This is a genomic window from Nostoc sp. DedQUE05 (assembly GCF_034530955.1).
Lineage (GTDB): Bacteria > Cyanobacteriota > Cyanobacteriia > Cyanobacteriales > Nostocaceae > Nostoc.
This window is the reverse complement of record NZ_JAVRCB010000036.1, coordinates 37,346-91,043: the sequence shown is the minus strand read 5'-3', so window position 1 is coordinate 91,043 and position 53,698 is coordinate 37,346. Positions and strand designations below refer to the sequence as shown.

Sequence of the window (53,698 nt, the reverse complement as noted above, 5' to 3'; positions counted from 1 at the left end):
GGACATTGCACAGTAGATGACCTCAATTCATCCCTCTATTATGCAACGCCCAAAATTCGTAATTACAAATTGGTATAAAGCAAACAAATTTTAGGCTTTTTTAGAAAAATCAACAATTCCACGTATGACAACCTCTTCAACAATTGTCCACTATAGAGTTATGAGAAATTGAGAAAATGAGTATTAATTATGGGAAGGCGAAAACGCAATTCACGTACTCTTGGCAAAGCTGAACTACGTCTAGCAAGCGTTAAATCTATTAGTCAAACTCTCGATGTCGGAGAGGGGTTAACAGTCAAAGATTATAATGAGAAAATCGAAAGGGTGCGGCAATCTCTAGAAGCATACAATACCAGCCTCTCGACGATTGATGTCTTACTAACCCAGCTCGTCGAAAATGAACAAGAATTAGCAGACTATTCTGAGAAACTTTTGCGTGGTATTGCTTATAAATATGGTAATAATAGCCACGAATATCAGATGGCTGGAGGTACTCGGAAAAGCGAGCGCAAGCGTGCTGTGCGTCAAAGCGTGGTTTTGCCGACGTAAGTAGGCACGATTAAACGCGATCGCATACATCATCAACCAAAATTACTGATTTGGCTTTGTCTGAGGTGCGATCGCCATTGGATTATTCTTGGATCTTTTCTGGACTAAAAGTTCTTCTCGACTAAACTTTTTGAATACTCGACAATTGTTTCTATCAATTCAAAATTCAATAAGCCTCCCACATAAAAGGTCTTGCGTTGACCTTGCAGGGCTTCTAAGCGATCGTAAAATCCCGCTTGCATGGCCTCTGAAGTAACGTGAGGAAAGTAAGGCCACTTATCGTAGGTGTAGTAATCATCATCTACCTGCACTCCCAAATTCTCTAATGTCTTTTGAATCCCTTGGAGAACATCTGTTTTAGTGATTTTTCCCTCACGATCTAAGCGAGTGTAAAAGGCAATCAGGTCATTGTCAGCAAACTGTTGAGCGATAAACCAGGGATTCCCCACTGCATTTAAGGGAATGACATTAGTTACTGGGGTTGGCATTTTCAGTTCGGGAATTAGATAAGTAATCAAACTGTAGGGATTGAGAATTATCTGCTCAAATAGGTCTTTTTCTGCTGGCGACAAATCGAGAAAAGTGTTGAGGACATTCAGCGTCAACGGACAAGCTAAAACCAGATAGTCAAATTCTAAAACTTCTTCATGGGTAACAATCTTGTCAAGAATTTGCTCCTGTTCGGTGAACCGCACTCGTGTAATTGCCCCACGCTTGATTTCTTTGATGTCAATATTCAAGCGCACATTTATTCCCCAAGCAACACGCTCCCAAAAGCGTTGGAAACCATCAATAAACCGTTTAGGCCAACCGCAGCGTATATCTGCACCGTAAGTAACTAAAGTCCCAAAGGTTTCTAGGGTCATGTATTTTAAAGCATAGACGGTGGGGATTTCGTTTAAATAGCCATAGCCCATCGCAGTAATCGGAATTTCAAACAAAGTTGCTAGACATGACAAATCTTTCTGTGCTAACCACTGGGAAAAAGGTTGAGTCAGTTCGGGATGTTGACTGATACCGGCAAACCCAGGAACGGAAATAATTGGCTCTAAGCAAAGACGCTCCCAGCAAAAGCGCCCAACGGCTGCCAAAAACGTTACTCGATCGGTTCCCTCGGTAACGGCATTCATAATTGAGGTGTAGGCAGGTTGTCCCGGTTGAGATTTAAAAGGGTTGTAGACTTGCCCTGGGCCTTCGCTGTAAAGTTGAGCGCCGACTTCTTCAGCAATTTTTAGGACTTCTTTGTAGGCAGGGGTGAGATAATTTGCTCCCAAATCAAAGGAACGGGAATTGTAGGTAATAGAATAACACAATCCCCCTACCCGTCCAGCTTTTTCTAAGACAAGTACGTTGCGGTAGCCTTGCTTTTTCAAAAAGTAAGCCGTAGATAATCCGGCTGCTCCCGCCCCAACAATACAAATTCGTGCATCTTTAGAAATTTTAGCCATACACTGTTGATTTTTTAGTAGTAATGTGCCCTGATGAGAATTTTGCGATCGCAATGTCTTCTACTGAAAATGCGGATAAACTGCTTCTGTAAATAATTGCCGAATGGCTGGCTGCTTAAGTAACGATTCATAATCCTGTCGCACGGGGATATCGTAACTAGCAGTGCGAGGTGCGATGGCAGATAACCAAGCAGTGTGCATTGTGAAGCCAAAATCCAGTTGGGGATGGCTCAATTTGCATATAGGGCCAGCCTCTAATCGATCGGCTTGGAAGATCCAAATTTCGTTGTTATTTCCCCCAAATACCGTACAGACAATATAGCCATCTGTAGAACTGCCATTGCTGTTCAATCTCGGTACAAACTGGGGCGAACTGATGAAATAACCGGGGGGCGCATCATAAAAATCTGCTACCTCCATTTTGATTGTATCGACCCGAAACAAAGAAGAAGGGCGATTGTGGAATGCTTCTTGTCGTTCCAGTAATTCTTTTAGGGGGACAGCCCGATAGGGATAGTCTTCGTACAAGTTGTAAATAAACTCAGTCAGCAGTTCTGGCCAAAAACCGAGAGATTGCCAATAAATATTATCAATTCGCTGAGGAGGCAATCCAGAGGCCAGCTTTTCTTGACAAGCATAGAACCCTATACCCCAATGACGGCGGGTATCGTAAATTACTTTGGCATCTCGAATCTGACCTGTCTCGCCATCTATTTGATAGCGACCCAAACGACCCACATCCATTTGCCCATTAGATAACATTCCTCCCAACCACAGAGGCGCAGATTTGGGAGCATCGAATTTTGAGATATCATACTTGCGAACCCATTCGGCGATATCTGTGGCGCAGAGATGGGCTGTATGCATTGTGATTTGACCGTCAGGGTTTTCGTAATCGGTCAAAAAATGCACTGTTTCTAAAGGAATTACAGCTGGGCGGACTACTACAGTAGTCACATCTGCTTTCAGGTCAGCCCGACGCACGATGTAAATGGGGGAATTGGGTTGCTGCGATCGCGTCAGCAATCGTCGCAGTAGGCGTTCAGTTTCCAAACTATCGGGAACTGGGTTATTGAGGATTTGTTCTGGGCCAATCTTCAAGGAGGTGTCCATTACCACCACGTAATCTTTGGTAACTGCCAACTGATGGATGCTTTGTTCAATTCGCACCGGGGAACCATCCGGCAGTATCAACTCCCACTGCTGGAGTTTGCCGACACCATCCCATCGCATCAAACGAACAAAATCTGGCATAGCAGTTCCCAACAATTTCTCAATCCAGCCAATCAATAGTTGCGAGAAACTTTGAGAAAACTTCGAGAACATTCCCAAGGGAATCTGCAAAGGATTGTTCTCTAAAAGTTTAGCGATCGCACTTAGCAATTGCTGTAGTTCCTGGGGCAGTTGTTCGAGGTCATAAATGAAACGCGCACTTTCAAGAAAATTACTCAGCGATCGCCCATAGTTAACTAAGAAAACTTCGTTGGTATAACCATCAAAGGCTGGGTGAGACGTACTCAACACAGGCGGGAAAGGATAGGGCAAAGGTAGAAACGATTTCCACTCAGTGTTGCCTCCCACTGGGGTAACAACTTCTAAGCTATTGGTATCAATTTCGTAGGGACGACCAGCGTCATAAGTAATCATTAATCGCTCTTGGCTGTCTTTAGCTGTATTAAAGGCGAGAAAGGCAATATCCACCTCATCTCGCAAGCCCAAGGAAGGGGAGAAGCGCAACAACCCGCGATCGCGAAATTGATGAGAGCGATAGGCAAGATTGTTAAAAGTTGCCCGATCTGCATAGTAGCAAGGTGTACGTGCCAGTTTCGTTTTGACACTCACCTGTCCGCCTTGCCAGTCAAAGCGGTAAATCATCCCATCACCGTTAAAAATGTGGGTTGCATTTTGATTGGGTAAGCCCCCAGAGGCAACACTACCTACAGGCGCAATAATAAACGTATGTCCTGATAAATCTGCCGGTACATCTCCATAGATGACATTCATCGGTAAATTCGATATTTCCTGACGGCTGGCAGTCATTGCTGCCTCTGGAAATCGGGGTTCGGGAATTTTAGGACTCATTAATTGATACCCTGGTATTGCACTCTAATTTGGTGTTTTGCCTCAGGTATAACACTAGGTTTTAATTTAAAAGTTGAGTTTTTGCTCTCAAATGTCCAAACATCAGCTTTTTCAGGATTTTTGAATCCAACTATGAAGAGTGCTGAGTTGAAAGACCGTTTACAACGGGCTACCGTGTATACACAAGTCTGAAATAGCTGATAAATAACGGTTTTACCCCACCCTAACCCTCCCCTTGCAAAGGGGAGGGAACTAGATTTCCGGTCTCCCCCCTTTACAAGGGGGGATTAAGGGGGGTAATTCTTAATTTAATCAGCACTCAGTATGTAAATACCTTAAAATTTAACTGCGTCAGTAAAAATTGATGCTATTTCTTTTCCTGGCTGACAGCGCTCAAGATACATCTGCGCGACTTGATCCCACGGGTTTTGCTGCAAACAATCTTGAAAATACCCGGCTGCTGCGGCAAATTGTTGTTGTTCGTAACACGCTAATGCTCTTGCAAATATCTCCAAAGTCGCTGTTTTACCTGCACTAACTTTTGCGGGATCGGCTGCAAACACTTCATGAACAGTCACAGCATTCGTTTTACCCTTCACCTTTACCTGACCAACTACACGAATACCATAGCGATCGCGATTTTGTAACCGTTCAAAAGTTTGGTCGGTAATTAAAAGTGGAGCGTTGAATGTTTTGGTCAATCCTTCGATTCGTGCTGCGAGATTAACCGCATCACTAATCACTGTGCTATCCATGCGATTCAACCCGCCGACTGTCCCCAAAATTAGCGAACCAGTATTAATCCCAATGCCAATTTGAATTGGTGAGTAGCCCTTGGTTTGGCGCTTTTCGTTGTAGGTTGTTAATGTCTGCAACATGGCAATTCCCGCCTGGACTGCATCATCAGCATCTCCGGCAAACAAGGCCATGATGGCATCACCAATATATTTGTCGATAAAGCCATTGTTTTCCAGAATAATCGGCTCCATGCGGCTGAGATAGGAATTAATAAATCGGAAATTTTCGGCGGGAGTCATGCTTTCTGAAAGGGTGGTGAAGGCGCGAATGTCGGTAAATAAAACTGACATTTCTCGCTGCACCTGATCGCCTAATTGCACATCTATAATGCTTTGCTTGTTGAGGAATTGTAAAAATTGGCGCGGGACAAAGCGCTCATAAGCTTTATTGAGTGCGGCTAAATCGGTATACAAACGGGCATTTTCAATGGAAATAGCTGCTTGTGCTGAAAGCAGGTTGAGCAACTCCAAGCGATCTGGGGTAAATGCTCCGGTTGTCAAGTTATTTTCTAAATAGACAATTCCTGCTAACTTTCCTTGGTTAATCAAGGGAGTACACAGAATCGATCGCGGTTGGTATTGGCGAATGTAGGGGTCTTTAATAAATTCCCCAATTCCCACTGCTTCGTTGATGGCATCGTTTAAGACTACATTAATTTTAGTGCGAATCACATAGTTAACGATCGCAGTCGAAAGAATTTGGTTATCTTCAATACTGAGTGATTCCAATACCTGAATGGTATTCTCACCAACGGTTCCCTGAGCTTCAATTAAAAACTTGCCTTTGGTTGACAACAGCAAAAATCCCCGTTGCGCCCCGGCATTTTCTATTAAAATCCGCATTAAGTTAGATAAAAGTTTATCTAGCTGAATTTCTTCGGATAGGGTTTGAGAAGCTTTGATGACTGTCACCAAATCCAATGATTCGGAGCGGCTGGTACTTGTGAAACCTGTCGGGCTAGAAGTAGTGGTTGATAAAGTTGAGTTAACAGCTTTTTCGAGAATGCGCGTTAAGATTTGGGGATACTTGGCTTCTAAATCTTTTACCTTGGCGATCGCTCCCCACTGCAAATAAAGATAGCGGGCTTCTTGCAGATATACTTGGGCAATCTTGGATTTGTTCTGGGCGAGGTAGAATTTGGCAGTTAATTCATTGGCGAGAGCCGCTTCATTCAAATATTGGTTTGATTGGGCTAAGGCAATGGCGCGATCGTAACAAGCGATCGCCTGACTAGATTCTCCATGCACCCGATGCCATTCTGCTTCTACCAGCGCTAATTTATGGCTATAGTTGACAGGAGAAAATTTTGCCCAGACTTGCAACTTTTTCCGGTTTGCAGCTACTCGCTGAAGTAACTTTTGACGTTCTGCTGCACTGACAACAGAAGCTAAAGCTAGTCGCCCTAAAGAGTCATAAAAGTGGAACCATCCTACAATATATAAAGCCACAACTGCATCTAAATAAGGAATTGCTAAATCAGCATTCTTGACGGCTGTAGCATAATCTTCAAACCAATAATTCAGCGTTAATTGATTAGTATAAATATAAAAAATAGCTGTGCGATAGTTACTCTCGATATGCTGGGTTAACATCGCCGTTGCATCATAAAATTCCCCGATCAACTGACAGGGATTAGCATTTTTGCCCTGTAAATTAGCAACTACTTGGCGATAAAGTTGAATGAGAACAAATATCGGTTTTTTCTTAAACAGTTGAATTGCATCTGCGTAGATAGCTAAACATTCATCTAATTCAGCCAGATTTTGACCAGTAAAATAGCAATGCATAGAGGATGTATTGGCACAAAAGGCAGCGTATTCGGTATCACCCGTATCGCGCCCAATTTGAAATCCTGCTTGCAGTGAAGGAATAGTATTTTGGAGTGGTTCTTGCCAATGGCGGACAAAGGAATTAACTACAAATAAAGTTCTCGCTTGCAGGTGCTTGGCATTGAAGCGGTCTAGTACTTGCAAGGCTAATTCACCAAATTTATATCCCCCTTGCAAATCCCCGACAACGCCACAAAGAATCAAACCATAGGTAGCGTAGGCAAAAGCTGATTCCGCCGCATTGCCGGATTTGGCGGATATTTCCACCTGTTTAAAGACCGTCAAAGGAAAAACATTCGGGGCTGCTAAATAAGTCGCCGAGGCAATACTTGCCAGGATGCGAATTGCCGCTAATTTCGTGGGATGGGTGAGTTTTGGTAAGTCAACTAAGGTGTCTACCTGCTTACCTGCCAAAGCAAGTTTAGTTTTTAACAATCCCAGCATAATTTGCGGTTGACCGGGGTTGCTAGCTAAGGGAATGCCCAACAGTTGCAGAACTTGCAGACCGAGTTGAGAGGCAGCTAAGAGTCGATCGCGGGCGATCGCAGCTTGGATTTTGATGGCATAAACCTGCACCTGATCGACTGTGCTGCGGGTCTTTTGCAGCACTTCATCTGTTAGTGTATCCATGCACTCAAAGTCCCCACCCAGATAAGCAGCTTCGGCGGCGGCGGTGTGCAATGCCAAAGTTAGCTGATACTGCTGCCGCCAACAACTAGCTGCTAGACTGTTAATCCCCATTGTCAGATAATCTAAGGCTGGCTGATAGGCGGCTGAGGCTTTGGCTTTGTTACCTGCTGTTAAGTTCAACTGGGCTAGTTTTTGTCGCTGTTGAGGGTCTGTAATCAGGTTGATGCCGAAATTCAGTTGGTTAACAATGTCAAAAATTCTTTCTTCTTGCTTTTGGGGAGTAATGCCTTGTAATAACAGTTGCCCAATCTGCAAGTGTACTGCCTGTTTTTGGTCGGTAGAAATCAGTGAATAGGCAGCTTGCTGGACGCGATCGTGCAGGAATTTGTAGACTACATCCAAATTTGTCAACGCTGTTACTTCTAGGTCGGCAACTTGCAACAGTTGGTAGTCATTGCCTTGTGGTAAAATGAGTCCGGTTTGCACGGCTTCCCAGAGTTGGGCGGCGACATCTGCAAGGGATTTTGAGCTAGCGATCGCCAAAGTATGCAAATCAAAGGAATTACCAATACAAGCTGCTAATTTTAAAGCTTCCTGGGTGGCAACTGGCAGCTTTTGAATTTTCAGCGCCATCAACTCGACTACATTATCGGTAATCTGGGCTGCTTGGATTTTTGCCAATTGCCACTGCCATTGTCGCTGAGTGAAATTAAACTGGAGTAATTCTTCTGCATACAGCGACTTCAAAAATTCATTCATGAAGAAGGGATTGCCATTAGTCTTCTGCTGAAGCAGTTCTGCTAAAGGAGTAATTTCTGCTGAATCGGCATTGTTGAGGGTATCGCTGAGGAGTTGTTGAATTTCGGGCAATGCTAAAGGCGTTAAGGTGAGTTCGTGAATAGCCACTCCTGCTTGTTCTAAGGATGCGATCGTTGCCCGCAGTGGATGGCTTTTATCTACTTCGTTATCACGATAAGCACCAATTAACAACAGATATTGACTGTCTGCTTGACTAATTAACAACTGAATCAACTGGAGTGATGCACTATCCGCCCATTGCAGGTCATCCAAGAACATCACTAAAGGATGTTCCTTTTGGGTAAAGACCTTAATGAAGTTTTGCAAGACTAAATTAAACCGAGTTTGCGCTTCCTTGGGCGATAGTTCTACAACAGGTGGCTGCTGACCAATAATTAGTTCCACCTCTGCAATTACTTCGATAATCACCTGACCATTGACACCAAGAGCATTTAATAATTTTTTGCGCCAAATAGTAATTTCTGCTTCACTTGTAGTTAATAGTTGGCGAATTAAAGCTTGAAAGGCTTGAATTAAAGAACTGTAGGGAATGTTGCGTTGGAACTGGTCAAACTTCCCAGAGATAAAATATCCCCGTTGTTGGGTAATCGGTTTATAAATTTCTTGAACCAAGGCTGATTTGCCAATTCCAGAATAACCTGCAATCAGCATCACTTCGCTTTCACCGTGACTAGCTCGCTCAAAAGCTGCCAGCAAATTTGCCACTTCCGCCTCGCGTCCGTAGAGTTTTTGAGGAATTTGAAATCTACTGGAGTTATCTTGCTGTCCTAGTTCAAATAAGGAAATTTGCCCTGTAGCGTGCAACATCTTTAGGCATTGCTCTAAATCTGCCTGTAATCCAAAAGCACTTTGATAACGCGCTTCAGCAGTTTTTTCCAGCAACTTCATCACAATTTGCGAAAGCGCTGGCGGAATTTGAGGATTGATGCGATCGGGCGGAATCGGTTGTTTGGCAATGTGGCTGTGAACTAGTTCCACAGGATCGTCGCTAATAAAAGGTAAATGCTGTGTTAACAGTTCGTAGAAAGTGACTCCCAAAGAGTAAAAATCGGTGCGATAATCAATCGAGCGATTCATTCGTCCTGTTTGTTCGGGAGAAATATAAGCGAGAGTCCCTTCTAAAACATTGAGATTTCGCAACGTGGGATTTTCCCGCGACAGCAAAGTAGCAATGCCAAAGTCAATTATTTTCGTTTGTTGAGTCGTGGGATTGAGAAGAATATTGGCAGGATTAATGTCTTTATGAATAATTTGTTGCTGATGAATTTCTTCTAAAGCTGCCGCTACTTGCATAGCCAATTGCAAAAAATTCTCTAGCGGTAGAGGTGATTGATTGAGTAACTCACGCAGAGGTTGTCCACCAAAATCCTCTAAAATTAAGACTAAGGTGTTTTGATACTTTTTTAAGTCATAAGCTTGGATAATTCCCGGCGCTTGAGCGCGGCGCGTGAGATCGTATTCAAGTTTAAACCGAGCGATCGCTTCTGGGGATGGGTATTCTTGCCACAGAACCTTCAGTACTACTGGTTGTCGATCTAACTCTCGATATCCCTGATAGACCTGAGAATTGGGGCTTGCGTGCAGTTCTGTCAGGACTTTATACCCTTCCAGTGCGATCATAGATTACTCAAGCGTTTGCTGTATTTTAGGGTCTATTCAGTATAAATTATTCACCTTGCAAGTGAACAGAAATTAGCCGAATGCTACAGTTAACAGACTGTGAGTAGTAGATCGGACGAAAGCGATCGCACACATCACCAATCAAAATTACTTATTTGATTTGATTTGAGATGGGATGGTAATTCGTCCAACTAGTGCTACTGCAATTAAATTACCCTCCGATGCATTGGCTAAGGTGTACACATAAGTCAAATTACCCCCCTTAGTCCCCCCGATGCATTGGGGGGAAAAAAGAAATCTAGTTCCCTCCCCTTTGCAAGGGGAGGGTTAGGGTGGGGTAATCTTCCGCAATTGACAAACCGTTTGTGCAATCATTGCGATCGCACCTTCCAACTCTTGATAAACCTGTTGATTTGTAAACCTCAAAAAACAAGTGCCTTTAGATTCAAGAAAACATTGTCGTTCATAATCATAAACCTGCGCTCCTTCTTGAAAATGGCTATCACCATCAATTTCTATAGCAAGTTTTAATTCAGGACAATAAAAATCTACAACAAATATATCAATACTGTACTGTCTACGAAATTTGCAACCATCAATTTGCCGATTTTTCAACCTTTCCCACACAATCTTTTCAGCAGATGGCATATTATTACGGAGCGATCATCTTTTTTCTTTCTCTGAGGTTTTGTTATAAAGCTCTGTCATAACATCTTGATTTTTGGTAATTCCAAATTACCCCCCTTAATCTCTCATTGCAAAGGGGAGAAACTAGGAATACAATTCCCTCCTCCTAGCAAAGTTGAAATTACCCCCCTCAATCCCCCCTTGCAAAGGGGGGAAGCCGAAAATCTAGTTCCCTCCCCTTTGCAAGGGGAGGGCTAGGGTGGGGTATTTTTAATGCTCTGTTAAATAACCACATATTACCGAGCAAAAATCAAAATATTCTTCCCTGTAGTGACTTCCGGCTTCCCTATAGTGACTACCGGCTTCCCTGTAGCGACTTCCGGCTTCCCTGTAGCGACTACCGTCTTCCCTGTAGCGACTACCGCCTTCCCTGTAGCGACTACCGTCTTCCCTGTAGTGACTACCGTCTTCCCTGTAGTGACTACCGCCTTCCCTGTAGCGACTACCGCCTTCCCTGTAGTGACTACTGTCTTCCCTGTAGCGACTACCGGCTCGATCGCCTATGCAATATCTTGAGGTGTAGCGTCTGTTACTAACATCGTTATTTTTTGATCGGGTTGGGGAACTCTATAAATACGTTTCAGTAATTGCCCAACGCTAAATGTGGGCTGCTCTGAACCGTATTGTAACGATATCTGGAGTTTTGAGGATCGGCTGATGGATAAATCGATTATTCAGTTGGTTGACGAGTTACCGACTGACAATATTACTGTCAAAGTTTTAAAGGCTCTTGATTATGTAGCTCCAGGTGAATGGAGCAATTTGACGGGGTTTGACAATAATATCCGCGCTATTACAGGAGTTACCGATGCTAAGGTAATTCAAAAAATCCGCGATCGCGCTGCTAGTTTATACATAGATCCTCAACAAGGCTACCAGTTTGCCATCAAACTTTATCAAACAATTGATAAGGCAGACACAGCGATGGCAGCAGCAGCTTTAGCGAATAAAGTTAGTGAAAAAATCGGCTTTCTCTCTTTTTTAGGCAAAGTTACTCCCAAAGCCGATGTCACTCAATCCATTGACTTGGTATTAAAAATCGCCGTCGAAATCATTGCCTTTTGCAAACTAAACGGCATTCCTCAACCAAATCCCCAAGAGTTTGCTAATTCCCTAACTAACAACTATCAAAATGCATCCCTAATGCGGATGGTAGCTTTAGTTTGTCTAGATGGAATTCTGCCCTTGGGCCCTGACTTCCTCAGCAAAATTCAGGGAGTTATTAGTGGTACTGATGCTGATGCAATAACTCAAAATCCGGTTTTCTTAGCCGTTAATAACTTTCTTCCAGGTAATAATCCTTCTGATAAAGTTGGTTTTATCAGTCAGGGTTTTAACTCCGTGCAAGGCTGGATGAATAATTTAGTATCCAAGACGGGCATAACCCCGCAATCAATTTCTAGTAATTTGGGTAATTTTATTCAGATTGCTGATGATAATTTAGATTTAGTTGCAGCATTCCTAGATCAAACTACCAATTACTACGAGCATACAGGAATTCAAACGGTCGCTCGCAGTTTGATTTTGCAAGCATACACTCTAGTAAAAGAAGAAATCAAACAAGAAGAACAAAAGCCGATTCAAGATGTTTCATCTGCCGTTAAATCAGATAAATCAGATCGGAATCAGTATGAAGTCAGCAAAACTGTAGAAGTCTGGGATAATGATGAGGAGGATTGGTATCAGGGAACCATTGAGAAAATCCAAGATGACCAGTTCTTTATTCATTACCTTGGATACGGTTCATCTTATGACGAGTGGGTAGGCGAAGATGACATTCGGACTCGCGATCTTCGCTCCACAGATGAAAATGGATATGCAGTAGGTCAAAAAGTAAAATGTTGGGATGATGACCAAGAAGCTTGGTATTCCGCAACGATTCAGCAAATCCAAGGCCAGCAATACTATCTTCACTACGTTGGTTATGACTCATCTTATGATGAGTGGGTTGATAGCGATGAGATTTCCTAACTGTTGAATTAGCACGGGGTTGACGAAAATTGTAACCCGCAACTCCCCGACTTATTTGAAAAGTTGGGGAGCTTGTTTTTCACAAATGGATTCAGAATTGCTATAGTACTTTTAAAAATTCATAATTGACATCTCGTTAATCAATTACGAATTACGAATTACGAATTACGAATTACAAATTATCTTGACACTTGCGCTACGATATCCCCTATTGCTTTCATGCAATGTACGTGAGGAGTAGTAGAGATGAAGCAGATGATAGAACAATTCAATACACAGGATACCCGAAATCTAGAGGCGATCGCTAACCAATTCGCCCCACTGGGGAAGGTTACAGGCGTGAAAGCATTTGGCAGTGGTAATATAAATGACACCTTTTTAGCAACTCTCGATTCCTCAAAGGAACAACATTTTGTCCTGCAACGCATTAACACACAGGTGTTTCGTCAGCCACAACTGATTATGCAGAATATGCGTACCTTAACTGAACACGTTCAAAAAAGGTTGCAGGATACACCCCTGAATCGTCGCTGGGAAGTGCCACGCGTACTGTTGACCAAAAACGCTCAAGACCACTGGAGGGATGCAGATGGCTCATTTTGGCGGGCAATCAGCTTTATTCCAGGCTCCCAGTCCTTTGATAGTATGGGCGATCGCTCCCACGCCAAAGAAATCGGTTATGCCTTGGGAATGTTTCACAATCTAATCAGCGATTTGCCAGCAGAAAAACTTGCTGACACCCTCGAAGGGTTTCATATTACACCGTTTTATCTCCAGCATTACGAGGAAGTTTTGCCGAAAACTAGTGCGCCTAAATCTTCGGAAGTTAATTATTGCTTACAGTTTGTTAGCGATCGCCAAGCCTTTGCACATATCTTAGAAAATGCCAAAGCTGAAGGCAAGCTACCCCTACGTCTGATGCACGGCGATCCCAAAATTAATAACGTGATGTTTGACGTTGTTACCCAGCAAGCCGTTAGCGTCATCGACCTAGACACCGTGAAACCCGGTTTAGTACATTACGATATTGGCGATTGTCTGCGATCGGGTTGCAATCCGGCTGGCGAAGAAACCGAGAATTGGGAAAGTATTTATTTCGATACCGATTTGTGTCAAGAAATCCTCCAAGGTTATCTTGCTGTGGCTAAGGCATTTCTGACCGAGAATGATTATGCATACATCTATGATGCCATTCGTCTAATTACTTTTGAACTAGGACTGAGATTTTTTGCTGATTATTTAGCCGGGAATGTCTACTTCAAAGTTAAGCACCCAGAACATAACTTAGCAAGAGCGATCGTTCAGTTTAAGCTGACTGAAAGTATTGAATCTCAAGAAACGCAGATTCGCAAAATTATCCAAGATATGAAATGAACAAGCAGACATTTTCCCTGCAATCCTTTTCTTCCACCGAGTCTTTTCCTCATTTGAAAATTACAGGCAATATCTCCCGAAATGTTAATCAACTTACTATTTGCTACAACCTTGGAGGTGACTTAAAAGAAATTGCAATTGCTCCAACATCAAATGCACCATCACGCAAGCATAAACTTTGGGAAGATACCTGCTTCGAGTTTTTTCTTGGTATTAAAGATTCTGCACGATATTGGGAATTTAACCTCTCCCCCGCCGGACACTGGAATGTCTATCGCTTTGATGGATATCGTCAAGGGATGCAAGAGGAAACTGCCTTTAAAAAGCTACCATTTAGTGTTCAGAATCAAACCGATGCTTTGGTACTTGCGTTAGATGTCGATTTAGATAAAATCGTCTCGGCAAACCAAGCCATCGAAATTAGCATTACTACCGTTATCAAACACAGAGATGGTGAGGTGACTTACTGGGCGTTAACTCATCGAGGCGCGGAGGCTGACTTTCATCTCCGAGACAGTTTCATCGTTGAGTTGTGAGATGTGGTTACTGTTACCAATATGCCAAAACGAGAAGGCAGCAACAAGTCACCCATTTGGATGAAAGGCAATTCAACCGTTTGGGTGAGTCAATTGTATGAGGTTAATTTCTATAAATAAGAGGAATCTATTAGTAGAAACTATTAATTCCACTTCACTATAGTTAAGGAGTACCTGATGAAATTAACAACATTGATAAATTCTACAGTTATCATTGCCTCTCTTGCCTTCACATCTGGCATTGCTAGCGCTCAAACAGCCAGATCGATAAACACAGCAGTTAATCCTGATGCATTAGGCAGTAATTCTACCAATGTCAGCTATATTCAGCCGTTTAATCTTGTTAATCTTGCTTACCAAGGTGCTTTCAAACAGCAAGGAGTTCCTAGCGGAGGAGTTTTGATTTCTCAAGGTCAGCGCGGAAATATTACTGCGAAAGATTTAGTCAAAGCTGCGATTAATGCTAAAAAATTACCAGCACAAGTTTTAAGCGATCGAACTTACATAAGTGCTGTTAGTTCACAATTGCAAACATTAACCGGGGTATATTATCCTGAATAAGTACAGCTTTGTCTATAGCTATTTTTAAGTTTTTAATTGGATGAAATACAAGTTAACCTTTTCCTTCAAGCATTCTGCGCCAGCTGAAATAACCCCTGTACATCTAAAGTATGGGGGTTTTAGATTAGGTGTCTGCTGAATAATTTTGGTTAACGTGAGTTCGACAGACCTCTCCCTCCCAGTCTCCCTTTAGAGGTTGTTTGAAAAGTTTTCTTCTCGGTAACAAAACGTTCTAGATCCCCCTAAATCCCCCGATAAATTGGGGGACTTTGATTCCGGTTCCCCCCTTTTTAAGGGGAGCCAGCGCGGTCTTGGGGGTTTCCCCCATGAGCGACTGGCGTGGGCTAGGGGGGATCGGTTAGTGCCTAAAATCACAGCCAAGCACTTTTCAAACATCCTCTTAGAACTTCTGCCCCCTGCCCCCTGCTCCCTGCTCCCTGCCCCCTGCCCCCCCGCTCCCTGCCCCCTGCTCCCTGCTCCCTGCCCCCTGCCCCCTGCCCCCTGCCCCCTGCCCCTCTGCCCCCTGAAATCTACTTCCTGTGGCGCTTTCAGATTCCCCAATAGACAGAGAAATGCAACCGTAATAATAATTAACATATATATGTACTATCAGAGTTATTAAAAAATATTTTTAATAACAACTGATAGTAACAAAGCGGCTGAATTACTTATTGAAGCTAAAGTCTCTAACATTCTCGAAGCCAATTCCCAATTCCTAATTTATTTTAAAACGTAACACTCATGCAATTAAAGCCAATCAATCAGCAAGTCGTTTCTGTCGTCGGAGCCTCCAGTGGAATCGGACGTGTCACAGCTCTTGAGTTTGCTAGACGCGGCGCAAAAGTTGTAGTCTCGGCTCGGAGCGAGTTGAAGCTAAAGTCTTTAGTGGAGGAGATTCGCAGCTTTGGCGGTGAAGCAACTTTTTACGTAGCTGATGTGGAAGTATTTGACCAAGTTAAAGCAATCGCAGATAAAACTGTGGAAGTGTACGGGCGACTCGATACATGGGTACACGTCTCTGCGATCGGCATCTTTGCCACTTTCGACAACATAACACCAGAAGAGTTTAAGCATATCATTGATGTCGATCTTATGGGACAAGTGTATGGTGCAATGGCAGCCCTACCCCATTTGAAGCGTGAGGGACGGGGGGCGCTGATCCATGTCTCTTCAATGGAAGGTAAGCGATCGCTCCCCTACCAAAGTGCTTACTCGGCAGCCAAGCACGGAGTCGAGGGCTTTATCGAAGCCATGCGCCTTGAGTTGCAACATGAAAAATGGCCCATCAGCGTCACGAGTGTGAAACCTGCGGTGATCGACACTCCCTTTTGGAATAATGGTCTGACAAAATTAGGCGTAAAGCCTTCGGGGATACCACCTTACTACAACCCTAAACTTGTAGCTGATGCTATCCTCTACGTAGCCGAACATCCAACTCGTGACTACTTAGTTGGGGATGTAGCTAAAATATTAGATGTGGTACAGCGCATCTCACCATCATTAGTAGATTCACTGTTACTGCTCGTTGGCTTCGATTTACTACGTTCTTCTGAGCCAAAATCTGAAGATGCACCAAATAATTTTTACCAACCTGTTGCTGAAGACGACAGAGTTAACGGAGATTATGGTCACTTAGTTATACCTAGCATTTCCGACTGGCTAGAAAAAAATCCGCTTCTTCAGTGGGGTGCGATCGCTGGTACAGCAGCATTAGCGTTCCTAGCAGCTCAAGTATTCAAAGATTAAGGATAAATAAACTTTTCGGAAAATTTGCAATCCAGTTTTTACAAGGGTTTGAGAGAAATCATTGCAAACTTTTTAGCAACATAGTGATGAAATGTTGAGATAATTACTAATAATGCCATTTGGTAGTTATAAAAAGATTTTTCACTATACATACTTTGCACAACCAGAAGTTTCTTGTAATTAGAGTAAATCTCAGCAGTCAAATTTTCCGATCCAGGAGCATTCCAGCCAATGACAGACTATCAACGCACCTTACCGCCTCTGTGGATAGGTTCGGCGATCGCTTTCTATGCCTTTATTGCCATTGGCATTGCTGAAGCAGGATTAGGAGTTCTTCTGCCCTCGATTCTGTCTACTTATAACCTGACTCCCGCAACCGTCACCCTGCTGTTTCTCAGTCAAATTAGCGGCTACATTCTGGCAGCATTCACCAGCAGTCTGGTGAGTAGTCGGCTGGGGTTAGCGCGAATGCTGTTGATTGCTGCGGGTGCGCTGACGATGGCACTGACAATCTATGCCATCTCACCCTCCTGGTTTCTCATGGTTGGCGCGGGATCGGCGTTGGGATTGGGCATTGGGTTGATTGATGCAGGCATTAATACCTACATTGTGCAAGATTCCCGCAGTGCTAGTTTGATTGGTTTGCTCCATGCTTTCTATGGTATTGGCGCTCTTTCAGGCCCCGCGATCGCTACTACTTTGTTAGCAGTTGGCATGAACTGGCGGCAAGTTTATGGGGTATTAGCCGGGATTGTCAGCTTATTAATTGTGAGCGTGCTGGGCGTTATCATCTTCAACTACACACCAATGACAGTACGGGTATTGCCATCAAAGACAACTGCTTTAGAAAATCTAGGCAGAGCGCTGCAAACTCCGATAGTACTGCTAACTGGGCTGCTTTTGCTGGTTTATGTTGGCACTGAAGCCTGCATTGGTAACTGGGCATACACTGTGCAGTCTGTCGCTCGTCACACGCCCACGCTGATTGCGGGTTACAGCGTTAGTGCTTACTGGGTGGGATTAACACTGGGACGTTTCATCTTAGGTTATTTCTTGCGATCGCTTGGGGCGGTGCGCACAATCAGTATGTCGCTCAGTCTTGTAATCATTGGATTGCTTGCTTGGTGGCAACTGCCAGATCAATGGATTAGCTTACCGTTGATTGGCTTTGGGTTGGCAGCCATCTTTCCTGCAACCATTTGGTTAATTCCTCAACGATTGCCAGACCCCCATGTTCCTGCGGCTGTTAGCATTGCCACTAGTGCCGCCAGTTTGGGGGCAGCGATCGTACCCACTGGAGCAGGCTGGGTTGCAAGTTGGACAACTTTAGAAATCATCCCAATGTTGATGCTGCCATTGGCGCTGTTAATGGTGGGCTTACATTGCTGGCTGGTACAACATTCGCTAACTGGCTTTTCTCGTTAAGTCTCAAAAAACTTACCCATATTTGTTACCCAAAGTATCTAAGAGGATGTTTGAAAAGTTTTTCGCTGTGATTTTAGGCATTTTTAGATCCCCCCTAACCCCCCTTAAAAAGGGGGGAACCGGAATCAAAGTCCCCCTTTTTAAGGGGGATTTAGGGGGATCTAAAACGTTTTGCTACCGACCAAAGAACTTTTAAAACAACCTTTAATACCCCCCCTAACCCCCCCTTGGAAAGGGGGGGGAAATAGTCTCTTAAAGCCCCCCTTTATAAGGGGGGTTGGGGGGGTAATGTCAAAATTTAATATGCTATACGACACTTTTCAAACATCCTCTAAGCAATAACTAATGCCTTTAACTCCTCAGTTTTTAATCTTGGCCCATAGGATGTAACAATCTTAGAAGCTGCGGCCGATGCTAATTTTCCGGCTTCTTCATAGCTCATACCTTGGGTAATTCCATAGAGGAAAGCTCCTGCATACATATCTCCTGCTCCTACTGTATCTACAGCTTTTACTTGAGGTGCAGCGATTTCGATTAATTTCTGACCGTCAAATACTACTGAACCCTTGGAACCGCGAGTAATGGCAAATTTCTTACTCAGGGTTTTTAGTTTGTCTACAGCTACTTGAAAATCTTCTGTATCTGCTAGTTCTAATGCTTCACTTTCATTAGCAAAAATCAAGTCTAAACCAGGCCCAATGATTTCTAATAAACCATCTTTAAAAAATTTCACCATGTTGTAATCAGATAGGGACATGGTAGTTTTTACTCCCGCTTTTTCAGCTATTTCTCTAGCCTTTATAGCTGCTTCTTTTCCTGTAGGAGAAGCCACTAAATATCCTTCTATATATAGATATTCTGAATCAGCGATTGCTGATGATACTAATTCTTGTGTAGAAAATTCTCCAGTAATTCCCAAAAATGTATTCATGGTGCGATCTGCATCGGGAGTTACTAACACCAAACATTTACCTGTTATTCCTGATTGGCGATCGCCATTTTTTAAGTTGGTATCTACCTGAGAGTTGACTAAATCTTCGATGTAAAAGTCTCCAAATTCATCATTAGCTACTTTACAGGAATAAAAAGTTTTTCCTCCTAGTTGACTAATTGCCACTATTGTGTTTGCTGCTGACCCTCCACAACTCTTATGGCAATGAAGATTTTTGAGATTTTCCAAAATATGATTTTGACTGTCTTCATCTAGAAGTGTCATTACACCTTTGTCAATTTTTAGCTTTTGTAGTAACTCTGGAGATACTTCGTATTCTATATCTACTAAAGCATTACCTACACCATAAACATCATATTTCTTGCCCATTGTTTATCTCCGAGAATAATTTCTATCTGACTTGAACAGAACTGATAATAACAGATAGGCAACTCCTGGTATAGTTGCTTTATACTGGAGTTTAAACTAAAAGCAGGCGATCGCTACATCTAAAACGTGACGATTTTACACAAAGTTATACTTAGTGAGACAATTCAGCTTTCAGATGGTCAGCTAATCGAATTGCCAAGGCGATAATGGTAAGCGTCGGATTAGCATAGCCTCCTGTAGGGAAAACAGAGCTACCTGCCATAAATAAATTAGAGATGCCGTGAACTTGACAATTTGCATCGACTACTCCTTGTTTTGAGTCGTGATGCATACGCGTTGTTCCCATATTATGATGGGTACTAAGAGAAGCAACTGGACGATCTCCATCTAATTCAATCTGCAACTCACCCAGTCCGGCGCTAGCAAACTCTTGTGCAAATACTAACTGCGATCGCTTCACACTGCAAATATCTATTTCGCTCCAATAATTAATTAATTTTGCTTGCGGACAACCCAGTTTGTCTAGTTGATTACTGAGTGTTACCCGATTATTTGGATTTGGTGTTTGTTCAGTTTGGCTGAGAACTTCAAACTTTGTATATTTCTGTTCATTACCTTCACGCTCAGACCATCCTCCATGACTTAAATCAGGGAATAAATATTCTTTTTTGAAATTATATTTATACCAATGAGCTACTAAATCATCAATATTCGTTATGACATTTTGCAAATGCTGAAAAATATTTTTAGGTAACTGTCTTTGTCGAACTGAAGAGAACAAAATTTTTGCAGAAGCCTTTGCCGCCGATCTATACCTTTCATCTCTGGGATATAACAACGCGGTCATATTTAGTAATTTATCGCGGCGCATCACTTGTTCCGTTAGAGCAAATTTCCCCATGACTGTGACATGATTAACGCGGCGTAAATCATACAAAGCCATCGAATTAAAGATTTTGCGATTTTGGGGAACAAGCATACCACAACGGATAAAAGGATGATCCATGAAGAATCTACCCACTAAATCATGTTGATTGCCTAATCCATTCTTTTGAATTTTGTTTGATAGTAATAACAAACGCGCGTTTTCAATCCCACCTGCGGCTAAAATAAATACTTTTGCAACAACCCAAAATTTATTACCAGATAAACAAGCAACTTGCACGCGTTTCACTGTTTGAGTTGTTTCGTCTGCCTCAATTTCTACCACATTGGCGTTGAGGAATGTAGTTATATTAGGAGATTGCTTGATTTGGTGGCGATATTCATTGGTGAAAATATCGCGCGGGCCAAACTGAAACATACTGGTAGTAACTCGGTCGCTTGTGAAATGTATCCGAGGAGATTGAGCATTTTCCCAAGCTTCAGCTTCATAAGCAAAAGAACCGAGTTTACAAACTGCTTGAGCGCGCTCATAAAATGGATTGAGGTGAGATTTACTAAAAGGCCAGCCACTGTATCGAACCCAATCTCGTTTTTCAAAATCTATTGCGTCTAACGGCACGTGCCTCAGACCAAGTTGATTTTTATTAATTTCAATATTCCAGACATTAGCCATTCCACCAAATTGACGATGACGCATATCTTGTAAGGGTGGAAAAGGATCTCCAACCGTTTCACCTTCACCAAGAGATGCAGTTTCTTGATTAAATTCCAAATCACCACTTTCTAGTAAGCACACTCGAAAGTCTTGCCCAATTAATTCTCGTGCGAGTGTAATTCCTGCTGGGCCAGCACCAACTATACAAACTTCCGTATTGATAATTTCATCTATTGGTAATTTGCGACTATCAATCAACATTTATTTAATTCCTTTTGCATAAATCTTTTTTATATTGTGCAGATGTATAGAGGGTATTAATTATGAGGCGTAAATGTGTTTTTAGTAAGCACTTTAGTCCTGAATTTTTAAGCACTAAAATGCTTACTAAGCTAATCAGCATTCAAGTTGCATAATCAGGGCGGGCAAGATGCCCACCCCACAAGATATTGAGAAAATTTTCATCCGCAAATTAGATGTGTTTTAGCTTACAAACCTATCAAAATTATTGTGATAAAGGGCTAGGCATTACAGAACGAATTGCATTAATAAAATTTTGGGCATAATTCTGCGTTGAGAAATCGAGGGCGCGTTGTCTAGCAGCGACTCCCGCACTCTGGGCAAATTCTTGCTCGTCAAGATAGCGGAGAATTGCGATCGCTAATTGCTCCGCATCGCCGTAAGGTGTTAATAGTCCATTCATCCCATCGGTGATAATCTCTGTCGGGCCGCCTGCACTGCCAGCAATTACAGGTTTACCCAATGCCATCGCCTCAATAATCACAATCCCAAAGGGTTCTTTATCCGATGCATGAACAAATACATCCATTGCCTGCACCCATTCCGGGATATTACGCTGTAGCCCAGCCATAATTACTTGGTCTTTCAAACCCAAAGCGGTGATTTCGGCTTTTAAAAAGTCCTCATAATCTGGTTCCAAATCGTGCTTACCGCCAACCACTACACAATGGGCATCGGGATACTTCTGTAAAATTTTGGGCATTGCTTGCACCAATACGTGCATTCCCTTCCATCGTTGCAATCGTCCTACAATTCCAATCAACGGCCCGTGTAAAGGTAAACCCAGTTTTCGCCGTGCTTCTTCTGGAGTTGGTAAAGCATTCGGCTCAAATCGGTCTAATGCGACACCAGGATAAACCAAAGGTGTTGGTCTGTGGGGCCAAATCTCTGCCTGTGCTTGCTTGCCATCTTGCGAAAGAGTGATAATTGCCCGCGCTGGGATTAAAGTTGCGAGTCGCACCAACCAAGTTTTATCGCTAGGTACTTCTAGTTGATACCACACAGCAGGCAAGCCCGCCAACATTGCCGCCAAGCCTCCAGATATATGCACGATCCACATCCAATTGACAATTATATCTGCACGTTCGCGGCGAGCGATCGCAGCAATCCGCAAAACAGCGCCAATAAAACGGTGGATTTGGCGTAAACGTCCACTTTCTACAACTCGCGCATCAATACCAAGAGACTTTACTTGTTCCACCATCGGGCCGTTTTCTAAAAATATCACCAGCCACTCAACACCAGCATTACGTCCCTGTTGCACCAAATCCCAAAGCATCATTTCACCACCGCCTCGTTGCTCGGCCAGTGGCATAACAATAATTACTTTCATAATCTATAAAAGTCCTATTTAAGTGATAAGATTTATGAGATTCTCGATTTCTTAGAGAAGTTAGGAATATTGGAGAACATCTGAGGATTGCTATAGTACTTATGTCCTGCCATAGCCATAGCTAAAAATCCCCAAAGAATCATCCCTGATACGCTCAACATCCCGCTACCGATAACTAACTGTGAAGCAGAACTGATTCCAATGGCGCGGGCAGCACTGACAAAACTATCGAAACGACCTTCACCATAGCTGCTAACAGTAATAATCAAAAAGATTAATCCACCCATATAAAATATGCCTCCAAACCAACCAAGGGTGAAAAACATATCTAAAATGCCACTATCAATTACCACTACTTCAATTTGACCAGTTTTTTCGTTGACTTTCCAAATATTTCCTAAGCCGTTACCTAGACCATTAGAAAGGGCTAAACCAAGATTTCTGTCGTAAGTTCCCGATCTATCTTTAAAGCTGCCATCTTCTTGAATATTAGAAAAAGTTTCAAAACGTGCTGCTACTACTCCAGCAATTGGTTCGATAGTTGTCAATGGCACAACACAAATAGCCATGACCACAATTATGGTAATTAAGCGCATTTGAATTTTGGCTTTGACTGAACCCATAATCATAATTATTCCAAATAACCAGCCTCCCCAATTAGTACGTGCTTGTGTTAATAGAAAAGATAAATAACCAACAGCCGAAGCCGGAAAAATTAAGCTTCCTGAACCGGTGAATAATAACAGTAACCCAGCCTGCATAACCGAACCAAAGGGGCCGACTGAGTGTAATGTACTCCAGACGCGCATCCCGAAAGGTACAGGGTTTCCAGAACTCATGAATAATTTTGATTGTATGAGCCAGTACCTATCCCACTCAGGAGCTACCACAAATTGATATACGCCATAAGTTCCTAAAATCAACACAGACCAGAGAAATGTTCGTTGAATGTTCTGGCGATAGCTGGGATAATCTCGCCAGTTAATAAATAAGTGAAAAGCGAAAATAACCGGACTGAGCCAATCCATCAATCCGCGTGCTACAGGAATAGGTGGGTTGTAAATTAGACCGATGAGAAAGCCATAGAAAACTCCGATAAAAGCCAAAACAAACGGCAAACCTCCTTGGCGAGAAGCGCGGGGAAAGTGTCGAAAGAATGTTGCTATAGTTATAAACACCACTAAGTAGGGTGCTATGAGCATTTGACGGCTAGCATCCCACCCTACGCGATAATCAACTAAGCGAGTCGCTAAGGGTGTGAGAAACCAAATCCACCAGGTAAAGCCAATGTAGAGAATGGGATGCCGCAAGTATAAAAATAAGGCTACTACTAAAGCTGTCGCTGGAAAAATTAGGCGCAATCCGGCAGTAACACCACCAAAATAGCAAACTACAGTTAGTAATATAAAGCCTGCGATCGCCATCCAACCCTGTAGCGATCGCTCTTCAGGAGAATAGTTTTCTTGTAAAAAACTATTGAAAAGTATCTGCTTAGAATTCATTCAATTTTAGATGTACATATAAATAAATTTGGCAGCTTTGAACTCGTTCCCAGGCTCTAGCCTGGAAATGAAGTCATTCGAGGCTCTGCCTCATTTTGAATTTTGAATTTTGAATTTTGAATTCTTGATATCCCTGCCAACGTCCCCGCCAAGATGCTAATAACTTTTTCCCCGCCAACTGCCCTTGACTAGGTAAAAATCTTAGCCATTGTACGAAACCCAAGCTATCGCACGTACCCACAAATACTGCCCAGAACAAAAATGCAATCCGGCGGAAAAATGACAAATGCTCTAGTAAAACTAAGGTTTCATTATGGACTAAATTAATAAAGGCAATTTCATTAAAATTATTTCGCTGATCTTCATCAAAACGTTGTGCCGGAAAATGATCTACAGCAACGCGAGGATCGTAAATTATCTTCCAACCAGCCCGCTTTAATGCCAGGGTGAATGCCATTTCAAAGTGTACTTGCGCTCCAGTACCGCGCATCCGCTCGTCAAAGCGCAGTTGTCCGATCGCTTGGGTACGAAAACTCATGTTCACGCCCTTGAGAATATCGACTTCGCGGGGTTCTCCCACTCCCAGGTGATGGTTGCCAATGACTCGCCCAAACCATTGCAACTGTCCCACTACTGGGCGGGATTCGTCTTCTAATTTGCTGCCGTGGTATATCCAATCACGCCCTCCCAGTCCGCCGAGGCGACTATCAGAGGTAAAGTAAGCCGCAATCCGCTCTAACCAATCGGGGTGAGGTGCGGCATCATCATCAGTAATGGAAACAATATCGCCCTCCACTGCTGCTAGTCCGGCGTTGAGAGCTGCTACTACCCCCGGTTGTGTCACTTTCACGGTATGCAGTGGCAAATTGTGCGCTGTGTATTGCGCCAGAAATTGCCAAGTTTCTGCATCCGTATCGCGGACAACCACGATCGCTTGATCGACTGGTTTAGTTTGCTCCTGTAGCGCCAAAAGGCAGCGTGAGAGGTCTTGTGGACGGCGATAAGTCGGTATCAGAACGGTGTTCCGCATTCTTGCTTAACTCCTCGAATAAATCCACATAAGTTTGAGCCATAGTAGTCCAACTGTGTTGTTCTGCCACAGAACGAGCAGCTTGACTCATTTGCTGCATATCTACATTTACTAAGGACATCATCGCCACAGCCAAAGCATCAATATCATTTGAATCGGTTAAGACGATGCCACATTCTGGTGTCACCAACTCTGCACCCCCGGTAGCTGTGGCAGTAATTACTGGTAGTCCTGAAGAAAGTGCTTCTAACAATACGAGGCTACAAGCTTCATATCGGGAAGGAAAAATAAATAAATCTACTGATCGCATAATTTCGGGGATATCGCGGCGAAATCCGACAAAATGCACGCGATCGCTTAACCCCAAGGATGCCGCTAGTTGTGGGAAGGGACTACCTTCGATATGACCTACCACCGTCAAATGTAAATCGGGAACTTTCACCAAGGCGTGTAAGACTGTATCTAAATTCTTTCTGGGTGTGCGGATATCCCCGGCAAACAGGGCTAGTGTGACATTCTCCGGTAAACCTAATTTTTGGCGATTGCTTTGGCCAGGGGTAAATTCTTCTAAGTCAACGCCATTAACAATTACGCGAATCCCAGAACGCGGTACACCAATATTGACTAATTCTTGGGCTACCTTTTCAGATACAGCCACCACAACCTGCGCTTTTTGGAAAGCTTGTTTTTCCCAACGGGCATTAAAAGCCGTAAATAGCCATTGGTAAAAACCATATAAATCGCGGCGGTTGCGAGAAATATGAACAGGCGATCGCAACCATGAACTGTGGACAAAATGTACAGCATTCACATCAGCCGCGGCCAGATTAATTGCTCCATTGACTTTAACTAAATCAATGTCAGAGCGATGTTTACGTAACCAATCTGCACTTTTTTGGGCAAAGATGAAATTACGCACAAATTCTGTAGGATAGCCTTTGACTGGAATTTTAACCCAATTAACTTGGCTATTTTCTTCTAGTTCTGGTGCGACTTCACTAGCTAATAATATCAAGTGATGACCGCGACAAATTGCTTCCTTAGCAACCTCATAGTTTACCCGTCCTTGACCATCACCTTTTTTTATTTTATGAGTAACAATACAAAGTTTCATACACTATTTCCTTAAGGATAAAATCCTTGAATTACCCCTCCCCAACCCTCCCCGTATGTATTGGGGAGGGGACAAGATTTCAAGTTTCCCCCCTTTATAAGGGGGGATTAAGGGGGGTGGGGTCTATTCGACTTATGCAAGAGGTCTTTTTAACAAATAAATTCCTCAACTCAGAGATATTGAGATATTATTTCGATACCCCGATTAACTTACTTGTTAAAAATCGCGGCGTAAAACTAAGACTAAGTGCTGCCATAGTTCGCACATTAAATTTTTGTTGATTCAGCGCTTGCCAAAAATAAGGACGTGCTGCGGCTATCTGTTCGCTTCGTAGCAAACCAATTCCCAAAGTAGTATTAGCTTCTAACCATTTCTGCTGAAAATGAGTTCTAAATTCCTGTAACCGAGGGTCTTCCATAAATACTTGATAGCAAAACATTTCGCTTTTAGCTTTACGAATTTTTGCTTGTACATCTCGACTACCACTGAGCATAGTATCAGTTTGCTCATGGGCGCGATATCGCGTCAATTTTTCAGGACAATAGTAAGCACCATAACCAGATATACAAAATAGATAGGTTAAATATAAATCCCACATTCCACCAACTTCTGAAGGAATATTATACCAATCCACCAAATTATTGCGAATTACACAAGATGCAGCAGTAGGTATACTTTTATCTACCAATCCAATTTTGAAAAAAGGTTTATAAATTCCTTTTGCTAGTTTATCTCGCTTGTAAGCGCGTGTGTTTTCTTCAGTACCAGTATGATTAATTATACCATTAGCATCTATAATGTATTGGTCAGAAAAAGCGAGAATCAAATCAGAATTGGCTTCTAGTGGTGGTACAAGCTTTGCTAAAAAGTCTTCATGCCAAATATCATCGTCATGTAGACTAGCAACATATTTACCTTGCGCCATTTTAAAGCCATACTGCTGATTAGCTAACATTCCCATATTTTGCGGATGCTGCCAAAATTTGATACGTGAATCACCAAAAGATGCGACAATTGCTTGGGGATTTTCGGAACTACAATTATCAGAAATAATAATTTCAATATTTTGATAAGTTTGTTTTATTGCACTTGCGATCGCTTGCTTGAGATAGTCTGGTCGATTATAGGTGGGGATAACAACGCTGACTAAAGGTTGTTGACATTCTTGATGTAATGACATATTTTTCTCCCTTGATATTTTCTAAGTAAAAGATGCACTATTTGATATTTTTAACAAATTCAGCTTCTTGAACTGAAGAGATACTATATAGTTTGTTCGCTTGGGAAGGAAATTCAGCTATTGTTTTTGCATAAATTGTTTGGAGATTATTTACATGAGCAGCCATTGTAAATTCCTTCATCAATAAAGTATGACCTTGCTCACCCATGTATCGGCTTTTTTGATAATCTCTATACAATTCATTAATAGCATCAGCCAGTTTTTGGATATTATTGCTTGGAACAAGAATACCCGTTTCTCCATCTTGTAAATGTTCTGGAATCCCTCCGACTGCACTACCAATTACAGGACGACAACGAGAGTATGCTTCTAGAGTTACAAGACCAGCAGGTTCAGGCCAAACACTAGGAAAGATGACTGCAAAACACTGTTGATAAAGTTTATCTAATTTATCTGAATCGCACCAACCATGCCAAGTGATTCGTTGATTCAATCCGAGTGTGCTTGCTAATTTTTCTAACCGTGGTCGTTCCCAACCTTCACCTGCAATATCAAGTTGAATTTTTGGATCTGTATGTATTAAGGTTTTGAGTAACCATTCCAGACCTTTATCAGAAACAATTCGTCCAGCAAACAAAATTCGATGATTTTGATGTACTTCCAAGCTTAGGGGTGAACTTGCTGTTTCTGGTATAGAGATTCCACAATGTAGCGTTATAACTTGTTCGGGAGATACACCGTTTTTAATTAACTCTTGGCGCACATATTCGCTATTCGCAATGAAAGTAATTTTTAGCCTTTTCAAGACATCTAAAAACTGATGAGTAGTTTGAAGTTCTCTAAGAGTTCTTAAAGGTCTACGGCTACCACATTTATCTGCTAATTTACCCCAGGTACATCCTAAGTAAGAGAAGTTGCGATCGCAGATTGTCCGTTGTTCTGCTAAATACTTTGTGCCGCTAGGGCAGTAAAATGAGTGATTATGAACGCTGAAGATAGCAGGACATTCGCCTGTAAGCTGTAATAGCAAATCTGCACTGTGGATGTGTAGCAGTTTGAACTGACTTTGATCGATATTTTTAAGCGATTTTAACACGCGATCGCTAACATCAGGTGGCCGATGTGCAAACAGAGAAGCTAAATAAGTTTCAACACCTCCACTCCCACCGACACCGAAACTTGAACATTGATAAATTAGGTCTTTGTCAAAGATTTCCTGGGACATATTTTCTATGATTTTTAAGTATATAGGACGAACTTTAATAACTTATCTATAGGAATAATAAGTGTTTAAAATCTTATTATTTAACTATTAGTTTGGCAAAATTATTGATACATATTAGTGATTTACGGCTGTAAAGATATACAGCCGATGAATATGTTGTAATGACTTTGGTAATTAGATGTTGTTTCTAATCTGGCTGCCTTAGTTCATATTGCATTTGATGATATTTCCAAAGCTTACCTTTTAGTTCCAATAGTTCTTGATATTTACCTTGCTCTACTATCCGTCCCTGTTCTAAAACTACAACTTTATCTGCTTTAGAAATAGTAGAAAGACGGTGAGCGATCGCAATTACTGTTTTACCAACAGATAGCTTTTCTAATGAATCTTGAATTAAGCGCTCAGATAGCGAATCTAAGGCGCTAGTTGCTTCATCCAAAATTAAAATTTCTGGGTTCCGTAGTAAAGCTCGTGCAATCGCAATTCTCTGTCTTTGTCCTCCAGATAACCTAACACCCCGATCTCCTAATTGGGTATCAAAACCTTCGGGCATTTCCAAAATAAATTCTAATGCATTCGCTAGTTTAGCTGCTTCTTGAATTTCCTCATTAGTCGCCTCTGGAGTCCCGTAAGAAATATTCTGCCAAACATTAGTATTGAAGATAAAAGTATCTTGACTGACGACAGCTATTTTGCGACGGAGAGAGTTAATTTCAAACTGCCGGATATCCATTTCATCAATGTAAATATACCCATCTGTAGCATTATAAAATCGAGGAATTAAATCAGCAAGAGTTGTTTTACCAGCACCAGATGCTCCAACTAACGCTGTCATCTTTCCCTTTTCAATTGTCAGGGTAATATTATGCAGCACTAAATTTTCATCATCATAACCAAAATCCACAGATACTAAATCTATTGACCTCTTTAATCCCTGAAACTTAACTCTGCCATTTTGAAAGTAATATTTTTCATCACTTGTCAACAGATTTTTAATATTGTCTGCTGAACCATGTAAAGTGCTAAGATATGCTCTTGTGCCATTAATATCTTGAACAAATGGGATAAAGCGAAAGAGTACAAAGAAAAAGGTTAGCAAAGAAGCAACTTGTAGCGTTCCATTAGTGACAAGACTAGTGAATGCCAAAATAATCATTCCGATCAATACTGTAGTAGCTACTCCTTCGGCAATTGGCTTCACAAGTGTCCAGGTAAATACAACCTTTGTTGTACTACTTATTACCTTATCGCTAGCTTTGTAGTAACGCTGACGCTCAAATTCTTGAGTACCACAAGAATGAACAGTGCGAATGCCATTAATAAATTCTATGGCTGTTGATGTAAAATTAGCATTAGCAGTTGTCATGCCAAAACTTGATTCTCTGACTCTAGCATTCAGATTTGACAACCCCACACCTAAAAGTGTAAATAGTAATGCTGATATTATCGTCAATTGCCATGAAATCAAAAACATTGATATTAAGTAAACAAGGGTTGTGAGTCCTCTAGTTACTAAAAAAGCTCCGCCACTAAAACCTTGTCTGATCCTTTCAATCTCTGTAGTAATTGTGTTAATTAGTTCGCCAGAACGAGTTTTACTAAAGTAACTTAGCGATAATGATTGTAACTGTTCAAAAATTTGCTTGCGTAAGCGATCGGCAAGATGTAGTTGAGATAATTCAGTATAAACTTGAGAAAAATAATTGAAGGTGGCACGTAACCAAGTACTGAATAAAATCAGCAAAGATACGCGATATAAACGATTAATTGCTGAAGTCTTGGCTCCTAAAATCCAAAGATCGACCCATTCTATTCCTGTTTGGACAGGTTGAGCGTTGGGACTAGTTAAACTTTGCAAAAAGGAAAGTAAGAAACCAATACTTACACCTTCAAAAGTTGCCGCCAAAATTGAGAATATCAGAGCTAAAATTGCAATTTTGCGAAAGTGTTTAAATTCTCGCAATATCAAATAGTTGTCCTGCCAAAAGCTGCTAGCTTTGAGCAGATTACTGAGTGGTTGAGGAAGCTGTAAATTCATGAATTTTCTCATAATAGTTTGGCAAGGTAGATAGACATCTATAAATCGATACAGAGTTCAGAATGAGTAACAAAACCCTGATGTAGAGATGCAATTTATCGCGTTTGGAAAAGTAATTACCTAGAATTAGATGCTACATAAATAATTTTTTTTGAGCCTCAGTGCGATAAATGAAATCATCAATTACCGCACTGATAAATTACAGAGTTTGGCTATCCAGATGTAACAGATGAGACTGTGCCTCTACTTCCCAGGAAGTTGTAATTTCTGGTAATTTATTTAGCTGTACTGCATCTTCCAAAGTCCAACAACGAGATCCGGTTAAACTCATGTCACCCCGTAGCACGTTAAATAACTGTGGCAGATTGTCGAGATTGTATTTACCCATCCAACGTCCTAGTGGTGTAGTATTGTGGGTGCAAAAGCCGATCGTTTGAAAGAATTTACCTCGTTCCCCAACACGCCATTCACGACAAAAAATTGACCCTGGCGAGTAAACCTGCATTAATACAATCAATCCCAACATGACTGGACTTACTAATAGCAGCAATACGAAAGCAGCAATCCAATCAATTATTCGCTGCAATTGTCTGAAAGGTTGGTTAGGAAGTTTTTTGTCAGCGGGTATGCTTAGGAATATTGGTTTTTGAGCTGCTTCACATGCATCTGCCCAAAATTTGAGCAAAGTCTCACCCAATTTTGGATCTATGCTGACCAAACTTACTGGAGAATGTTGTAAGCATTCTACTAGCGATCGCTTATTATCTAATGAAGCCAGGTATGGTTGTTTCACTCCTCCAAGCGGCTTCACCAACAGCTTACCCCGCCGCCACAGGAGTGTGCAGTACCCACGATTATCCTGGTGTGACTGGGTTACATCATATAAATTCTCTAAAGTTGGAATTATTGAAGTTGTCATAATGTCTTTGGGTTTATACAAAAGTGAATTACTGAGGCGTTATCAAAGGCTATCAATGCCAAAGACCCAAATCCGAATCTTGTTGTAAGTCCAAAAAGTTGGAGAGAATTGACGGCAAAAATATGCTATAGTATTTGCCATTCAGCCAAGCACATATTGCGTAGAATTCTGCTGGTGTAGAGATTTACAAATTAGACAGATACTAATTACATAGGTAGCAATCCTAAATGAAATTGTGAAAATTTTTGTTATGGTCGTCCTTGGTCATTTGTCCTACCCTGCGGGAAGCCGCTGGCGCGTCTACGTAATTGCAAATAAGAAAGGACAAAGGACAAATAACTAATGACTAATGACTAATGACTAATGACAGCCAACTCCAAAAATATTTCACAAATGATTTAGGACTGCTACTATTAACATTCATGGGCAAATCTTGATTTTCCGGAAACTACTGACAGTAGAGAAGTGTAGAGGGAAATTACCCATGAATCTATATCTACGTTTAATTACGCTGAGGTGTTCATTGTCTCGATAGATTTAAAAACCAGTCTGCTCTTGTCTTCTAGCCTTTATGAAGGTGCTTTAATCTCTAGAATATAAGACTCTGTAGAAATAGCGATCGCTCAAATAACTTCTTTATTTATTCTTTAAAGAGTCAGTGATTTCTCTGAAAATTCATAAAGATAGCATAAATATACTGAATTCTTCCCGATAGCGACAAAATTCAATTTGGTTCATCAAAACGTAGAGGCAATTCACGAATCATTGCTATCAATTTAAGGTAAAAGCCAGTCTAAAACCAGCTTTTAGCAGATTGTCTCGTTCCCAGTCTCAGACTGGGAATACTCATCCTTGAGGCTCCGCCTCTTTTACCCGCGGCAGCACCCCGATGAACAGCATTTCTAACCAGAGGCTAAAAACGAGAAAAAATCCAAAACGCAAAATCCCCGACTTCTTAGAGAAGTCGGGGATTTATCATCTAGCCGTACTAGTTACTTTTCTACAGCTTGACGCAGAGCCAATTGCTGTTGTTTGATATTGGGTACGTAATTACTACTATTTGATACCCCGTTAGCTACAACCCCAATCAGATTTAACTTACTCAGCATAGCTGTCGCTTGATTAAGCTGACTTCGCGTCACAATACCAATGCTTGCCACCATAATCACGCTACGACAAGATGATGCGGTAAGCATGGCATCCACCAAACCGAGAACTGGGGGAGCATCTATCAGAACCAAATCATAGTTTTCCTCAAATGCTGTCATTAATTGGATCATCCGCGGGGAACTCAACAGATTAGCTGGGTCGTTAGGTTTGGGGCCAGCAGTCAAAATATCGATGTAGGCGGAACCTGAATATTGAAGACTAATTTGGTTGGGTAGAGTTGTATCACTCGCCAATAAAGTTGAAAGTCCCTGCTCATTAGGAAGATTCAGTTGATGGTGCAAACTGGGGTCGCGTAAGTTGGCATCAATCAGCAGTACCCTTTTGTGTAAACGAGCAGCACTCATTGCCAAACCCAACGCCAAAGCTGATTTACCCTCATCGGCTAAAGCCGAGGTAATCATCAAAGATTTTAAATTAGTAACAGTATTTAAAAGTTCAATGTTTTTGTAAATCAGATCCAGCGATTCCCAACGCGGTGGAGATTGCAATACCTGAATCGTCCAGGGGGCGAGAACTTCTGGCTTGCCAAAAGGCAACTTAATCATTGATTCTCTGGGTTTGGCTGGCGGTAACTTGGGAGTTGTTCCCAACAACGGCATGGCCATTTGCTTCTCTAATTCAGCAGTGGTGTGAACTGCATCATCAGCCGATTCGCGAAGAAAGGCAGCAATGCCTCCTAACATTAAGCCAACCACAGCACCTAACAGCAAATTCTGTTGGAGATTGGGGCCTAATTGCGCGCCTTTTTGGGGATCTTCCACCACTTCCCAATTAAACCCACCCTTGGAAAGTTCTTGTCGCAATTGTTGTTCTGCTCTTAAAAGCTGCTCTAACCTTTCACGGCTAAATTGCAGCTGCGGTAGCATCCGATTGTAATAAGCCAACAGAGGCGGGAAGCGTTTTATTTCCAAACGTAGCTCGTTTTCTTTCTGAGCCAAAGTTTGGTCGCGAGCAGTTAAAGCAACTATAGTTGTCTGCGTTTCTACTAACTGGCCAGCAAGGCTGAGATCGATTTGGCCCAGCTGTCCTTTTTCGAGAAGAGAGTCTCCATTCGTGAATGCACCAGCAGATTTTCCGCCTAAAGTTCTTCCTACCTCTTGTTGCAATAATTCCTTCTGGCCCTGAAGCTGTTCTTTGAGCTTTTGCACGCTCGGAGTTTGATCTGTAAAGCGTAAGCGTTCTTGTGCTAGTGCCAATTCGCTTTTTTGGATTTCGTTTAGTAAGCCTTGATAGCGAGTAGACTGACTCAAACGAGAAGCAACTAGAGCATTTTGGGGAGAACGATTAAGTTGTTCTTCTAAAGATTTTTGGCGTGCTAAAGCTTCTCCATACTGAGCGCGAGTTGTCTGTCTTTCTTGGGAAAGATTATTCAAAGCTGTTTCAATTGCTTTGGCCTGTGACTCTGGATCGATTAAGTTCTGATTTCTACGAAATCTTTGTAAATTTGTCTCAGATGCGTTTACTTCTTCACTAGCTTTACTTAACTGTTCCCTGATGATTTGTAGACCTTTTTGTAAACGCGAAGTCTGTTGTTGTTTGTTATATTCCAGATAAACTTGTCGAATTGCATCCAAAACTTTTTGGGTTTTTTCAGGATCTCCAGCAGTATATTCAACTTGAAATATTTTAGTAGCGACATTATCTTCTTTGCTCCTGATTTGAGTTAAGACCAAAGAAGCTTTAATTTCAGCTGAAGTTATATCTGGATAATTAGACTGAAGTTTATCAACTGCTTTTTGGATGAGTCCCGAACCTTGCATCAAGTTAAGCTGAGTGGCAGTATCTATGACCACGTTAGAGTCAGTAAACTGATTGTCTACCCCCGCACCACCTTCCGTTTTCCCTTGATAGTTAGGTTCTACTAGCAGTTGCATAGAACTTTTATAAGTAGGCTTTGTTTTTACAGTTACTATGCTGGCAATAGCAATAGAACTAATTAATACTGCTAAGAACCAAGGAAATCGCCGCACAAATACGGCAAACATTTGCCCGTAACTTGGTTCATTTTCAGAAGCTGGAGCTAGATGAGGATTTAGACTAGTTTGAACCACTTTTATATCCTTGTCTTCAAGACTTACGCTAAGAGATTCTCCGAAAATTACCTATTTATTTGTAAAAAAAATAGGTAATCTGATAGTGGAAAATTCAGAAATCAAATGAATAATTGCTGCACGCCACAAGCTTGATTGATAATTTGCTCAACCTTGCCAAAGAATGCATTTTCTGAAAAATTTGCTACTGCATGATTACGGATGCGATCGTAATCCCAAGAAATGCCGTTAGCTTCTAGTAATGCAACTTGTAAAGATTCTGGTGTTTGTCTTTTGAAAAAGACTCCTGTTTCACCTGGTATTTGAGTATCTAATACTCCACCCGCTCCATAAGCAATAACTGGTGTACCGCTAGCATTAGCCTCTACTGGAACTAACCCGTAGTCTTCTAAGGCTGCGACAATAATAGACTTGGCTTTGGAAAACAAGTCTTTGCGGGTTCTATCACTTACGTGTCCCAAGAACACAATATTTTGTAATGCTTTGGATTTTAACCGTGCTAGTTCTGGCCCGTCACCAGATATTAATAGCCGCCACCCCAACCAATTAAAAGCTTCGACTATTATATCAAGTCGCTTATAACCGATCATCCGGGCGGAGGCCAGATAATATTCATCTTTTATATCTGAAAAAACAAATTTACTAGTATCAATTGGATAGTTCACCATCATTGCCTTTTTGCCATAAATCTTTTCAATTCGGCGGGCAACAACACTAGAATTAGCAATGTAAAGGTCAGGCTCCTGTGCATATTTCAAGTCTACCTTTCTCATGACTTGAAATACTTGTTCGATTAAAGGAGCAAAATATCTATAGTCCCCGTACTCTCTTAAATAAGTTGCTGTATCCCATAAGAAACGGGTGACGTTATGACAAAAACAAATATGGTGGGCATTAGGATTTTTTCGTACTGCTTTGGCGAAGCTGGTGCTACTACTAATAATTAAATCGTAGTCTTGCAGATCCAAAGCACGAAAGGCAGGAAAATATAGAGGAGCCATTGACCTGAAATATTTTGCTGCACCAGGAATCTTTTGTAAGAAGGTTGTATTAACTATGCGATCGCCTAGATCGATAGTTTTTTGGGGATCGTACAAAGATGTGAAAATATCTGCTTCGGGATAGCGCTTACAAAGCAGTTCAAACACACGCTCTGCCCCACCTCGCTGGGTTAAATAATCATGGACTAGAGCAATTTTCATGAAATTTGACCTAAAGTTTCGATCGGGTTTGTTGAAACGCTCCCCAGCAAGTTACTATCCTGTCCGCTTAGTTACTCATTAAACCTCAAGAACCCCACCCCGCCAAAGCTACGCTTTGTCTCCCCTCCCCGCCTGCGGGGAGGGGTTGGGGGTGGGGTGCAATGACTGTGGAAATCATAACTAATTATCCGGACTTGATATTACTATCAACAACTTTAGTGTCCCGCAGTATAGCTTTCTATCCTCTTGATGAAATTCTGGCGACAAATATATAGGGGCGTACAGCTGTACGCCCCTACAGCCAATTCATTTGTGGCAAATGTTTTTAGAACCGATATTATCCAACTGCTACTAAGATTTTTTCTGGAGCGAAATAGGCATTTTGCTCGGCTCGTAATTGGTCGCAAAGTCTGCCTTCAGGTAATTCTACATCCTCATAAGTGAGGACTCGATCTTTAGAAATATCTCGTTTGAGGCGGCACCCTTCAGCTAAACCCATTGGTAGAAGATTTTGCTGTTGGACGATATCGGAATTTTCACATTGTCCGTAGGTCATGTAGTAGCCAATGCCATCTAAGGTTTCTCCTGCTTTCAGGTCAATTTTGGCGGTGGTGACAACATCTACTAACGGGCCTGCTAGTGGAGACATAACGGCATCACCAAATAAAACAGCACGCGCTACGGACAAGGGAACTTCAAAATGACAGAGGTGATAAGGAGTATAGAAGCTGTAAAGTGGGCCTTCGCCTAATTTATATAAGTTGAGATAGTGGCGTTGCTTGGGGTCGTCGTGAGTGGCAAATACATATACGCCTGGGCCTGGTTTGGCTCCAACTACATAATCGACAATACCGCCTAGTTCTTTGAGTTGTTCAACATCATATAACTGGGTCATTTCATCGACATGACCGCTGAAGTCATATCCCAACATTCCCCGTTTGGCGACTTTCATGCCTGTGGCATTGGCAACGATCGCTTGCTCGAAGGAAATTTTGCTTCCGTCGGCGAAGCTAGTCACCATGTGGGGCTTTTGACCCCAACGTTTAGCAAATCCTTCCTGGGTGGTGGGATTGCGATAGGGGTCTTGGAGTCCTTTAATGTTACCGCACAATAAGGGAGTTAAACCAATGCTTTTTACAAAGCGATAAAGGTTCATTTGTACTCCTGGCTGATCGCCATCACAGGCAGTGAGAATCACACCTGCTTTGTCGGCATACACTTTCAGGATGGGGCCAATGGTGCCATCGAGTTCGGCATTCATCATAATCACATGTTTGCAATGGGCGATCGCTTCCATAACGATCTGAGCGCCAAATTCCACTGCACCTGTGACTTCGATTAATGCATCGATGCCTTCAGCCCGACACAGTAACTTTGCGTCTTCTGTGACTGCATACTTACCGTTAGCGATCGCATCTTCTAATTCGCTGACAGTTGCAACAACTTGAATATCTTCAATCCCTGCTTCCGAATAAGCTTGTTTAGCTGCACCAATCTGACGATTAGAGATAGCAACTAACTCCATTCCTGGCACTGAATTGACAATTTGGTTGGCAATTCCTCTACCCATAAAACCAGCACCGATCATTCCCACCTTGATAGGATTTCCTGCTGCTGCACGGGCTTGTAAGGCGCGATCGATAATAATCATGAACTAAACTCCTTTTTAGAACTGTTTGTTGTGTTACAAATTCTCGATAATTTTGCACTTAATAATTTTTTACAGCTAAACATTAAGTACATTTTCATGTAAATTATCATTAATGATAGCTACTAACTGGTTGCTTGCTAGATGCTATAACAGCAGTTTGTTTTTCCAGCTATGATTTTTGATAATTTGCTCCACAGCATTTCTGTAGGCTTGGGTAAACTTTTCTTTGGTATGAGTTGCTCTTGCATATTCCCTCCCCCTGCCTCTATTAGCGATGGTATATTTTTTACAAGTACCTTACCTCATACAGAGGAGCCAGTGTGTTGTGTGGAAAACACCTGGCACAGAGAAATAGTCTATACGCCAACAGTCATCATTCTCAACAAGGGCCAATTTAAATCTTTCTCGGAGATTTCAGTCACATCTAGAGGCCAATCAATGTTAAAAAATGGGTCGTCATAGCGTAAACCTCTTTCATATCCTGGGGTGTAAAATTCACCCACTTGATATACAACTTCAGTCTCATCAGTTAGCGCTTGATAGCCATGAGCAAACATTTCTGGAACATATAAAGCGCGGCGATTTTCTGGGGTTAGCTCTACACCAATGTGTGATAAAAAGCTAGGAGATTCAGGACGCATATCAATAATTACGTCGTAGATTGCGCCTTTAGTACAGCGAATCAATTTTGTTTCTGCTGCTGGCAGAATTTGATAGTGCATTCCTCGGATAGTACCTTTTTTGTAATTAAAAGACAAGTTACATTGGGCAACAGTTGGCTTTAATCCGTGTGCTTCAAATTCTTGAGCGCAGAAAGACCGAGCGAAAAAACCACGGTGGTCTGGCTTTTCTTCTAAATCAATGATGAATGCGTCTTTGAGTGCAGTTGGAGTGAAGAGCATGAATGAATAACCTCGATAGGAATATTGACGACAACAAAACTTGACAAACTTGAAAACTTAACTTGTTATAAACCTCATCAAGAATAGTCTTGAGCGGGTTTTAGATTAACAAGCAGCTTACTTTCACTGACTATATGGCGCTATTACTGAGTGGTTCAGTTAACTTTGGTTGGGGGAAAGTATTGTCTCGATATTGAGTACAAACTTCTGGACGATCGGGAGAAGTAGATGTGTAGCACGAGAATAAAGTTAGCCTATCTTCAGTGCGTGATGTACCGTGATGTATGGCTTTTTTGGTATCGACAATAATGACTGTTCCTACCGATCCTGTACAAGATTTCCAAGCCTCTTTCGGGATAATTTCATTTAGTTCTTCATCGGTGATACCTAAATGACCAGATTTCCAAAGCTTGTAGTAAGTACGGTAATAGTTTAATCTAAATAAAGAGGTTAAAGAGGCTGGGATATATTCAAATGGCCCGTGTTTTTCTTCAACATCATTTAAGTAAATAATGATTTTGATCGTGCGGCGGTCTTCTGCATCTTTATGCCATAGTTGCGTACCAAACTGACTTTTATTAGGAAAATCCTTGCGGAGATGTACACCATGAAAAATGATTGGCAGACCAATGTAGTTTTCAATGATGTTTAGGAGCCTTTTTTCGCTTCCCCAAGTAGCAAATTCAGGTAAATATGTAACTGTGTAAACTTGGGGAAATTTTTCATGTGAATCGTCATGATTGCCAGATTCCATTTGGGACGAATAACCATAAGCTGCTTTGAGCAATTCTGCTGTTGAATCGAATCCCAATTCAGCAAGTGTGGTAATATGAATACCATCACATTTAAGGTCATCAAGAATTTTGCGATCGCCTGCTTCTAGTGAAGGCAAATTAGCAGCGTGTTTCAAAAGTGCTAATCTGTAAACTAATTCAGATCCCAATGAAGATATTTTGCGTTTAATCTTGAGCAGCATGACATGACTACCTTTAATAGACTATCGGCTATTTTCTACTTGCTGCCTTAACTCTGCTCTGGGATAAGTATCATCCCAGTATTGGGTGCAGAGTTCTGGTCTTTCAGGAGGGTTAGCGGTGTAACAAAAGAATAGTGTTGAGCGTTCTTCTGTGCGGACTGTGCCGTGATGCAAAGCATTTTTCGTATCTACAATAATGACAGTACCTGCTGGCCCTGGGCAAGATTTCCAAGCTGATTTGGGGATGACTGGTTTTACTTTTTCATCATCGATGCCCATATAACCTGATTTCCAAAGTTTGTAGTAAAGCTGAATATAATTCCAACTAAACAAGGAAGTTAAAGAGCGGGGAATGTATTCAAAAGGCCCAGTTTTTTCTTTGACATCATTCAAGTAAATAAAGATTTTGATAATGCGGCGGTCTTCGGCATCGCTGTGCCATAGCAGTGTGCCAAACTGATGTTTGCTAGGGAAATCTTTACGTAAATGTACACCATGAAAAGCAATAGGCAGACCAATATAATTTTCGATCAGATTGAGAAGTCTTTTCTCCATTGCCCAGGCATAAAATTCTGGTAAACCTGTAACCGTGTAAATTTGTGGTAACTTTTCATCTAGATGGTCGTTGTTGGGATTTTCCATCTGAGACAATTGCTGATAAGCAGCTTTGAGCAGTTCGGAGCTAGAGTCGAAGCCTAAATCTGCCAGTGTTGTGACACAAACACCGTCTTTTTTGAGAGCTTTGAGAATGTTGCGATCGCGCCCTTCCAATGCTGGCAGATTTCTGCTATGCTTCCAACGAGCTACATAGTATTGAAAGTCAGCAGATAGTGTAGATAATTTGCGTTTAATTAGATTAAACATATGGGAAACTCTTTCTAATTTCAATGTCGATTTATCAGTAATTTAGTAGCTTATGGCTTATAGCTCCGTATTTCTTGAGCGGGTATTTCACTTGATTCTGCTAAACTAAATTCTTTAGAAATCATCACGTCAAAAGCACATAAACCGACTAAAGCCAAAAATGGGACTACTGTTTGAATAGCAGACATAGGCCATCTTCTTAAAGCACCTAAGAAAACTTTCAAGTTGACTTCTTTACCGTTTTGCAAAAGCATCCGCCGACAAAACTGCTTAGAATATCCACTCTGCTCCAATTTCAAAATTACTTCAGGTATGTGTTTGTATTGCATTAACAGCGCAGATTTTGGTTCTTTCTGCCAATAACTCACACCCACAACACATTCCAAATAAGTCTCTTTCGTGACAATTACACGACCATTAGAGGCACAATACCCGGCTAAATATGCTAAAGATATCCAGTTATTCTCAGCATCTTGCCAATTTTGTAGAGCGCGTTTCACTAAATCAGTGCGGTAGATTGTCGCAGTCAGAAAAATGACTGCACCGACACTTTTTGAGAAACAATGCTCAAATATAGCTTTACCATCACCATCACCATCTTCACTATCTATGTCAAACCAGCGATTACCAACAATTGTTGGTGGATGAACTGGTTCACCAGTAATTTGGTTCCGACCGGAAAAGTTGAGAAACAATAATGATAAATCTTCATATTGCTTAAGTTTGCTAATTACATAAGCAATAGCTCTATCTTGGATTGGGTCATCATCACCAATCGTCCAAACATATTTTGTTGTAGTAGAATTTAGGCAATACATAATATTTTTGACAACGCCTAAATTTTGAGGATTTTTATTTGATTTAAATGGGATATTACTAAGTATCATTTGCCATTTTTTAATCGTATCCTGAGTATTGTCTGTTGAACAATTATCAGAAACTAAAATTTCACAATCATCTTCAAAACCTTTAATAGCTTGAGCTAGCCATGCTAACTGTTTATCCAGCAATTCAGCACGATTATAAGTCGGTATAGCAATGGTCAGTAATTTCTGCATGGTAAAAATAGTAGTTAATAAATTGATATATGAATGGTTACAGGTTACTCTCTAGCTGTTTGGGTGGAAAAAGAATTGTCCAAGCTGATATGCTTAACAAACGTAGGTAAGGAATAAATATCTTGATTGTCAATAAAGGCCAACGTTTTAAAGCACCTAATAAGATTTTCAAGTCAGTTTTTTGATGGAAATTCTGCCAAATCATTTCCTGACAAAATTTATGAGGATATCCTACTTTGAGTAGTTTTATATAAACTTCAGGTATGTATGCATATCGCATTTTAAAGTTCCATGTTGGGTCGAGATCCAAAAAACTAGCGCCCATAGTACATTCTAAATAAGTGTCTTTAGTGACGATGACACTTCCATAAGCAGCACAAAATGCAGTCCAATATGCTTGAGATGCCCAATTATTAGTAGCAGACGGCCATTTTTGTAAAGCGCGTTGCACTAGATTTGTGCGATAAATTGCTGCTGATATAAAAAGTACACCACCAAAATTTTCATTCAGGTAACTTTGAAATATAGTTTTACCATCAACATTTAGTTCGTCGTTATCGCTATTCAACCAGCGTTCGACAACAAGTTGACCTGTTTGTTTTTGGCGACCAGAGAAGTTTAAAAACATTAGTGCTAAATCTGAATGTTTTTTTAGTGTTGTTAACACATAATCTAGGGTTCTATCTTGAATTGGATCGTCATCACCAATTGTCCAAATATATTTACTAGTTGGAGCTTTTAAGCAACAAGCAATATTACTCATTACACCAATATTTTCACTATTTTTATTTGATGTAAATGTGACATTACTAAGAATTCTCTGCCACTTCTTAATAATTTGTTGAGTATTGTCTGTAGAACAATTATCAGAAATAAAGATTTCACAGTCAGACTCAAACCCTTTAATAGATTTGGCTAACCAAGCAAGTTGTTTATCTAAAATCTGGGCACGATTGAATGTAGGAATTGCAATAGTCAGCAATTTATTCATCTTCTGCTTTGTTTCTTTAGCTTTTTCTCAAAATGTAGCGATGCAGTCTAGCGGCAATTTATTTAGCTTTCAGATGGCTAACTCGATTACTAATGCTAAGGTGAGCGCCATAAAATTTAACTTGTTGATTGCAAATAATTTGATGGATGGAATAAGTCCGAATCAAATAGTATTGATTCGGAAGCTTAGATTGTTTTTCCGTTGCGGCTAGGCAACTTGAGCTATTTTTTATTCCAGAAGAAATCTTTGTCAATTTGCTCTGTCCGAATTAGATACTCTAGCTGTTTTAAGCGAGTAAACCCTCTAAACAAGAAAGTATCTTCAGCCATGTGTATCTGACTGAATAAATCAAATAGCTGCTGGGCACCAAGTCGGGCATTCCAATCACATTTAAATCCGGGTAGGATTGTGTTGATTTTCTCGAAGGATACGCGATAGCTGCGGTTATCTGCGCCGTTGTCACCAAAGGACAATTTGCAATCTGGGAAAACATCAGCAATAATTTCCGCGATTTCTTTGACGCGATAGTTATTCGCTGTATCTCCCACGTTGAAGATTTGCTTATGTACAATGTCTCGTGGTGCTTCTAAGGTGCAAACTATTGCTTTGCAAATATCCAATGCGTGGACTAATGGCCGCCAAGGTGTGCCATCACTAATCATTTTGATTTCTTTGCTAGTCCATGCCAACCCTGCTAAGTTGTTTAAAACAATATCGAAGCGCATTCTGGGAGAAGCACCAAAGGCTGTTGCATTCCGCATAAAGGTGGGAGAGAAGTCATCGTCAGCGAGTGGTGCGACATCTCTTTCTACCAGAGTTTTACATTCTGCGTAGGCTGTTTGGGGATTAACTGCGGATTCTTCTGTGACATCACCTGCGGTAGCAACACCGTAGACACTGCACGAAGACATATATACGAAGCGACGCACACCCATAGCCTTAGCTAGACTAGCTAGACGAACTGAACCTACGTGATTAATTTCGTAAGTAATATTGGGTGCTAATTGTCCGGCTGGGTCATTGGAGAGTTCCGCCATGTGAACTATGGCTTCAATCCCTTCCAAATCATCAGGGGTGATGTTGCGGATATCTTTGTTGAGGGTTTTGGGTGTCACTCCACTAGGGTTGTAAAGCCAACCAACTTTATAAAAGCCGGTATCTAGACCAATAACTTCATGTCCTCGTTCGATTAACAGAGGTGGTAATAACGAACCTAGATAGCCTTCTGTTCCAGTTACTAATATTTTCATTGTGGTTAATTCCTTTGTATTGTGTTGATAAGTTAAATTCTTCGTTTAGTAGGGACGCACAGATATTGCCCTATAGGGTGTTGCATCTAAGAGGGAACCGCTATATTTTTCGTTGGTATGCAATAACTTGACCTCACTTCCATTCCTCTCTCCTAAGAGGAGAGAGGCTTTGAATCTTACTCCCATTCCCTTGTAGGGAAGGGGTTGGGGGTTAGGTCATTGGACTAAAACCAGAAGCGCTATGTATACGGCTAACAGTTATTACATAGTTGCCGACTAGCCCATTGGGTAGCAGGACTCTATAGCGGTTCTTAATTGATGCACTATACTTTTTTCTTGGGAGATGGGTATCTTACCCGTCTCTTGTATTTCCAGGCTGGAAAAGATGCCGACTATACAAGATTCATCCTTTTATTCAGCAGTCCCGGAAATAACAACTATGATATCTATGCAGTGACTACACTCTCTAGATGCGAAAGTTGGGGAATTTCTGCCACAAGTGCTTTGCCGATTTCTAGAGAAGATGTGGCAGCAGGAGAAGGAGCATTGCAAACATGAATGGAGTTTTGACCGGAAACAATCAAAAAGTCGTCTACAAGCTTGCCATCGTTCATTAAGGCTTGAGCGCGAACTCCTGCATGGGTGGGAACTAAGTCTTCTGCTTGCACTTCGGGAATTAGTTTTTGTAAACTTCTGGTGAAGGCTGCTTTGCTAAAAGAACGAATGATTTCTTGAATGCCTTCATCAGCGTGTTTAGCTGCTAACTTCCAGAAACCGGGATAGGTGATGACTTCCATAAAATCCCGTAAGTCAAAGTCGGTTTTTTTGTAACCTTCGCGTTTAAGGGATAAAACCGCGTTTGGCCCTGCATGGACGCTACCATCAATCATCCGGGTAAAGTGGACACCCAGGAAGGGGAAATCTGGATTGGGAACTGGGTAGATTAGTGTCTTGACTAGATAGCGTTTTTCTGGGGTGAGTTCGTAGTATTCTCCCCGAAATGGCACAATTTTGGCTTGGGGTTCAACTTGACCTAGTTTGGCGGTGCGATCGCTATGCAATCCAGTACAATTAATTACAAAGCGGGTTTCAAAGTTACCCTTGTTTGTTTGCAGTACCTGATTTTTACCACTTGGAGAGATTTTCAGGACTTTTGTATTCAGGTGTAAATCTCCACCCTGCTGTTGAATTAGCTGGGCATATTTCAAACAAACTTGCTTGTAATTAACAATACCAGTTGAGGATACCCGAATTCCACCTACACATCTTACGTGAGGTTCAATTTCTTTGACTTCTTCGGGGCTAATTCTCTTAACTTCTATGCCATTGTCTAAGCCGCGTTGGTAGAGATTTTCTAAGCGTGGTAGTTCTTGTTCTTCAGTTGCAACAATTACCTTACCACAAACTTCATGGTCAATTCCATGCTCTTGGCAGAATTCTACCATTGAACGAGAACCATCACGACAAAATTTAGCTTTGAAACTCCCTGGCTTATAGTAAATACCAGAATGAATTACCCCGCTATTATTGCCAGTTTGGTGAAATGCCCATTGACTCTCTTTTTCTAGTACTAAAATCCGCGCATTGGGATAGCGTTTTCCTAAAGCCAACGCTGTTGAGAGTCCAACTATTCCCCCACCTATAATCGCAAAATCATACATTAGTATTATCGTACTTCAAATTACAGTAAATCTATAAAGTCATTTGTCATTTGTCATTTGTTCTTTAACTCCTGACTCCTAACTCCTAACTCCTAACTCTTAACTCTTCTCTTACCATACCTTCCAAGGAGCCTGATTGTTTTTCCACAGCCCTTCGAGATAGTTTTTATCACGTAAAGTATCCATCGGTTGCCAAAACCCATCATGTCTGAAAGCTGATAGCTGTTCCATATCAGCTAGCTTTTCTAATGGCTCTTGCTCCCACACTGTAGAGTCATCAGCAATTAAGTTGATTACTTCTGGTTCTAACACAAAATAACCGCCATTAATCCAAGCTCCATCACCTTCAGGTTTTTCCCGAAAGCTGGTAATTTTGGTTTGCTCATATCCTAAAGAAATAGCACCAAAACGTCCAGCTGGTTGAACGGCTGTGAGTGTTCCTAAGCTATTTTGTTCTTTATGAAATTTAACTAGCTCGGTGATATTAATATTACTGACACCATCGCCATAAGTAAAGCAAAAAGTCTCATTACCAAGATGTTCGCTGATTCGCTTTAAGCGTCCGCCTGTCATTGTATTATCACCCGTATTTACTAAGGTGACGCGCCAGGGTTCTGCATAACCAGAATGCACGTTCATCTGGTTAAAGCGCATGTCGAAGGTAACATCTGACATGTGTAAGAAGTAGTTAGCAAAATACTCTTTAATGATGTAACCTTTGTAACCACAACAAATAATAAAGTCATTAATGCCGTGGGCAGAGTAAGTTTTCATTATGTGCCAGAGAATTGGCTTACCACCAATTTCAACCATCGGCTTGGGTCTAACACTGGTTTCTTCACTGAGGCGTGTACCAAGACCTCCAGCCAAAATCACCGCTTTCATGCAATTACCTCGGAGATTTGTAGGGATATAATTATTCGACTTTTTCGAGATGAAGAGGATGCACTTCAAGGGAGAGAAATGTATTTCTGATTTCTGTTTCTCCGTCAATAATCTAACTGTAATTTCCGATGAAATTATAAAGGTAAGATAAATTAAAATCTTTTCTATATAAAAGCTCTATGAATATAGCAAGGGACTGGGGACTGGTGACACTTCGACAAGCTCAGTGCATCGCTGGGGATTGGGTGAAAAGTCTTGTTGTGTCTAAGTTTTATCATCTGTTAATGTCCTAACCACGAAGGCTTGTGCTATATCTATAAATACAGAAATAAATTACTCAATGCAATAAAAATATTACCTATAAAATAACTAGGATTAGCTGGCGCTAACCCTAGTCATGCTTGATTTTTTCAATCAAAACCAACAATATGTTAGTAACAAAACTTACTTTTTTCTAGTTAGTTTTTTCGATGTTACTTGAGCCTTGGAATAAAGGGTCACATTTGTTTTCGATGACTACACACATATTACTGAGTGCTTGTTGATAATTATCCATGTCATCTTGCTCAAGAAATATTTTGGCAGATGCCTGTATATCTTCGACAGCTTTCGCTTGGTTTTTGTTAGCTTCACTACCGCCATATTGTGCCAGTTCATAGCGAACCATACCTCGTTTGAGATATGCTTTTGCTAGTTTAGGGCTGAGAGTTAATGCTTGGTTAAAGTCAGCGATCGCTTGATTATATTCTTGCTGATAATTACTGCTATATTGAGCAATTTGATAATAGACAACACCCCGCTGGAAGTAAGCTTCGGCTTTGGAGACATTAAGTTGTATGGCTTGAGTAAAATCTGCGATCGCTTTTTTGTAAGCTTGTTGAGATTCACCGCTGTATTTAGCCATTTGGGCGCGGACAATCCCCCGTCTGACATAAGCTTCAATTTCATTATTATCCAGACCAATGGCTCGATTATAGTCTGCGATCGCTAGATTATATTCTCGATCGGGATCGTTGCTATATTCGGCGAGCATATAGCGGGCATTGCCCCGATTTACCAGAGCTTTGGTTTGATTGGGATTGATTTTCAGAGCTTGGCTATAATCTGTAACTGCTCCTTCGTAGTCTTTCAGGTTATAGCGGGCATTACCACGATTTACAATTGCTCTAGCATGTGTCGGTTCTTGTTCAATTGCTTGGCTAAAATTGACAATTGCTTTGTCATAGTCTCGCTCTTTATAAGCAATATAACCTTGCTGATAGGAATCAGCGAAGCTGAGTTTATTATTTGGCTGGGTAGACTTGATTGTTTGTTGGGTGTAAGCATTTTGGGAAACTAACGGCTGAGTAAATTTAATCATTACGTCTGCATATCCCAATAAACCAAAACCCAGCAAACAACAAATAATCGGGTACAACTTTGACTTTTTGGAAGGTTTATATGAACCGCTGGGAGTCATTACTGGCTGCCAGTAATTAGCTAGCTGCGGTGACATGGCTCGCTGGGGAAAATGCGGTGTCTGATTGTAGCGTTTTCTCGCTTTGACTCGCGGTTGGAGATGTTCTCTAGCTTCTATAGCCCGATGTGATGGAAAGGGGTCGCGTCCACCTAATCGCACGGTACGTTCGCACCACGGACAGCTACGCATGTGGTTGTTGTAGCGATGCTGGGGATTTGTCGTGCAGGTAATCAGGGAATCTTCGGCTTCAGCGATGGCTGAGAGCCAAGTCTGGGCACTGGGGCGTAGTTGTGGGTTGTTATGACCCTCTTCAAAACAACGGACAAATAATTCCTGTAAGCTGGGATGGAGAATTTCCCAAGGGGGGGCAATGGGTGTCGGCAGGTAGGGTACGTAACGCTTTTGGCTGTAAGTGAAATGACCCGATGCAATGCGTGCTTCGTAAGGTGGTGGCTCAATCGCACCTTGAAAAATCCCCGAAAATGGGTGAGTGCCTTCCATTAAGAGTTGGAATACTAGCACCCCTAATCCAAATAAATCGTGAGAAATTTCGCGATCGTGCTGGGCAAAAGTTTTATTCTGTAGTTCTGGTGGAGTAAACTCTGGTTTACCCACTGGGCAGCGATAAACAACATCGCTGTTTGGGTCGGTTACTTGGAAAGAGTCTGTGTCTATCAAAGTCACCAGTGCCGTATCACTGACGAGGATATTAGACTCGTTCACATCACCAATGCAATATCCACTAGCGTGCAAAGCGGCAAAAGCTGCCGCCAAGTTTCGAGCCGTGCGGAGCAGGTACTGATAGTTGAATAGAGGGCAATGTTGCCGACGAGTTCTGGGGTTATAAAAGTCGATGATTGGACGCATCCCCTGAATACGTGGCATCAAAAACCCCAGGATGCTATTTTTGCCATCTGCTGCCCGCAATAAATCCTCTGGCCAAGCGATAGAGATATGCCCTAAACTCGCCGTAGGGTTTTCTGGCGGGTTGGCAAGCATCGCCTGGAGTTTCTCAGCATGGGCAACGGTTGGCTTGTGGTAAATCTTCGCCACCAAGTCGTTATCGGCTGGCACTGCATAAACGCAAGCTTCACCGCCACGTCCCAAACTGACATTGAGACTGAGGATTTCTTTTCTGGGGGAACAACGTAGTACCTGCATAATGAAATTACCGCTAACGGAAGTTATTGTAAGATGTGAAACCTGTAGATTTGTTGCTCATGAGTCGTTGAATGCGGCTATAATGAGTGTTAAGTCATCATCAGTGCGTTGCGTAATCCGCTCTGAGCGTAAAAATTTTACCAATTGCTCCTTCGCTTCTGTCTTATCCTCGGTATTGGCGACAAATTCAAACAGCGGAAAAAAGAATGGTTTGTGAGGTTCGCCAACAACCATATTCAAAGCCAGCATTTGTAATCCGTCGGTGATGATACCAACGTTTACTATGTCTGTGCGCCATAATCTCATTTGTGCTGTATCTAAGGCATTGGGTGAAGTTAAAAAAGTGGTTTCGTTGATGTATTCACCACTGTCAGGCATCGTCAGTGCCAATAGGTTGCCCAGACTATCTTTAGCCACTGCCAAACCATCGCCTATCTGAACTACAGCTACAACTTCTGGTGTGGCAACCAGCATAATTAAGGTAGTTGCTAAATCTTGAGGCTGTTTGTCACAAGTAGCCGCCTCATCTTCCACAGCTTTTTTGGCGGCGAGTATGGCATCATTTAAGAGCGATCGCACCAATGTATCATCAGTCAAACTTCTTCGGGTCAGCCCTTTGGTAGAAATGTTTTCTATTGCTGTCTCTACAGCAACCATCGCTCCCACTTTCCCAAGGCTAGCAGAACCCGCGCCATCTGCTGCGGCCGCCACTAAAACATTATCTGACAATATCTGCCAGTGATGAGCATCCTGACATAATTGATTGTTTTTTAAGTGACTTGTACCACATACAGACGCAGCCACAATCCGCCATTGAGCAATCTGTTTTGATATGTTCATAAATTTTTTTTCAAGCAGCTAGCTGTGTAAACATCAAGCTGCAATTTTTCATTAAACAGTCCCCCAACCAATCGGCGGTAGTGCTACCTGTTCGTCTACTTGTGAATGAGAAACAGCCGACATACTAGTTGACAGCCAGACAAACATCTCGATAAAATTTAATCCTTTAAGCTTTAAAGGAGTACGTACAGTTATTTGATTTAAACGCGTCATATTCGCATTTTCTACACCAACTGTAAAGAATGCTACCCGCTTGTTCGCCTCGTCTCCCTGTAGACGCTGGGATGCTTGCTCTACCACTTGCTCTAATTCACCTTGGGGTTCTCCATCGGTAATCATAAATACCCAAGGACGATAGTAAGCAATCCCGTTGGCACGATACTGAGATTTCCGCTCTTGAATTATGTCCAAAGCTTTATGAATTCCCGCACCCATTGTAGTCAAGCCTTGGGCTGTCAAAATCGGCGGATTGAATTGATCGGCAGTCACAAAGTCTTGTACTACATTGATATTACTATCAAAAGTGACGATCGCCACTTCCACGCGTCTCGCGGCTAAGGAATTTTTGACTAGTTCATCCTTTAAGCTTAGTAAACCTTGATTTAAAGCCTCAATCGGCTCTCCTTGCATCGACCCAGATGTGTCTAATAAAAGTACACAAGGACAACGGGGTTCTGGGTTCTCAGCAAATTCTACTACTTCATCAAGTCTTAATGTATCATGCATAACTTTTTGTGTTATGTTAAAGTCCAAAGCTTTATTTCCCTTTGCTCAGAGTATATAGTTCCAATCGCCGAGGCGACTACAGAATATAGTATCTATTGGTAGATGCTCTAATCTTTATTAAACAAATTATTTTCATGAAGTTCTCTATATATTTTAGATGAACTTGAGTACAGCTTAGTTTAGCAAAAAAGAGTTTATCAAAACCCAGCATTACCTGTTGTAATGTATCTACCAAAAATTTATATCCATTAAACCTACAGTACAATAAATACGTAAACTTTTTTAGATAAGTTTTTAAAGATTTTATGTAGAAGAATCGTTTCTTTAAGGAAAAGTAATTAACCATAATTAAACTTGTTAACTCTATAAGTATATCAGTGTAACTACGCAAATTTGGAATTAAATTTGCTTTTTGAAGTGAGTGCGCATAAATAAACGTCATTATTAAGGTCTTCACTCAAGAGTTGTCAGTAGCTAGTAAAATCCAGAATTAACCAACATCTACTGATAATCTCGCTATGATAGATGCTTACCCTTATTCATACCTACTTGTTTTTTGAGATAAATTAAGTAAAACGTGCTAAATGTAACAAAGAATTTATAAACCTTACAATTTTTAATGTATGTACATATTTTCAAATAAATAATTTGTGGTTAGAAAAATATTACAAAAAAGAGAATACTTTATAGCTCATATTTTCAATCTACAAATGTTCGCTTGTTGATTCCGCAAAAAACTTGAAAAATATGAATAACTCAGGTACATTCACCAAACTACGTCCTCTAAGTTTGTTAAGACAATTATCTAATTGTTCAGACAGTACTTGTTTACAAGTATTGAGTAACTCAGTTTATTGGTCGATTTACTTAGAACAGGGCAAAATAACTTACGCTACCCATTCCGTGGAACCCTTCGATCGATTAGAACGCCATTTGCGACGCCTCAGCCAGCAAATTCCACTCCTGACTAATGAGGTTCGCTCTCAAGTACGGCTGATGTTTGAACCTGACTCCCACAGTCAGTTAATCAAAGATGACACTAATTCCAGAAGCCACCCTCCTGAGTATCAGGCTATATCCTGGCTTGTTAGTCAACAACATCTACATTCTACACAAGCAGCAGTACTGGTTCAAGAATTAGTTAAAGAGATAATTGAATCATTTTTGCTCATCAAAGAAGGTACTTATGAATTAACAGAACCAATTGAGAGAATGCCAAAAATTTGTCGGCTAGGTGTCGAAAAAATTCTAGAGTATTGCCAAGTAAGATTACAGAATTGGCAGGCTTTTATACCTAAAATTTCTTCTGCATATCAACGTCCATATCTATTGATTAATAGCAAGTTTGATGACCAAGATTTACCAAACCTACAGCCAGATTTAATTAACTGGATGAAGGGTTTTAGCCTGTGTCATCTGGCTGTAATTTTGAATCAAGATGAAATTCAACTAGCTCGCAATTTATACCCTTACATCCTTAAGGGTGCGATTATCCTTCATGAACCCGATCCACCTTATGATAAGTTACCAAAGATTTTTGAGGAGCAATCGCTTTTCTCAAAACTGATTTCAGGGTTAGTTGACACGAAACAAGAACTAAGTAACACTGTCAATTCTTACCAAAATATTCCTGAAGAGAAAATAGTGCCTGTTCAGCGATTACCACAGATTTCTACTCCTTCCAAAGAAAACTTTCAGGAACCAACAATATCAAATAACATAAATTCTGCTTCTCCAAGAGTAACGGCTGCTACTGTGACAGTAAAAAAAGTCCACAAAATAGTTTCTGTAGATGATAGCCCTACAATTCTTAAAGAAATCAGTTATTTCTTAGAAAATGAAAATTTTTCTGTAGTGACTATTAACGATCCAGTGAAAGCAGTTTTGTCAATTATAAGGCACAAACCGGATTTAATTTTGTTGGATTTAAACATGCTAGGAATTGATGGCTATGAGTTGTGCCGGATTATACGAAATAATTCCTTATTTCAAAATACTCCGATTATCTTTGTCACTGGGAATAAAGGAATCGTAGACAAAGTAAAAGCGAAATTAGTTGGGGCATCTGGATATCTGACTAAACCGTTTACTCGCGCCGAATTACTGAAAATAGTCTTTATGCATTTGACTTAAATTAACTACCTTACCCATTACATTTCAAAGAGTAATACTTCTGGGTTAATTACAGATTAGACTTACGCAAAAAGTGTTAAAAAGCTTAATTTATCGAACTGCCAAGAACGCCAATAACGTCAAGAATCGTAGAGTTTGCGTAAGTCCTAACAGATTGAAATTCTTGAAGTACTATAGCAATCCGAATTGAAACGTGAGAAAATACTGAGATTAAAAGTGGGTGTTTTAAAGCCTTTCACCGATTTTCTCTCTCACGAATGATTTAGGATTGCTATAGAAGGTTGATTCTTGCGCCGCTCAATGAGAGCAATGTCAACTGCAAAGCTTAACCCAGAAGTATTGTATTCAAAATGTAATCAACTCAAGTTGGTAAAAAGGGCCATTGCCACAATAGATAGGCTTACCGATGCAAAACTGGCTCCTGTCTGCTACAAACTTTTAGGCTATGGTAGAGAAATCATAATTTGGGTTGTTGTAGCCTGGATTTGATATGGCGGATGTTACAAGGTCAGAACTGCTGAGTAAACTGCTGACATCAGTTCCTATATTTTGGCTAGGCTTAGTACTACCTAGTGATATCAGTTCGCCACTAACAGAGAAATTCCAGCCTTCATTACCAACGAGTGTTTTGTCATCACCACTGGCTTCAATCCGGTTTCCAAGAAGATTGCTGTTAGTTACATTGGCAGTATTGCCACTACCAAGGATATCGTTTTTACTACCAGGTAGTGTATTGGCATTACCAAGGATGTCGTTGTTATTGCCTAAGTTCCAGTTACCGTTACCGTTGGTTGTGCTCTCGTTACCAAAGCCCCAGTTGCCATTACCTTCGGTTTTGCCGCCATCACCGTAGTTCCAGTTACCGTTACCGTTGGTTGTGTTACCGCTACCAAAATTCCAGTTACCATTACCGTCGGTTGTGTTGTTACTACCATATAGCCAGTTACCGTTACCTTGACCACTGTTGCCGGTAGCATTTGCACCATCTAATTTTTGAATATCAGCTATCCAGTTGTCGCTCTTATAAGGTACAGGTTGACCGTTGCCAGTTTCAGGTAGGTTGCTACCACTTTCCTTGGAGGGCGGAGTGCTGCCAAATGGTAAGTTACCAGGAAGGTTGCCGCTACCACCAGATGCGTTA

37 protein-coding genes and 1 pseudogene are annotated in these 53,698 nt (G+C 41.4%); 9 read left to right on the top strand and 29 right to left on the bottom strand.

Annotation, left to right across the window (positions count from 1 at the left end; translation table 11 throughout):
• Positions 1-189: 189 nt before the first annotated feature.
• Positions 190-549 (top strand): hypothetical protein, encoded by a 360-nt coding sequence (locus tag RMZ42_RS24355; protein WP_322673831.1) that lies wholly within the window; start codon positions 190-192, stop codon positions 547-549.
• A gap of 104 nt (positions 550-653) precedes the next feature.
• Here the strand turns inward: RMZ42_RS24355 and RMZ42_RS24350 are convergent, their stop codons facing one another.
• The 4 genes from RMZ42_RS24350 to RMZ42_RS24335 form a co-directional block, all read right to left on the bottom strand.
• The gene (locus RMZ42_RS24350) at positions 654-1,997 is read right to left on the bottom strand and encodes an FAD-dependent oxidoreductase (protein ID WP_322673830.1); all 1,344 of its coding nucleotides are present in this window, start codon (positions 1,995-1,997) and stop codon (positions 654-656) included.
• Between the two features lie 60 nt (positions 1,998-2,057).
• Complete coding sequence (locus RMZ42_RS24345) at positions 2,058-4,079, bottom strand: carotenoid oxygenase family protein (protein WP_322673829.1); 2,022 nt, start codon at positions 4,077-4,079, stop codon at positions 2,058-2,060.
• Positions 4,080-4,414: 335 nt separating this feature from the next.
• Positions 4,415-9,775, bottom strand: a complete 5,361-nt coding sequence (locus RMZ42_RS24340; protein WP_322673828.1) for an AAA family ATPase — start codon at positions 9,773-9,775, stop codon at positions 4,415-4,417.
• 327 nt (positions 9,776-10,102) lie between these two features.
• Complete coding sequence (locus RMZ42_RS24335) at positions 10,103-10,423, bottom strand: endonuclease domain-containing protein (protein ID WP_322673827.1); 321 nt, start codon at positions 10,421-10,423, stop codon at positions 10,103-10,105.
• Positions 10,424-10,753: 330 nt separating this feature from the next.
• Between RMZ42_RS24335 and RMZ42_RS24330 the strand changes: the two genes are divergently transcribed.
• The 7 genes from RMZ42_RS24330 (at position 10,754) to RMZ42_RS24300 (ending at position 18,075) form a co-directional block, all read left to right on the top strand.
• Complete coding sequence (locus RMZ42_RS24330; RefSeq protein ID WP_322673826.1) at positions 10,754-10,978, top strand: hypothetical protein; 225 nt, start codon at positions 10,754-10,756, stop codon at positions 10,976-10,978.
• 141 nt (positions 10,979-11,119) lie between these two features.
• On the top strand, positions 11,120-12,433 hold the full coding sequence (locus RMZ42_RS24325; RefSeq protein ID WP_322673825.1) for a Tudor-knot domain-containing protein: 1,314 nt from the start codon (positions 11,120-11,122) through the stop codon (positions 12,431-12,433).
• A gap of 255 nt (positions 12,434-12,688) precedes the next feature.
• Entirely contained in the window at positions 12,689-13,807 is a 1,119-nt protein-coding gene (locus RMZ42_RS24320; RefSeq protein ID WP_322673832.1) for an aminoglycoside phosphotransferase family protein, read from the top strand.
• A complete protein-coding gene (locus RMZ42_RS24315; protein ID WP_322673824.1) occupies positions 13,804-14,343 on the top strand; it encodes a DOMON-like domain-containing protein in 540 nt (179 codons plus the stop codon). The genes RMZ42_RS24320 and RMZ42_RS24315 overlap by 4 nt, the downstream gene beginning before the upstream one ends.
• Positions 14,344-14,520: 177 nt before the next feature.
• The gene (locus tag RMZ42_RS24310; protein WP_322673823.1) at positions 14,521-14,904 is read left to right on the top strand and encodes a hypothetical protein; all 384 of its coding nucleotides are present in this window, start codon (positions 14,521-14,523) and stop codon (positions 14,902-14,904) included.
• 741 nt (positions 14,905-15,645) lie between these two features.
• Positions 15,646-16,650: an SDR family oxidoreductase gene (locus RMZ42_RS24305; protein WP_322673822.1), complete on the top strand. Its 1,005-nt coding sequence runs from the start codon at positions 15,646-15,648 to the stop codon at positions 16,648-16,650.
• Positions 16,651-16,881: 231 nt separating this feature from the next.
• Complete coding sequence (locus RMZ42_RS24300) at positions 16,882-18,075, top strand: MFS transporter (RefSeq protein ID WP_322673821.1); 1,194 nt, start codon at positions 16,882-16,884, stop codon at positions 18,073-18,075.
• A 331-nt stretch (positions 18,076-18,406) separates the two neighbouring features.
• Here RMZ42_RS24300 and RMZ42_RS24295 read toward each other — a convergent pair whose 3' ends face one another.
• The 24 genes from RMZ42_RS24295 to RMZ42_RS24180 form a co-directional block, all read right to left on the bottom strand.
• Complete coding sequence (locus RMZ42_RS24295) at positions 18,407-19,396, bottom strand: adenosine kinase (RefSeq protein WP_322673820.1); 990 nt, start codon at positions 19,394-19,396, stop codon at positions 18,407-18,409.
• 151 nt (positions 19,397-19,547) lie between these two features.
• Complete coding sequence (locus RMZ42_RS24290) at positions 19,548-21,197, bottom strand: GMC family oxidoreductase (RefSeq protein ID WP_322673819.1); 1,650 nt, start codon at positions 21,195-21,197, stop codon at positions 19,548-19,550.
• A 244-nt stretch (positions 21,198-21,441) separates the two neighbouring features.
• Positions 21,442-22,569: a glycosyltransferase family 4 protein gene (locus RMZ42_RS24285; RefSeq protein WP_322673818.1), complete on the bottom strand. Its 1,128-nt coding sequence runs from the start codon at positions 22,567-22,569 to the stop codon at positions 21,442-21,444.
• Between the two features lie 32 nt (positions 22,570-22,601).
• On the bottom strand, positions 22,602-24,071 hold the full coding sequence (locus tag RMZ42_RS24280; RefSeq protein WP_322673817.1) for an O-antigen ligase domain-containing protein: 1,470 nt from the start codon (positions 24,069-24,071) through the stop codon (positions 22,602-22,604).
• A gap of 73 nt (positions 24,072-24,144) precedes the next feature.
• The gene (locus RMZ42_RS24275) at positions 24,145-25,101 is read right to left on the bottom strand and encodes a glycosyltransferase family 2 protein (RefSeq protein WP_322673816.1); all 957 of its coding nucleotides are present in this window, start codon (positions 25,099-25,101) and stop codon (positions 24,145-24,147) included.
• Positions 25,019-26,215 (bottom strand): glycosyltransferase family 4 protein, encoded by a 1,197-nt coding sequence (locus RMZ42_RS24270; protein ID WP_322673815.1) that lies wholly within the window; start codon positions 26,213-26,215, stop codon positions 25,019-25,021. Before RMZ42_RS24270 ends, RMZ42_RS24275 begins: the two co-directional genes overlap by 83 nt.
• A 187-nt stretch (positions 26,216-26,402) precedes the next feature.
• Positions 26,403-27,395, bottom strand: coding sequence for a glycosyltransferase family 2 protein (locus tag RMZ42_RS24265; protein WP_322673814.1), 993 nt, complete (start codon positions 27,393-27,395; stop codon positions 26,403-26,405).
• Positions 27,396-27,432: 37 nt separating this feature from the next.
• The gene (locus tag RMZ42_RS24260) at positions 27,433-28,620 is read right to left on the bottom strand and encodes a glycosyltransferase family 4 protein (protein ID WP_322673813.1); all 1,188 of its coding nucleotides are present in this window, start codon (positions 28,618-28,620) and stop codon (positions 27,433-27,435) included.
• Between the two features lie 187 nt (positions 28,621-28,807).
• Positions 28,808-30,658: a heterocyst formation ABC transporter subunit HepA gene (gene hepA, locus RMZ42_RS24255; protein ID WP_322673812.1), complete on the bottom strand. Its 1,851-nt coding sequence runs from the start codon at positions 30,656-30,658 to the stop codon at positions 28,808-28,810.
• Between the two features lie 199 nt (positions 30,659-30,857).
• Positions 30,858-31,577 carry a heterocyst development glycosyltransferase HepC gene (hepC, locus tag RMZ42_RS24250; protein WP_322673811.1) on the bottom strand — a complete coding sequence of 240 codons (720 nt, stop codon included), beginning with the start codon at positions 31,575-31,577 and terminating at the stop codon, positions 30,858-30,860.
• 992 nt (positions 31,578-32,569) lie between these two features.
• Positions 32,570-34,798 (bottom strand): polysaccharide biosynthesis tyrosine autokinase, encoded by a 2,229-nt coding sequence (locus tag RMZ42_RS24245; RefSeq protein WP_322673810.1) that lies wholly within the window; start codon positions 34,796-34,798, stop codon positions 32,570-32,572.
• Positions 34,799-34,899: 101 nt separating this feature from the next.
• Entirely contained in the window at positions 34,900-36,000 is a 1,101-nt protein-coding gene (locus RMZ42_RS24240; protein WP_322673809.1) for a glycosyltransferase, read from the bottom strand.
• 337 nt (positions 36,001-36,337) lie between these two features.
• On the bottom strand, positions 36,338-37,651 hold the full coding sequence (locus tag RMZ42_RS24235; protein WP_322673808.1) for an NAD(P)H-dependent oxidoreductase: 1,314 nt from the start codon (positions 37,649-37,651) through the stop codon (positions 36,338-36,340).
• Between the two features lie 356 nt (positions 37,652-38,007).
• Positions 38,008-38,553 carry a dTDP-4-dehydrorhamnose 3,5-epimerase gene (gene rfbC / locus RMZ42_RS24230; protein WP_322673807.1) on the bottom strand — a complete coding sequence of 182 codons (546 nt, stop codon included), beginning with the start codon at positions 38,551-38,553 and terminating at the stop codon, positions 38,008-38,010.
• Positions 38,554-38,683: 130 nt separating this feature from the next.
• Positions 38,684-39,529, bottom strand: a complete 846-nt coding sequence (locus RMZ42_RS24225; protein WP_322673806.1) for a phytanoyl-CoA dioxygenase — start codon at positions 39,527-39,529, stop codon at positions 38,684-38,686.
• Between the two features lie 21 nt (positions 39,530-39,550).
• Positions 39,551-40,393, bottom strand: a complete 843-nt coding sequence (locus RMZ42_RS24220) for a phytanoyl-CoA dioxygenase (protein ID WP_322673805.1) — start codon at positions 40,391-40,393, stop codon at positions 39,551-39,553.
• Positions 40,394-40,443: 50 nt separating this feature from the next.
• Entirely contained in the window at positions 40,444-41,451 is a 1,008-nt protein-coding gene (locus tag RMZ42_RS24215; protein WP_322673804.1) for a glycosyltransferase, read from the bottom strand.
• Between the two features lie 37 nt (positions 41,452-41,488).
• The gene (locus RMZ42_RS24210) at positions 41,489-42,442 is read right to left on the bottom strand and encodes a glycosyltransferase family 2 protein (RefSeq protein WP_322673803.1); all 954 of its coding nucleotides are present in this window, start codon (positions 42,440-42,442) and stop codon (positions 41,489-41,491) included.
• Between the two features lie 221 nt (positions 42,443-42,663).
• On the bottom strand, positions 42,664-43,692 hold the full coding sequence (locus tag RMZ42_RS24205; protein WP_322673802.1) for an SDR family oxidoreductase: 1,029 nt from the start codon (positions 43,690-43,692) through the stop codon (positions 42,664-42,666).
• 446 nt (positions 43,693-44,138) lie between these two features.
• Positions 44,139-45,353: an L-2-hydroxyglutarate oxidase gene (gene lhgO / locus RMZ42_RS24200; protein WP_322673801.1), complete on the bottom strand. Its 1,215-nt coding sequence runs from the start codon at positions 45,351-45,353 to the stop codon at positions 44,139-44,141.
• A gap of 111 nt (positions 45,354-45,464) precedes the next feature.
• The gene (rfbF, locus tag RMZ42_RS24195; protein ID WP_094351583.1) at positions 45,465-46,238 is read right to left on the bottom strand and encodes a glucose-1-phosphate cytidylyltransferase; all 774 of its coding nucleotides are present in this window, start codon (positions 46,236-46,238) and stop codon (positions 45,465-45,467) included.
• 454 nt (positions 46,239-46,692) lie between these two features.
• A complete protein-coding gene (locus RMZ42_RS24190; protein ID WP_322673800.1) occupies positions 46,693-48,858 on the bottom strand; it encodes a tetratricopeptide repeat protein in 2,166 nt (721 codons plus the stop codon).
• 57 nt (positions 48,859-48,915) lie between these two features.
• Entirely contained in the window at positions 48,916-49,698 is a 783-nt protein-coding gene (locus RMZ42_RS24185) for a PP2C family serine/threonine-protein phosphatase (RefSeq protein WP_322673799.1), read from the bottom strand.
• Positions 49,699-49,749: 51 nt separating this feature from the next.
• Entirely contained in the window at positions 49,750-50,424 is a 675-nt protein-coding gene (locus RMZ42_RS24180; RefSeq protein WP_322660910.1) for a vWA domain-containing protein, read from the bottom strand.
• A gap of 747 nt (positions 50,425-51,171) precedes the next feature.
• On the opposite strand from RMZ42_RS24180, the gene RMZ42_RS24175 reads away from it, so the two are divergent.
• Positions 51,172-52,557, top strand: coding sequence for a response regulator (locus RMZ42_RS24175; protein ID WP_322673798.1), 1,386 nt, complete (start codon positions 51,172-51,174; stop codon positions 52,555-52,557).
• A 438-nt stretch (positions 52,558-52,995) separates the two neighbouring features.
• Here the strand turns inward: RMZ42_RS24175 and RMZ42_RS24170 are convergent.
• Positions 52,996-53,698, bottom strand: a pseudogene (locus RMZ42_RS24170) (hypothetical protein); the annotation flags it as partial.

Bases quoted from the DNA above. Each gene is read 5' to 3' on its own strand.
- RMZ42_RS24350 (WP_322673830.1), bottom strand. From the start codon at position 1,997: ATGGCTAAAATTTCTAAAGATGCACGAATTTGTATTGTTGGGGCGGGA.
- RMZ42_RS24300 (WP_322673821.1), top strand. From the start codon at position 16,882: ATGACAGACTATCAACGCACCTTACCGCCTCTGTGGATAGGTTCGGCG.
- RMZ42_RS24235 (WP_322673808.1), bottom strand. From the start codon at position 37,651: ATGATTATTATCGATCGCGCCTTACAAGCCCGTGCAGCAGCAGGAAAT.
- RMZ42_RS24310 (WP_322673823.1), top strand. From the start codon at position 14,521: ATGAAATTAACAACATTGATAAATTCTACAGTTATCATTGCCTCTCTT.
- RMZ42_RS24275 (WP_322673816.1), bottom strand. From the start codon at position 25,101: ATGCGGAACACCGTTCTGATACCGACTTATCGCCGTCCACAAGACCTC.
- RMZ42_RS24285 (WP_322673818.1), bottom strand. From the start codon at position 22,569: ATGAAAGTAATTATTGTTATGCCACTGGCCGAGCAACGAGGCGGTGGT.
- RMZ42_RS24305 (WP_322673822.1), top strand. From the start codon at position 15,646: ATGCAATTAAAGCCAATCAATCAGCAAGTCGTTTCTGTCGTCGGAGCC.
- hepC (WP_322673811.1), bottom strand. From the start codon at position 31,577: ATGACAACTTCAATAATTCCAACTTTAGAGAATTTATATGATGTAACC.
- rfbF (WP_094351583.1), bottom strand. From the start codon at position 46,238: ATGAAAGCGGTGATTTTGGCTGGAGGTCTTGGTACACGCCTCAGTGAA.
- RMZ42_RS24260 (WP_322673813.1), bottom strand. From the start codon at position 28,620: ATGTCCCAGGAAATCTTTGACAAAGACCTAATTTATCAATGTTCAAGT.
- RMZ42_RS24265 (WP_322673814.1), bottom strand. From the start codon at position 27,395: ATGTCATTACATCAAGAATGTCAACAACCTTTAGTCAGCGTTGTTATC.
- RMZ42_RS24225 (WP_322673806.1), bottom strand. From the start codon at position 39,529: ATGCTGCTCAAGATTAAACGCAAAATATCTTCATTGGGATCTGAATTA.
- RMZ42_RS24210 (WP_322673803.1), bottom strand. From the start codon at position 42,442: ATGAATAAATTGCTGACTATTGCAATTCCTACATTCAATCGTGCCCAG.
- RMZ42_RS24335 (WP_322673827.1), bottom strand. From the start codon at position 10,423: ATGCCATCTGCTGAAAAGATTGTGTGGGAAAGGTTGAAAAATCGGCAA.
- RMZ42_RS24340 (WP_322673828.1), bottom strand. From the start codon at position 9,775: ATGATCGCACTGGAAGGGTATAAAGTCCTGACAGAACTGCACGCAAGC.
- hepA (WP_322673812.1), bottom strand. From the start codon at position 30,658: ATGAATTTACAGCTTCCTCAACCACTCAGTAATCTGCTCAAAGCTAGC.
- rfbC (WP_322673807.1), bottom strand. From the start codon at position 38,553: ATGCTCTTCACTCCAACTGCACTCAAAGACGCATTCATCATTGATTTA.
- RMZ42_RS24240 (WP_322673809.1), bottom strand. From the start codon at position 36,000: ATGAAAATTGCTCTAGTCCATGATTATTTAACCCAGCGAGGTGGGGCA.
- RMZ42_RS24345 (WP_322673829.1), bottom strand. From the start codon at position 4,079: ATGAGTCCTAAAATTCCCGAACCCCGATTTCCAGAGGCAGCAATGACT.
- RMZ42_RS24315 (WP_322673824.1), top strand. From the start codon at position 13,804: ATGAACAAGCAGACATTTTCCCTGCAATCCTTTTCTTCCACCGAGTCT.
- RMZ42_RS24205 (WP_322673802.1), bottom strand. From the start codon at position 43,692: ATGAAAATATTAGTAACTGGAACAGAAGGCTATCTAGGTTCGTTATTA.
- RMZ42_RS24215 (WP_322673804.1), bottom strand. From the start codon at position 41,451: ATGCAGAAATTACTGACCATTGCTATACCGACTTATAATCGTGCTGAA.
- RMZ42_RS24320 (WP_322673832.1), top strand. From the start codon at position 12,689: ATGATAGAACAATTCAATACACAGGATACCCGAAATCTAGAGGCGATC.
- RMZ42_RS24295 (WP_322673820.1), bottom strand. From the start codon at position 19,396: ATGGGCAAGAAATATGATGTTTATGGTGTAGGTAATGCTTTAGTAGAT.
- RMZ42_RS24325 (WP_322673825.1), top strand. From the start codon at position 11,120: ATGGATAAATCGATTATTCAGTTGGTTGACGAGTTACCGACTGACAAT.
- RMZ42_RS24190 (WP_322673800.1), bottom strand. From the start codon at position 48,858: ATGCAGGTACTACGTTGTTCCCCCAGAAAAGAAATCCTCAGTCTCAAT.
- lhgO (WP_322673801.1), bottom strand. From the start codon at position 45,353: ATGTATGATTTTGCGATTATAGGTGGGGGAATAGTTGGACTCTCAACA.
- RMZ42_RS24180 (WP_322660910.1), bottom strand. From the start codon at position 50,424: ATGCATGATACATTAAGACTTGATGAAGTAGTAGAATTTGCTGAGAAC.
- RMZ42_RS24270 (WP_322673815.1), bottom strand. From the start codon at position 26,215: ATGAAACTTTGTATTGTTACTCATAAAATAAAAAAAGGTGATGGTCAA.
- RMZ42_RS24355 (WP_322673831.1), top strand. From the start codon at position 190: ATGGGAAGGCGAAAACGCAATTCACGTACTCTTGGCAAAGCTGAACTA.
- RMZ42_RS24185 (WP_322673799.1), bottom strand. From the start codon at position 49,698: ATGAACATATCAAAACAGATTGCTCAATGGCGGATTGTGGCTGCGTCT.
- RMZ42_RS24290 (WP_322673819.1), bottom strand. From the start codon at position 21,197: ATGTTGATTGATAGTCGCAAATTACCAATAGATGAAATTATCAATACG.
- RMZ42_RS24280 (WP_322673817.1), bottom strand. From the start codon at position 24,071: ATGAATTCTAAGCAGATACTTTTCAATAGTTTTTTACAAGAAAACTAT.
- RMZ42_RS24220 (WP_322673805.1), bottom strand. From the start codon at position 40,393: ATGTTTAATCTAATTAAACGCAAATTATCTACACTATCTGCTGACTTT.
- RMZ42_RS24175 (WP_322673798.1), top strand. From the start codon at position 51,172: ATGAATAACTCAGGTACATTCACCAAACTACGTCCTCTAAGTTTGTTA.